General features: G+C 63.0%; 50 protein-coding genes, 1 pseudogene and 1 riboswitch (2 of these 52 running past the window's edge). Of the genes and pseudogenes, 27 read left to right on the top strand and 24 right to left on the bottom strand.

Annotated elements, in window-relative coordinates; genetic code table 11:
* Both FJ434_RS01925 and FJ434_RS01920 read right to left on the bottom strand, forming a co-directional pair.
* Positions 1 to 415: the start of a CoA ester lyase gene (locus tag FJ434_RS01925; protein ID WP_140752407.1), read on the bottom strand. The gene continues 467 nt to the left of window position 1, outside the view; only the first 415 of its 882 coding nucleotides appear in the window; it begins with the start codon at positions 413 to 415; its stop codon lies off the left edge, out of view.
* On the bottom strand, positions 415 to 867 hold the full coding sequence (locus FJ434_RS01920) for a MaoC family dehydratase (protein WP_140752437.1): 453 nt from the start codon (positions 865 to 867) through the stop codon (positions 415 to 417). The genes FJ434_RS01925 and FJ434_RS01920 overlap by 1 nt, the downstream gene beginning before the upstream one ends.
* Before the next feature lie 149 nt (positions 868 to 1016).
* On the opposite strand from FJ434_RS01920, the gene FJ434_RS01915 reads away from it, so the two are divergent.
* On the top strand, positions 1017 to 2138 hold the full coding sequence (locus FJ434_RS01915) for a DUF2336 domain-containing protein (RefSeq protein ID WP_140752409.1): 1122 nt from the start codon (positions 1017 to 1019) through the stop codon (positions 2136 to 2138).
* On the opposite strand, the gene FJ434_RS01910 is transcribed toward FJ434_RS01915, so the two are convergent.
* Positions 2135 to 4204: an FUSC family protein gene (locus FJ434_RS01910; RefSeq protein WP_140752411.1), complete on the bottom strand. Its 2070-nt coding sequence runs from the start codon at positions 4202 to 4204 to the stop codon at positions 2135 to 2137. The genes FJ434_RS01915 and FJ434_RS01910 overlap by 4 nt on opposite strands.
* Before the next feature lie 44 nt (positions 4205 to 4248).
* Positions 4249 to 6306: a DNA topoisomerase IV subunit B gene (parE, locus tag FJ434_RS01905; protein ID WP_140752413.1), complete on the bottom strand. Its 2058-nt coding sequence runs from the start codon at positions 6304 to 6306 to the stop codon at positions 4249 to 4251.
* 237 nt (positions 6307 to 6543) lie between these two features.
* Between parE and cpaB the strand changes: the two genes are divergently transcribed.
* The 10 genes from cpaB to FJ434_RS01855 all read left to right on the top strand — a co-directional run bounded on the left by cpaB (position 6544) and on the right by FJ434_RS01855 (position 16691).
* Positions 6544 to 7467, top strand: a complete 924-nt coding sequence (cpaB, locus tag FJ434_RS01900; protein ID WP_246672981.1) for a Flp pilus assembly protein CpaB — start codon at positions 6544 to 6546, stop codon at positions 7465 to 7467.
* A 90-nt stretch (positions 7468 to 7557) separates the two neighbouring features.
* The gene (locus tag FJ434_RS01895) at positions 7558 to 8943 is read left to right on the top strand and encodes a type II and III secretion system protein family protein (protein ID WP_246672983.1); all 1386 of its coding nucleotides are present in this window, start codon (positions 7558 to 7560) and stop codon (positions 8941 to 8943) included.
* Between the two features lie 4 nt (positions 8944 to 8947).
* Positions 8948 to 9217: a hypothetical protein gene (locus FJ434_RS01890; RefSeq protein WP_140752415.1), complete on the top strand. Its 270-nt coding sequence runs from the start codon at positions 8948 to 8950 to the stop codon at positions 9215 to 9217.
* Positions 9218 to 9250: 33 nt separating this feature from the next.
* Positions 9251 to 10459, top strand: coding sequence for a response regulator (locus FJ434_RS01885; protein WP_140752419.1), 1209 nt, complete (start codon positions 9251 to 9253; stop codon positions 10457 to 10459).
* Positions 10456 to 11877: a CpaF family protein gene (locus FJ434_RS01880; RefSeq protein WP_140718238.1), complete on the top strand. Its 1422-nt coding sequence runs from the start codon at positions 10456 to 10458 to the stop codon at positions 11875 to 11877. The genes FJ434_RS01885 and FJ434_RS01880 overlap by 4 nt, the downstream gene beginning before the upstream one ends.
* Positions 11878 to 11882: 5 nt before the next feature.
* Positions 11883 to 12848, top strand: a complete 966-nt coding sequence (locus FJ434_RS01875; RefSeq protein ID WP_140752422.1) for a type II secretion system F family protein — start codon at positions 11883 to 11885, stop codon at positions 12846 to 12848.
* A 1-nt stretch (position 12849) separates the two neighbouring features.
* Positions 12850 to 13812, top strand: a complete 963-nt coding sequence (locus FJ434_RS01870; RefSeq protein WP_140752424.1) for a type II secretion system F family protein — start codon at positions 12850 to 12852, stop codon at positions 13810 to 13812.
* A gap of 88 nt (positions 13813 to 13900) precedes the next feature.
* The gene (locus tag FJ434_RS01865) at positions 13901 to 14731 is read left to right on the top strand and encodes a hypothetical protein (RefSeq protein WP_181166123.1); all 831 of its coding nucleotides are present in this window, start codon (positions 13901 to 13903) and stop codon (positions 14729 to 14731) included.
* A 137-nt stretch (positions 14732 to 14868) separates the two neighbouring features.
* Entirely contained in the window at positions 14869 to 15342 is a 474-nt protein-coding gene (locus tag FJ434_RS01860) for a tetratricopeptide repeat protein (protein ID WP_140718242.1), read from the top strand.
* A gap of 149 nt (positions 15343 to 15491) precedes the next feature.
* The gene (locus FJ434_RS01855; protein WP_246676036.1) at positions 15492 to 16691 is read left to right on the top strand and encodes a GGDEF domain-containing protein; all 1200 of its coding nucleotides are present in this window, start codon (positions 15492 to 15494) and stop codon (positions 16689 to 16691) included.
* Here the strand turns inward: FJ434_RS01855 and gcvP are convergent, their stop codons facing one another.
* The 3 genes from gcvP to gcvT are packed head-to-tail and all read right to left on the bottom strand — an operon-like array spanning position 16692 to position 20992.
* The gene (gene gcvP / locus FJ434_RS01850; protein WP_140752426.1) at positions 16692 to 19502 is read right to left on the bottom strand and encodes an aminomethyl-transferring glycine dehydrogenase; all 2811 of its coding nucleotides are present in this window, start codon (positions 19500 to 19502) and stop codon (positions 16692 to 16694) included.
* A gap of 18 nt (positions 19503 to 19520) precedes the next feature.
* The gene (gcvH, locus tag FJ434_RS01845) at positions 19521 to 19889 is read right to left on the bottom strand and encodes a glycine cleavage system protein GcvH (RefSeq protein ID WP_140752429.1); all 369 of its coding nucleotides are present in this window, start codon (positions 19887 to 19889) and stop codon (positions 19521 to 19523) included.
* A gap of 5 nt (positions 19890 to 19894) precedes the next feature.
* A complete protein-coding gene (gene gcvT, locus FJ434_RS01840; RefSeq protein ID WP_140752431.1) occupies positions 19895 to 20992 on the bottom strand; it encodes a glycine cleavage system aminomethyltransferase GcvT in 1098 nt (365 codons plus the stop codon).
* 149 nt (positions 20993 to 21141) lie between these two features.
* Positions 21142 to 21228: riboswitch (glycine riboswitch) on the bottom strand.
* Positions 21229 to 21401: 173 nt separating this feature from the next.
* Here gcvT and FJ434_RS01835 point away from each other — a divergent pair.
* Complete coding sequence (locus tag FJ434_RS01835) at positions 21402 to 22403, top strand: hypothetical protein (protein WP_140752433.1); 1002 nt, start codon at positions 21402 to 21404, stop codon at positions 22401 to 22403.
* A gap of 132 nt (positions 22404 to 22535) precedes the next feature.
* On the opposite strand, the pseudogene FJ434_RS01830 reads toward FJ434_RS01835, so the two are convergent.
* From FJ434_RS01830 to FJ434_RS01800, 7 genes and pseudogenes are all read right to left on the bottom strand, one after another.
* Positions 22536 to 22850, bottom strand: a pseudogene (locus FJ434_RS01830) (GNAT family N-acetyltransferase); the annotation flags it as partial.
* Positions 22837 to 23628, bottom strand: coding sequence for a molybdopterin-binding protein (locus FJ434_RS01825; RefSeq protein ID WP_140752435.1), 792 nt, complete (start codon positions 23626 to 23628; stop codon positions 22837 to 22839). The pseudogene FJ434_RS01830 and the gene FJ434_RS01825, both read right to left, overlap by 14 nt.
* Position 23629: 1 nt before the next feature.
* Complete coding sequence (locus FJ434_RS01820; protein WP_140718254.1) at positions 23630 to 24511, bottom strand: cytochrome b/b6 domain-containing protein; 882 nt, start codon at positions 24509 to 24511, stop codon at positions 23630 to 23632.
* Between the two features lie 86 nt (positions 24512 to 24597).
* Positions 24598 to 25290, bottom strand: a complete 693-nt coding sequence (locus tag FJ434_RS01815; protein ID WP_140503561.1) for a DUF1345 domain-containing protein — start codon at positions 25288 to 25290, stop codon at positions 24598 to 24600.
* Positions 25291 to 25320: 30 nt separating this feature from the next.
* Positions 25321 to 25788: a YaiI/YqxD family protein gene (locus FJ434_RS01810; protein WP_140503563.1), complete on the bottom strand. Its 468-nt coding sequence runs from the start codon at positions 25786 to 25788 to the stop codon at positions 25321 to 25323.
* A gap of 65 nt (positions 25789 to 25853) precedes the next feature.
* Complete coding sequence (gene gfa / locus FJ434_RS01805; protein WP_027144994.1) at positions 25854 to 26423, bottom strand: S-(hydroxymethyl)glutathione synthase; 570 nt, start codon at positions 26421 to 26423, stop codon at positions 25854 to 25856.
* Positions 26424 to 26490: 67 nt separating this feature from the next.
* On the bottom strand, positions 26491 to 27618 hold the full coding sequence (locus tag FJ434_RS01800; RefSeq protein ID WP_140796805.1) for an S-(hydroxymethyl)glutathione dehydrogenase/class III alcohol dehydrogenase: 1128 nt from the start codon (positions 27616 to 27618) through the stop codon (positions 26491 to 26493).
* Between the two features lie 247 nt (positions 27619 to 27865).
* Here FJ434_RS01800 and FJ434_RS01795 point away from each other — a divergent pair, with 247 nt between their 5' ends.
* The 3 genes from FJ434_RS01795 to FJ434_RS01785 all read left to right on the top strand — a co-directional run bounded on the left by FJ434_RS01795 (position 27866) and on the right by FJ434_RS01785 (position 34371).
* Entirely contained in the window at positions 27866 to 29878 is a 2013-nt protein-coding gene (locus FJ434_RS01795; protein WP_140750060.1) for an acetyl/propionyl/methylcrotonyl-CoA carboxylase subunit alpha, read from the top strand.
* Positions 29879 to 29984: 106 nt separating this feature from the next.
* Positions 29985 to 33512: a DNA polymerase III subunit alpha gene (gene dnaE, locus FJ434_RS01790; protein WP_140750062.1), complete on the top strand. Its 3528-nt coding sequence runs from the start codon at positions 29985 to 29987 to the stop codon at positions 33510 to 33512.
* 55 nt (positions 33513 to 33567) lie between these two features.
* Positions 33568 to 34371 carry a potassium channel family protein gene (locus tag FJ434_RS01785; protein WP_140750064.1) on the top strand — a complete coding sequence of 268 codons (804 nt, stop codon included), beginning with the start codon at positions 33568 to 33570 and terminating at the stop codon, positions 34369 to 34371.
* Between the two features lie 9 nt (positions 34372 to 34380).
* Here the strand turns inward: FJ434_RS01785 and FJ434_RS01780 are convergent, their stop codons facing one another.
* Positions 34381 to 35262 (bottom strand): DMT family transporter, encoded by an 882-nt coding sequence (locus tag FJ434_RS01780; RefSeq protein WP_140750066.1) that lies wholly within the window; start codon positions 35260 to 35262, stop codon positions 34381 to 34383.
* Positions 35263 to 35447: 185 nt separating this feature from the next.
* On the opposite strand from FJ434_RS01780, the gene FJ434_RS01775 reads away from it, so the two are divergent.
* A complete protein-coding gene (locus FJ434_RS01775) occupies positions 35448 to 35954 on the top strand; it encodes a hypothetical protein (RefSeq protein ID WP_140503573.1) in 507 nt (168 codons plus the stop codon).
* Positions 35955 to 35960: 6 nt separating this feature from the next.
* Here FJ434_RS01775 and FJ434_RS01770 read toward each other — a convergent pair whose 3' ends face one another.
* Positions 35961 to 37289 carry a DNA polymerase IV gene (locus tag FJ434_RS01770; RefSeq protein WP_140750068.1) on the bottom strand — a complete coding sequence of 443 codons (1329 nt, stop codon included), beginning with the start codon at positions 37287 to 37289 and terminating at the stop codon, positions 35961 to 35963.
* A 65-nt stretch (positions 37290 to 37354) separates the two neighbouring features.
* Here FJ434_RS01770 and FJ434_RS01765 point away from each other — a divergent pair, with 65 nt between their 5' ends.
* Both FJ434_RS01765 and FJ434_RS01760 read left to right on the top strand, forming a co-directional pair.
* Entirely contained in the window at positions 37355 to 37930 is a 576-nt protein-coding gene (locus FJ434_RS01765) for a GNAT family N-acetyltransferase (protein ID WP_140503576.1), read from the top strand.
* Positions 37931 to 38187: 257 nt separating this feature from the next.
* A complete protein-coding gene (locus FJ434_RS01760; RefSeq protein ID WP_246678322.1) occupies positions 38188 to 39747 on the top strand; it encodes a hypothetical protein in 1560 nt (519 codons plus the stop codon).
* A 60-nt stretch (positions 39748 to 39807) separates the two neighbouring features.
* On the opposite strand, the gene FJ434_RS01755 is transcribed toward FJ434_RS01760, so the two are convergent.
* Together FJ434_RS01755 and FJ434_RS01750 are read right to left on the bottom strand one after the other, a co-directional pair.
* The gene (locus FJ434_RS01755) at positions 39808 to 40470 is read right to left on the bottom strand and encodes a hypothetical protein (RefSeq protein WP_140503579.1); all 663 of its coding nucleotides are present in this window, start codon (positions 40468 to 40470) and stop codon (positions 39808 to 39810) included.
* Entirely contained in the window at positions 40467 to 40766 is a 300-nt protein-coding gene (locus FJ434_RS01750; RefSeq protein WP_027144983.1) for a DUF3572 domain-containing protein, read from the bottom strand. The genes FJ434_RS01755 and FJ434_RS01750 overlap by 4 nt, the downstream gene beginning before the upstream one ends.
* A 202-nt stretch (positions 40767 to 40968) precedes the next feature.
* Between FJ434_RS01750 and FJ434_RS01745 the strand changes: the two genes are divergently transcribed.
* The 9 genes from FJ434_RS01745 (at position 40969) to ugpC (ending at position 51286) form a co-directional block, all read left to right on the top strand.
* The gene (locus FJ434_RS01745; RefSeq protein ID WP_281405559.1) at positions 40969 to 41385 is read left to right on the top strand and encodes a response regulator; all 417 of its coding nucleotides are present in this window, start codon (positions 40969 to 40971) and stop codon (positions 41383 to 41385) included.
* 33 nt (positions 41386 to 41418) lie between these two features.
* Positions 41419 to 42792: a PleD family two-component system response regulator gene (locus FJ434_RS01740; protein ID WP_027144982.1), complete on the top strand. Its 1374-nt coding sequence runs from the start codon at positions 41419 to 41421 to the stop codon at positions 42790 to 42792.
* A 564-nt stretch (positions 42793 to 43356) separates the two neighbouring features.
* The gene (locus tag FJ434_RS01730; protein WP_246678320.1) at positions 43357 to 44910 is read left to right on the top strand and encodes an FAD-dependent monooxygenase; all 1554 of its coding nucleotides are present in this window, start codon (positions 43357 to 43359) and stop codon (positions 44908 to 44910) included.
* Between the two features lie 85 nt (positions 44911 to 44995).
* Positions 44996 to 45724 (top strand): FadR/GntR family transcriptional regulator, encoded by a 729-nt coding sequence (locus tag FJ434_RS01725; RefSeq protein WP_140750072.1) that lies wholly within the window; start codon positions 44996 to 44998, stop codon positions 45722 to 45724.
* Between the two features lies 1 nt (position 45725).
* Positions 45726 to 46913, top strand: coding sequence for a PLP-dependent transferase (locus FJ434_RS01720; RefSeq protein ID WP_140503586.1), 1188 nt, complete (start codon positions 45726 to 45728; stop codon positions 46911 to 46913).
* A 29-nt stretch (positions 46914 to 46942) separates the two neighbouring features.
* Entirely contained in the window at positions 46943 to 48220 is a 1278-nt protein-coding gene (locus FJ434_RS01715) for a sugar ABC transporter substrate-binding protein (protein ID WP_140750074.1), read from the top strand.
* A gap of 222 nt (positions 48221 to 48442) precedes the next feature.
* Positions 48443 to 49366, top strand: a complete 924-nt coding sequence (locus tag FJ434_RS01710; RefSeq protein WP_140503590.1) for a sugar ABC transporter permease — start codon at positions 48443 to 48445, stop codon at positions 49364 to 49366.
* Positions 49366 to 50214 (top strand): carbohydrate ABC transporter permease, encoded by an 849-nt coding sequence (locus FJ434_RS01705; RefSeq protein ID WP_140750076.1) that lies wholly within the window; start codon positions 49366 to 49368, stop codon positions 50212 to 50214. Before FJ434_RS01710 ends, FJ434_RS01705 begins: the two co-directional genes overlap by 1 nt.
* A 4-nt stretch (positions 50215 to 50218) precedes the next feature.
* Positions 50219 to 51286, top strand: coding sequence for a sn-glycerol-3-phosphate ABC transporter ATP-binding protein UgpC (ugpC, locus tag FJ434_RS01700; RefSeq protein ID WP_140750078.1), 1068 nt, complete (start codon positions 50219 to 50221; stop codon positions 51284 to 51286).
* A 105-nt stretch (positions 51287 to 51391) separates the two neighbouring features.
* On the opposite strand, the gene rpmG is transcribed toward ugpC, so the two are convergent.
* The 6 genes from rpmG to rnr form a co-directional block, all read right to left on the bottom strand.
* Positions 51392 to 51559 carry a 50S ribosomal protein L33 gene (gene rpmG, locus FJ434_RS01695; RefSeq protein ID WP_006201775.1) on the bottom strand — a complete coding sequence of 56 codons (168 nt, stop codon included), beginning with the start codon at positions 51557 to 51559 and terminating at the stop codon, positions 51392 to 51394.
* Positions 51560 to 51714: 155 nt separating this feature from the next.
* Positions 51715 to 52173, bottom strand: coding sequence for a hypothetical protein (locus FJ434_RS01690; RefSeq protein WP_027146692.1), 459 nt, complete (start codon positions 52171 to 52173; stop codon positions 51715 to 51717).
* Positions 52174 to 52286: 113 nt separating this feature from the next.
* On the bottom strand, positions 52287 to 53465 hold the full coding sequence (locus FJ434_RS01685; RefSeq protein WP_140750080.1) for an MFS transporter: 1179 nt from the start codon (positions 53463 to 53465) through the stop codon (positions 52287 to 52289).
* A 78-nt stretch (positions 53466 to 53543) separates the two neighbouring features.
* Positions 53544 to 54284, bottom strand: a complete 741-nt coding sequence (locus FJ434_RS01680) for an NUDIX hydrolase (protein ID WP_140503597.1) — start codon at positions 54282 to 54284, stop codon at positions 53544 to 53546.
* A gap of 73 nt (positions 54285 to 54357) precedes the next feature.
* Positions 54358 to 54792: a DUF983 domain-containing protein gene (locus tag FJ434_RS01675; protein WP_181165998.1), complete on the bottom strand. Its 435-nt coding sequence runs from the start codon at positions 54790 to 54792 to the stop codon at positions 54358 to 54360.
* A protein-coding gene (rnr, locus tag FJ434_RS01670) for a ribonuclease R (protein WP_140750082.1) crosses the window boundary here: on the bottom strand, positions 54792 to 56815 show its 3' portion. It continues 283 nt past the right edge of the window; only the last 2024 of its 2307 coding nucleotides appear in the window; its start codon lies off the right edge, out of view — the gene reads right to left on this strand; its stop codon occupies positions 54792 to 54794. The genes FJ434_RS01675 and rnr overlap by 1 nt, the downstream gene beginning before the upstream one ends.

Here is a 56815-nt window from a genome sequence, read left to right as displayed (position 1 = left end):
AGGTCGCCGCCGCCAGCACACCCGCCGGCGTTTCGGTGATGATCGGCAGGATTTTTATCGAACCGTCGGGCAGATCGTTCTCGGCCTCCCGGACCCTGAGCTTGGCCGCGAGCTGCTGCACATCCTGGCCGCTGTTCGACTTGGGCAGCATGATGCCGTCGGGCCTCGCTGCGACGAGCGCCGCCAGATCGTCATCCGTCAGTCCGGTCGATAGATCGTTGACCCTGACATAGATCGCCGAGTTGGTTTGCCCCCTGCGTTCAAGGATGAAGCGCGCCGCGATCTCGCGCGCCGGCGCCTTGTTCTGCGGCGCGACGGAATCCTCGAGATCGACGATGACCACGTCAGCGCCGGCGCCAAAACCCCTTTCGAGCTTCCGTTCGGAATCGCCGGGAACGAACAGCAGCGAACGCATCAGGCCGCCTTCTTCAGCATCATCGCCTGTCTCGTGCATTTGGCGACGAGGTCGCCATGCTGATTATAGGCGCGATGCTCGAATTCGACGATGCCGCTATCGGGTTTCGACCTGGATTCGCGCACCGAAATCACCGTTGTTTCGACGCGGATGGTGTCGCCATGAAATACCGGGTGCGGAAACACGGTTTCCTTCATGCCGAGATTGGCGACAGTGGTGCCGACGGTGATGTCGTTGACCGAGATGCCGATCATCAAGCCGAGCGTGAACAGCGAGTTGACCAGCGGCCTGCCCCACTCGCTCTTGGCGGCGAAGTCGAAGTCGATATGCAGCGGTTGCGGGTTCAGCGTCATCACCGAGAACAGCATGTTGTCACTTTCGGTGACGGTCTTGCGCAGCGTGTGCTGGAAGACGTGGCCGACGACGAACTCCTGGAGATAAAGCCCGGCCATGTCCTGCTCCTCTGCTGCAAAGGGTTGATAGGCGCTGCTTTCCAGGCTCGCAAGCCAGTTAATGAACATGGTGAACCGTTCGTAAACCATTTCTGCCTACCGTCACCACGGGGCCAGGAACGTTCTGGCAAGGGGCGTAAGCAGGCGGCATGGTTGTTTCGCATTTTTTGAGATGGATTTGCACGGCCAGGGTGTCGGAGCGCGCCGCCGCCGCCAGTGCGCTGGCCCGGGCCTATGTCAATTCCGAATTGCCGTTCGAGGACCGCTGCGCCGCCGAGGCGGCGCTGACGCTGCTACTCGACGACGCCTCGTCAAAGGTGCGGCTGGCGATGGCCGAGGCGCTCTCGATGAGCCACCACGCGCCGCTGCAGATCATCAGCGTGCTAGCCTCCGACCAGCCGGAAGTCGCCGGGGTCGTGCTGGCGCGCTCGCCGCTGCTCACCGACGCCGATCTGATCAACCGTGTGGCGGGGAGCCAGAGGGCAACGCAGAAACTGATCGCCGACCGGCCGCTCGTCTCTATGGCGCTGGCGGCGGCCATCGCCGAGATCGGCGAGGCGGAGGCCTGCGCCGTGCTTTTGGCCAACACCGGCGCCGACATTGCCTCCCTCAGCTTCCGCCGCATGGCTGAACGCCATGGCCATCTGCCTCTGGTGCGCGAGGCGCTGATATCCGACGCGCGCCTGCCTGCCGACTGCCGGCATATGCTGCTCGTCAAGCTCGGCGAGACATTGAAGACATCACCGCTGGTCCTGGCATTGATGGGAGCCGCGCGAGCCGACCGCGTCATGCGGGACGCCTGCGTCAAGGCCTCGGTGACGCTGATCGAAGGCACGCGCCAGGAAGAGCACACGGCGCTGATCGAGCATCTCAGGCTGCGCGGCGATCTCACCGCGAGCTTCCTGATCCGCACCATCGCGCATGGCAAGGTCGATTTCTTCGGCTCAGCGCTGGTCGCGTTCAGCCAGCAGTCCGAAGCACGGGTGAGGGCGCTACTGGCCGGCGGGCACGATGTGGCCCTGCAGGCGCTGTTTCGCAGCGCAGGCCTGGCTGCCGCCACGCATGCGGTCATCCTGCGTGCGCTGAAGATCTGGCGCGAGGTTGCCAACGGTAAGCGCGTCGCCGGTGTTCAGGAAGTCAGCTGGCTGATGCTCAAGGAATTGGGCGGGCAATCCGCCGAAGGCGATCTCGCCGCCCTGGTCAAGTCGATCCACCTTGATGCTCTGCGCGAGAACGCACGCGGCCATGCGCTGGCGATCGCCGCAGCCTAGGTTTTATCCCTCGCGAAGAAATCCGGGAAATCCTCCATTGCCGCGGCGATAATGCGCAGGGACGCCGCGACTTGCAGCATGTCGCCGGTGGCGTCTCGCTGGGCGATGCCTGCCGCGTACTGCCGGGCGACGGCAATGGTCGCTGTTTGCGGATCGCCGGAGGCACGGAAAAGCAGCTCGCGCGCCAATCCCCTCAGGAAGTTAGCGATTGAAAGCGTCGTTTCCGATGGGATGGCATGGTTTTGGCTCGCAGTGCGCAGCCGCAGGATTTCTAGGCCGACGGTGACGGAGGCGACGCCGCCGCCCAGCACCGCCTCACCCTTCCTGCCGGAATTCTGCACCAGCGGCATCAACTGATTGACCCGGTCATAAGCGAGGCTCTCGAAGGCCGAACGCCTCGGCAAGCGCTCATGCAGGCAAAGCCGCGCCAGATCCTCGCGCATGGCTCGCACGATGCGGTCGGCGGCCAGCCATGGGTCCGCCGGCAACACGACGATGAAGACGCCGATTGCCAGCAGGATGCCGACCAGGATCGATGCCGAGCCGGCGAAGAAGGGGCCGGGATCATAGGTCATTGCCTGGTGCGGGCTGAGGAAGGCCAGGAAGTTGATGGCGAAGGCCGTCGCCACCCCGACATAGCGCGGATTGGCCATGGCGAGTGCCGCCGGCACCATGATGGGCACGACGAACAGCATGAACCAGCCGAAGCCGGGCAGAGCGGGAAGCGCGATCTGACCGACGAGAAAGGCGAATGGCAAAGCGAGCAGCGTTCCCTTGAAGAAACCCCAGGATACCTGCACGGGGTCGGGGCGAGCGGCAAACAGGCTCGAGACGACGGCAACGAGGATGACGGTGCCGGCCGCTTCCGACCACTTCGTCGTCAGCCAGAAAGCCGCGACCAGCAACGTGGCAAGGGCCGCGCGGATGGCGTTGCGCGCGGCACCGGGATAGTCGCGATGCACCACCAAGGCCGGCTGCCGGCTGCCGGGACCTCGTCGGCGGCTGACGGGCGCGCGCAAAGCGTCGAGGCCACGAAGCACCTGTTTCAGCGCCTCGGCAAAATCGGCCGCTATGGTGAGGCGGGTGATGGTGCCGACCCTGTCCTCACCCTGTTCGGTCGAAGCATCGGGTATTTGCCGTGCTCTGATCGAGATCGCGTCGAGTAGTGCCAACCAGGGCGAGGTGTCGTCCAGCGCTCCCGGCTTGGCTGCCAGTTCGCTGACAAGGGCTTGCAACTCCGAGCGCACCGGGATGAGGGCTGCGTTCTTCGGAGCGGCATGCGAATAGAGCGCGCGCGCCGCCGAAAGGGCCGAGAGCAGCTGTCCGATGGTGCGTCGCACCGGATGCGCGCGCGGCGCGAAGCTCGCCGCTTCGAGCCTGGCATAGGCGCGCATTTCGCCAAGCGTCTGGGTGTCGGCGACAAGCTTCCGGTGCAGGCCGATGAGGGTTGCCCGGTCTCCGCCGGAGAACGCACCGCCGGCGTAAGTGGCGAGGTCGAGAATGCAGCGTTTCAGCCGCGAGATAATGGCATCGCTGGCCAGTTTTGGCAGGATCAGCCGGCTGGTGAGGCCGGCGCAAACGATGCCGAGCACGATCTCGGCACAACGCGCGACCGCGAGGTCAACGACCACATGCGGCTGTCCGAAAGCGGGCAGGCCGATGATCATGGCGGTGTAGCCGGCAAGGGCGGCGCCATAGGCCTCGGGATTGCGCAGCAGCGACGAGACGAAGGTGCAAATGCCAATCCAGACTGCAAGCACCGTCACCAGAATCCAGGGGCCGGTGCCGAACGCCGTGGTGATGCCGATTGCCGCGATACCCCCGGCAAGCGTGCCGAGCAGCCGGTAAAAGCCTTTCGCCAGCACCATGCCGGCAACCGGCTGGGCGACGATGAACACCGTCATCATCGCCCATTGCGGATGGTCGAGCTTCAGCGCATAGGCGACGAGAAGCGCGATCATGCCGGCTAAAACGGTGCGCAGGGCGAAAATCCAGTCGGAGCGCGTCGGTTGCGTCAGCCCGGCCAGGCTCGTCTCGAAATAGGTTTTCAGCCGCGCCCAGGTCACATGCTGGTCTCCATGTCAGGAACGCAAGCTAAATTCGCCAACGGCTAGATATCCAGCACTTCCGTCTCGGCGAATTCGGCGCGTTCCTGGATGAAGCGGAAGCGAGCTTCGGGCTTGGTGCCCATCAGCTCATCGACCCTGTCCTTGGTGGCAGAATCGATTTCGTTCACATCGACCCTGAGCAACGTGCGCTTTCTCGGGTCCATAGTGGTTTCCTTGAGCTGCGCAGCCATCATCTCGCCCAGGCCCTTGAAGCGGCCGAGCTCGACCTTGCCGCGCCCGGTGAATTCGGTGCGCAGAAGCTCGTCCTTGTGCGCGTCGTCGCGGGCGTAGGCGACCTTGCCGCCTTGCCTGATCGAGTAAAGCGGTGGCACCGCCAAGTAGAGATGGCCGCCGCGTACCAGCGCCGGCATCTCCTGGTAGAAAAAGGTGATCAGCAGCGAAGCGATGTGGGCGCCGTCGACGTCGGCGTCGGTCATGATGATCACGCGGTCGTAGCGCAAATCCTCGTCACGGTACTTTGACCGCGTGCCGCAGCCGAGCGCCTGGATCAGGTCCGATATCTGCTGGTTGGCGGCCAGCTTGTCATTGCCGGCGCTGGCGACGTTGAGGATTTTTCCGCGCAGCGGCAAGACGGCCTGGCTGGCGCGGTCGCGCGCCTGCTTTGCCGAGCCGCCCGCGGAATCGCCTTCGACGATGAAGAGTTCGGCACCTGCCGCCGCGTTCTGCGTGCAATCGGCGAGCTTCCCCGGCAAGCGCAGCTTGCGCACAGCGCTCTTGCGCGACACCTCTTTTTCCTGGCGGCGGCGCACCCGCTCATCGGCGCGCGCGATCACCCAGTCGAGCAGCTTCGAGGCTTCCTGCGGATTGTCGGCCAGCCAATGGTCGAACGGGTCACGGATCGCGGTCTCGACGATGCGTATCGCTTCGATCGTCGCCAGCCTGTCCTTGGTCTGGCCGACGAATTCCGGCTCGCGGATGAACACCGACAGCATGCCGGCGGCCGAGATCATGACGTCTTCCGAGGTGACGATCGAAGCGCGTTTGTTGCCAACGAGGTCGGCATAGGCGCGCAGGCCGCGCGTCAGCACGTTGCGGAAGCCGGCCTCGTGGGTGCCGCCTTCACCGGTCGGGATGGTGTTGCAGTAGGAATTGATGAAGCCGTCGCCGCCGAACCAGGTCACCGCCCATTCGAGCGAGCCATGGCCGCCTTGCTTCTCGCTCTTGCCGGCGAAGATTTCGCGCGTCACCTGGAATTCGTCGCCGAGCGACGCTTTCAGATAATCCTTGAGGCCGCCGGGGAAATGGAATTCCGCCTTGGCCGGTGTCTGATCCTTTTCCTTGATCAGGGAGGGATCGCAGGTCCAGCGGATTTCGACGCCGCCGAACAGATAGGCCTTCGAACGCGTCATGCGGTAGAGACGCGCCGGCTCGAATGCCGCGCCTTTGCCGAAAATCTGCTCGTCGGGGTGGAAACGCGTCCTGGTGCCGCGGCGGTTGTGCACCTCGCCCAGGTGCTCCAGACCGCTTATCGGAATGCCACGTGAAAAGCGTTGGCGATAAAGCTGGCGGCCGCGCGCGACTTCGACTTCGAGATGATCCGACAGGGCGTTGACGACGGAAACACCGACGCCGTGCAGGCCACCTGATGTCTCATAGACCTTGGAATCGAACTTGCCGCCCGAATGCAGCGTCGTCATGATGACTTCGAGCGCGGGCTTCTTGAATTTCGGATGTGGATCAACCGGGATGCCGCGGCCATTGTCGGTGACAGTGAGATAACCATCGGCTGAAAGCTCGACATCGATGAAGGTGGCGTGGCCGGCAACCGCTTCGTCCATCGAATTGTCGATGACCTCGGCGAACAGATGGTGCATCGCCTTGTCGTCTGTGCCGCCAATGTACATGCCCGGCCGCCGGCGCACCGGCTCCAGGCCTTCGAGCACCTCGATGTCGGCGGCGCTGTACCCCTCGCTGCCATCCTTGGCAGCGGCCGGGCGCCTGGCGGCCGCTTGCACCAGCGGGTCGGCCGGGCGCGCCGGCGTGCGAACCGGTTGCTGCTGCTTGCCCACATTGCCGAAGAGATCGTTGTTGTCGTCCATGCCAACCATAGGGTCCGGTGCTGCGAATCACCCGTCGATACTGCCACGCTTTTCGGCGCCAGGCGACGGAGGTTCCTGTTACGTTCGGGGATTTAACCCCTCTTACCCTAAAACCATTCGATAACCAAGCAGGCGGAAATCGGTCGAATGCCACCGCACAAGATTCCCGATTCTTTACCAATGCGGACTAGCGTGAGCCCAACATAACAAGAAACGACGGGCATCAGGGGTTTCGGCGTGAGGGGCAAGGCCATAACGATGATCGGCATCGCCGCCGTTTTCGGCGCGATCTCGATCTTTGCCGCGGATTTCTGGGTCAAGAGCCAGGCCAAGGCCGATGCCCAGGAGAAAACGGCGTCGATCTCCGCTCCAGCACCCAAAATAGAGTTCAAGACCATCGTGGTGGCCAATGCGCCGTTGCGTTATGGCATGGAGCTCGACCGCGCCAAGCTCAGCGAAATTCCGTGGCCGCAGGAGTCCCTGCCGCAGGGGGCCTTTGCCACCATCGATGGATTGCTCGGCGAAGGGGGCCGGGTCGTGCTGTCGCCGATCGAGGTCAATGAGCCGTTGCTGCTCACCAAGCTGTCGGGACCGAACGGTCGCGCGACGCTGTCCAATATGCTGACGCCCGGAATGCGGGCGGTCACCATCCGCACCGACGAGATCGCTGGGGTCGGTGGCTTCGTCACGCCGGGCGACCGGGTCGATGTCGTGCTCACCCGCGATGCCGGCGAAATCCAGGAAGTCGCCAAGAACGCGCAAGGCGCGGCCGGCTCGACCATCACCTCGGAGATCGTCGTTGCCGACGCCAAGGTGCTGAGCGTCGGGCAGGGCGCCGACGAGCGCCAGACGACGCCGCAGGTGGCCAATTCCGTGACCCTCGAGGTGACGACCGAAGGCGCGCAAAAAGTGGCGCTTGCCCGCACGGTAGGCACGCTGTCGCTGTCGCTGCGCTCCGCCAGCGAAGGCGGCGACGGCAAGAACGGCGTCACCACCATCTCGTCCTTCGGCGGATCCGTGGCTTCCAATGCCCAGGCCGCCGCCGGCTCCTTGTTCGATGCCATCGCCAAGGAGCCGGAGAAGCCGAAATTCAAGACGGTCATCGTGACGCGCGGCACGCAGGCCGAGGAATACCAAGTCCCTTCGCGGGACCAGAAGTAAAGACCGGTGGGGACCGGGCGGGACGGGATCATGGTGATGCACACCCTATATCGAATGACGAATCTGTTGCGTTTCGTGCGCGCCTTGGCCATGGCGGCTTCACTGGCCGCGAGCGGCATGCTCGCCTTCGTTGGCGCGGCCAGGGCGGACAACGACATCGTCTATGTCTCGTCGACCAGGAATGCCTCGATCAAGGTCGCGAAGGGCAAGCCCAAGACGATCATGACGAGCGCGGCCTTCTATCAGATCGTCATCGGCGATCCGGAGATCGCCAACGTCAACCCGCTGACCGACAAATCCTTCTATGTGCTGGGCAACAATCTCGGCACCACCGGCATTGCGCTGTTCGACGAGAAGAAGCAGCTCGTCGGCACCGTAGACATCGAAGTGACGCTCGACACCGACCAATTGGCGAGCACCATCCGTGCCAGCGTGCCGGACGCCAAGATCAAGGTCGGCTCGGCCAATGGCCGCGTGGTGCTGTCGGGCGAGGCGGATGACGCGGTCGCTGCCGAAAAGGCCAACAAGATCGCCACCCGCTTCTCCGGCAATGAGGAGGTGATCAATTCGGTCAATATCTCCTCGTCGCAGCAGGTCCAGCTCAATGTCCGCTTCGTCGAGATCAACCGCCAGGCCGGGCAGGACCTGGGCGCGAAATACAGCGCCAATTTCGCCTACGGCTTCGGCGGTCGCGATGTCTCTCTCGATCCGGGCTCGGTGCCGGCGGCGGGGACTGGCGAGATCATTGGCCGGCTGCTGTCCAATGGCGTCTCGATCGACATCGCCATCAAGGCGTTGGAGGAGCGCGGCCTTGCCCGAAGGCTGGCCGAACCGAACCTGATTGCCCGATCCGGCGAAACGGCGAGCTTTCTTGCCGGCGGCGAATTCCCGATCCCGGTTTCCGAGGACAACGGCAAGATCTCCGTCAGCTACAAGAAATACGGCGTCAGCCTGGACTTTACCCCGACCGTGCTGAAGGACGGGTTGGTCAGCCTCGACATCGCGCCGGAAGTCTCCTCGATCGACGCTTCGGCGTCCTACAATATCGGCAACATTTCGGTGCCGGGGTTCATCGTGCGCCGCGCCAAGACCTCGGTCGACCTGAAGAACGGCCAGAGCTTCATGATCGCCGGGCTGCTGCAATCCCAGAACGACATCACCACGTCGCGCATTCCCGGTCTCGGCAAGATGCCGGTGCTGGGGTCGCTGTTCTCGTCGAAATCCTATCAGCGGCGCGAGACCGACCTGGTCATCATCGTCACACCCTATCTGGTCAAGCCGGTCGACCCGTCGAAGAAATTGGCTGTGCCGACCGATGGCACGCAGCCCGCCAGCAACGTCGACTATTTCCTCAACAACACCGAGGAGGTGAAGGCGTCGGACACCAACCGTGCGCTGGCGCTGGCTGACGGCAGCGCCGTGCGGGGCGCTTCCGCGACCAAAGTCGGTCATTTCCTCGACCTGCCGAAGGACTGAAATCATGCGTCTGGTCCTGAGATCGAGCATCGCCCTGCTTCTTGCCGGTTTTGCAAGCGGCTGCACCAGCGACGACTATCTGCGCAGCGAAGGCGTGACGTCAGTCGCCGGTGAGGCGCAGGCGGCCAACACCGTCATGCAGATGGTGGACCCGTGGAAGTATGGGGTCCAGAACACGAGGCTTCTCGTGCCCGCCAAGCGCGGAACCGCCGAACCGGTCACACCCGATCAGGCGGCCGGCGCCAAGGCAGCGCAAACCACCACCGGCAACTGATCCAGACGGCGATCGACCTCACAGGCGGCGAGAATGGCAAACAGCACCAAGAAGATCCTGCTCGTATCGACAGACCGGACCTTCGCGCAGGACACGAAGACCGCCTTTGCCGCCTCCGAGATCATCCAGCTCATGACGGTTGAGAAGAACGTCACCGAGCTGCGCGGCGAGGTCCAGGAAGCCGAGTTCGGCGTCGTTATCGTCGACATGGATGCGGCGAAACTGGAAGAAATCGAGTCCCTGCAGCGCGTCATGCGCCGGCTCGAGGGCAAGGTACCGGTGGTCGTGGTCACCCAGGAGTTCAACGCCGCCGCCGTCCGCATCCTGGTGCAGCTCAAGGTCGCCGACTTCCTGGTCAAGCCGATCACCACGGCCGACCTCGTGCGTTCGGTCGTGCGAGCGTTGCAGGGGCCCGGGCGCGAGGAAAACACCGAATCGCAGATCTATACCTTCATGCCCGCCGCCGGCGGCGTCGGCACCACGACGCTGGCGCTGCAGACCGCGTTCCAGCTGCATCATTCGGTGACGCGCGGCGCCTCGACCTGTGTGGTCGACCTCAATTTCCAGCAAGGTGCCTGCGCCGAATATCTCGATCTGGAGCCGCGTTTCGACATCACCGAGATCGAGAACCAGCCCGAGCGCCTCGACCGGCAATTGCTCGATGTGATGCTGTCCAAGCACGCCAGCGGACTTTGCGTGCTGGCGGCGCCGACGCATCCGGCTGAAATGCGCTCGTTCAAGACCGATGTCGTGGTGCGCATGCTGGACCTCGTTTCGGCCTATTTCGACAATGTCGTCATCGACATGCCGCGCACCTGGTTTCCGTGGACGGAAACGGTGCTGCTCGGTTCCAACAAGCTCTACATCGTTGCCGAAATGACGGTGCCGTGCCTGCGCCATACGCAGCGGCTGATCCAGGCCGTCTACGAGACCGCGGGCAAGGAAGTGAAGCCGAACGTGATCGTCAACCGTTTCGAGCAGAAGATGTTCGACAACGGCATCAAGCAGGCGGATGTCCAGGAAATCCTTGGTGAGCATTTTGTCGGCGGCATCGCCAACAACTACCGGCTGGTGCGCGAGGCGGTCGATCGCGGCGTGCCGCTGCACGAGATCGATCCCAATGCCAATGTCGTCAACGACCTGAAGAAGATCATCCTCCCGGAAGAGGCAGTGGCGACGGCGAGCAAGTCGAAGTCGCTGTTCGGTTTCGGCAGGGGCCTCTTGAAAAGGAAAGCTGGATGACCAGCCGTTTCTCAACCCTGCAGAACCGTGACGCGCGCCCGCAGCGTCCGGCGGAATCAACACCGGTCGCGCATCATGCCGTCGTCATCCCGACCAGCCGAAAGGCTTTGCCGGCGAAACCGGAAGCAGCACCGGCAAAGAATGCCAACAAGGTGCTCGATGCCCGCGTGCGCATCCACCGGATGCTGCTCGAGGAGATCAATCTGGTCGCGCTGGAGCGCTTGCCCAAGGATGAAATGCGCCGGCAAGTGCATGATTTCGTGTCGGAAAAGACCCGCCAGGAGCGGATGGCGATCAACACCGCCGAACTCGACGCGCTGGTCGACGATATCGTCGACGAGATGGTCGGCCTCGGCCCGCTCGAGCCGCTGCTCAAGGATCCCGACATTAACGATATCCTGATCAACGGTCATCAGAACTGTTTCGTCGAAAAGAAGGGCAAGCTGCAGCAGGTCCATATCCCGTTCAAGGACGAGGCGCATCTGCTCAGAATCGTCAACAAGATCGTGGCCGCCGTCGGCCGCCGGGTCGACGAATCGCAGCCGATGGTCGACGCTCGCATGCTGGACGGCTCGCGCTTCAACGCAGCCATCCGCCCGGTGGCCGTCGATGGCCCGCTGGTGTCGATCCGCAAGTTCTCCAAGAACAAACTTGGCCTGCACAGGCTGGTCGAATTCGGCGCCATCACACAGAACATGGCCGAAGTGCTGGCGGCGGCCGTGCATGCCCGCAAGACGACAATCATTTCGGGCGGTACCGGCACCGGCAAGACGACGATGCTCAACGCACTGTCGGCCTTCATTCCGGAAGACGAGCGGCTGATCACCATCGAGGACGCGGCGGAGCTTCAATTGCAGCAGCCGCACGTCGCGCGCATGGAAACACGCCCCGCCAATATCGAAGGCCATGGCGAGCTCAAACAGCGCGACCTGGTCAAGAACGCGCTGCGCATGCGTCCCGACCGGGTCATCCTCGGCGAGTGCCGCGGCGAGGAAGCCTTCGACATGTTGCAGGCGATGAACACCGGCCACGAAGGCTCGATGGCGACCATCCACGCCAACACGCCACGTGATTGTATTTCGCGCCTGGAGCAGATGCTTGGCATGACCGGCATGCCAATGACGGTGCAGTCGATCCGCAGCCAGATCGCAAGCGCCATCGACATCATCGTCCAACTGACCCGGCTTTCCGACGGCAAGCGCAAGGTGACGAGCGTCGCCGAGGTGACCGGCATGGAAGGCGATGTCATCCAGATGCAGGAGATCTTCCGCTTCGTGCGCACCGGCATGGAGGCTGATGGCAAGATCCTTGGCTACTACGAGGCGACCGGCATACGACCGCGTTTTCTGGAAGATCTGCGCGCGATGGGCATCGAGTTTCCCGGACGTTATTTCGAACCCGGCCGGCCGCAGGAGTAGCCGGGGTGTTCGATGGGTTCAGCGCGATCTATGTCGTCTATGCCGGGGCCGCATTGACCGGCATCATGGTCGCCGAAGCGGTCTACCTGCTCTATGCCGGTCGTAGCGACAAGCGAACCGCCATCAACCGGCGTATGAAGCTGCAGGAAAACAAGATCAGCCAGGAACAGGTGCTGATCCAGCTGCGCAAGGAGCGCGGTCTCGACGCGGGAACGTCGCTGTTCTCGCCCGGCCGGTTCCGTGCCCTGCGCACGCAGTCGGGCATGGCCATGCCGCTCTCGAAATTCCTGATGATCACCTGCGGCGTGGCGATGGCCGTGGCCCTGTTCGCCATCTCGCGCGGCTTGCCGCTGTTGATGGGGCTCATCCTGGTTGTCGTGCTGATGCCGCTGCTGCCGGTCATGGCGATGCGCTCCATGCGCAAGCGCCGGCTCAAGCGTTTCGGCATCCAACTGCCCGAGGCACTGGAACTGATCACGCGCGGCCTCAAGGCCGGTCACCCGGTGCCGGTGGCCATTGCCATGGTGTCGCGCGAGATGCCCGATCCGATCGGCACGGAATTCGGCGTCATTGCCGACGAAGTCACCTATGGCTCCGACCTTGTCTCGGCGCTGAACTCGCTTTTCGACCGGGTCGGCCACGAGGATTTGCCGCTGTTCGTCACCGCCGTCTCGATCCAGACCAGCTCGGGCGGCAATCTGCGCGAAATCCTCGATGGGCTGTCGACGACGATCCGCGAACGCGGCAAGCTGCGCCGCAAGGTGCGGGCCATTTCGAGCGAGGGCCGCCTCTCGGCCTACATTTTGACGGCCGTGCCGGCGCTGCTGTTCACCGCGATCATGGCCATGATGCCGGGATATTACAGCGACGTCTGGGGCGTTCCGAAGACATGGTACATGATCGGCGGATCGGTTAGCTGGCTGATGCTGGGTAATCTGATCATGTTCAAGATGTCGAACTTCAGGTTCTGACATGCAAGGGGTCATCGAATTCCTCGCCTCCCTCGCGCCGACGTCGCTGATGCCGGTCGCCATGCTGTTGCTGGCCGTGGGGGCCGCGGCGGTCGCCTGGCCGATGGTGGCGGCGAGGGGCGACCGCAACGAGGTCATGCGCCGGCTCAAGGTCGACCACGGTCCGGTGGTGGCCAAGCCCGAACCCGCGCAGAAGAAGAACAGCGGCGTCGTGCGCGAAAAAGCGGTGAAGAGGGCGCAGGAATTCTACGCCAAGAGCGACCCGGAAAATGTTGCCCGCCTGCGTTTGAAGCTCATCCAGGCCGGTTACATGGAGCCGCGCGCCGTCGGCATGTTCTTCCTCATCCGGTTCACGGCAATGATCGGCACGACGTTCGCCGTCTTCGTGCTCAACCGGTGGATGGCCAGCCCGGACGCGACCATGACCAGCCGGTGGACCTTCATCATCCTGTCGGGCGCTGCCGGCTATTTCCTGCCGGGCCTGGTACTGACCCAGAAGGTGCGGGAAAAGATGCGCGAATACCGCAATGGCTTCCCCGATTTCATGGATCTGATGATCGTCTGCTCCGATGCCGGCATGAGCATGGAAGCGGGCGTCGAGCGCGTTTCGAAAGAACTCGCCAGGACCTATCCTTCGCTCAGCCAGAACCTGCAGCTCGTATCGCTCGAGCTTCGGGCGGGGCGCAGCCTCGACGACGCGCTGAAGGCGCTCGCCGATCGCCTCAGCCTCGACGAGGTACGCTCCTTCGCCACGCTCCTGCAGCAGTCGAAGGAACTAGGCACCAGCCTGTCGGGCGCGCTCAGGGTGTTTTCCGATGAAATGCGCCACAAGCGCATGTCGCTGGCCGAGGAGAAGGCGCATGCCTTGCCGGCAAAGATGTCCGTGCCGGTCGTGGTCTGCATCCTGCCGGTGGTTCTGATGATCGCTGTCATTCCCATCATCGTCAAAATGACGGGTCACTAAAGGGCGCCGCGTCGACGTAATCAGGCATGCAAACATCCGTCGAAGTGATACATCGGACCCGCAAAGTCCGCGAATAAACGAGAAGTCCATGCGAATACTGTTGCCCACCCTCTTGCTGGGCCTCGCCGCGGCCAGCTTGCCGCCGGCCCAGGCCGCGGCCGGCGATTGCGGCGATGCCGCCGCCTTGGTGCAGCAGGCCTATCCCAAGGCCCGCAAGAGCGCCGACGGCGCCTCGTTCACGCTCGAACCTCACACCAGCATCGCCCTGACGCCTCCGGGCTACGACACGCCAAGGCTGGTCTGCAAGATCTGGCCCGCCCATGACCAACTGCTGTTGGTCGCGGTACCGCTGATCGACAGCGCCCAATCCGTCGGCGACATGCATATAGGCGATATCGAGCTTCTGGTCGTCGACAGGAAGAACCAGCAGGTGCGCCAGCGCCTGCTCCAGCCCGGGCTGATGAACGATGATGCCATCGCCATCCGCGGCATCGGATTCGATGCAGGCCGCTATCAGCTGGCGCCCAAAATCACCGCCTTCGGCCTGCGCATCGACATGGCAACTCATTCGCAGGCCAATCCCTTCAGGGAAACCGACCTGCGACTCTATGCCATCGATGGCGATGCGCTACGGATGGTGCTCGATGGCCTCGACGTGGCCGGCTTTGGCGGCGAAGGCGATGCCAATTGCGCCGGATCCTTTCATTCTAGCCAGGTCAGCCTGGCGATGAGCCGGGCGAGCCATCAGGGCTATCACGATATCACCGTGACCGCGCGAATGAATACCGACGAACCCGCTCCCGACAAGAATGGCGGGTGCCAATCCCACCCCGGCAAGTCCGTGAAGCGGACTTACCGGCTGCGCTATGACGGCAACCACTATCAGCTTCCGGCGACGCTCAAGGCCCTGGAGCCGTGAGAACGCCGCTGGCGATGGTTAATGGCTGGTGTGCCGGAAACCAAAACTTGGGCGCATTTCGGCACCGAAGCTTAATCGCTGTGCTGTAGTGTCTTTCCCTGAAGAACGACCCGGCAAATCGGGCGACGGGGCAGGGTATGCGTCAGATAAAATTTGCGGCGGTGGTCACGATGGCGGCCGTCCTGATGATCACCGGGTGCACGACGAACAATAACGTCGACACGACCAAGACCACCGCGATCCGGCCGGCAGCGAAGGATGTCGACACATCCGACCTGGCGCAAGGCAAGGCACAGTTTCGCGATGCCAACTATGGTCTTGCCGAAGCGCATTTCCGCAAGGCCGTCGAACTGAAGGCCGACAATGCCGAGGCTTGGATGGGGCTTGCCGCTTCCTATGACGAACTCGGCCGCTTCGACTTCGCCGACCGCGCCTATGGCCAGCTTGTGAAGGTCGCCGGCCGCAAACCGCAGATCGTCAACAACATGGGCTATTCGCAACTTTTGCGCGGCAACAAGAAGAAGGCCAGGGCGCTGCTGCTGGAGGCGAAGGCCGGTATGGCCGACCCCGCCGTCGTCGACGCCAATCTCGCCTTGCTCAACAAGGGCTGATGCCGTTTGATCCTCGCGCCGGCCCGGGGTGCGGTTTCGGGACAGGTGGCATCGACGCTTTGTAAACCGTATCCGCAGGTTGGGTCGAGAGATCGCCTGAAAACCATGTCCGAGGGCTGCCGCTGACCTAGGATGCGGCGCAACCGCCGATGCTCGAGAGGCCCCCGCCCGATATGCTGGATTTCAGTTCGCTCCTGCTCGCAGCCGCGCTGTCGGGCGTCTGTCTCAGTGTCACCATGTTAGCGATCTGGGCCACCGCGCCGCGGGCCAGATTCGTGCTGACGGTGGCATGCGGCATTCTCGTGCTCGTCGCGCATGTGATCCTGTTCTGGCATTATACCAGGGAGCCAGATCCGCTGCTTTGCCAGGTCGCGCTGGCGCTGCTCAGCCTGGGTTTTCTGATTATCTGCATTTCGGCCATGCAATATCTCGGTGTGCCGGACCACAGGCGTGCGATTGCTCCGACATTTGCCGCCATGGCTATCTGTGCGGCCGTGACCTTCATGGGCCTTGACGGTATCGGTTTCGTGATCACCTACGCGACGGTTACCGCGCTGCTCTCGACGATCGGAGCCATGTTCTGGATCAACGGCAGTCATGATCGCCGCATCCTGCTGGTGGTGTCGTTCCTGAGCGGCACCTGTGCGCTGTCGTTTGCCCTCTGCGGCGTGGTTCTGATGACCAAAGGGCAGTGGACGCTCGGCGTCGCGCCCGACAATTGGGCCGAACGCCTCAACTCGGTCGTGGCGGTGGCCTGTATGACCGGCCTCGGCGCATTGACGCTTTCGCTCCATCATTTGCAGGCGCAGATCGAGCTCAAGGCCGAGACCATGACCGACCCGTTGACCGGACTGATGAACCGTCGCGGTCTGACGTCGCTTTATGGCGAGCGCACCTTCGGCCCGTTCATGGCGATCGTCATGTTTGACCTCGATCACTTCAAGCGGACGAACGACATCTATGGACATCCGGTCGGGGATCAGGTCCTTTGCCGCTTCGCCGCCGTCATCAGGAAATATGCCAGGACCGGGGTTGACGCCTTTCGCTTGGGCGGCGAAGAGTTCGCGATCGTCATGTCGAGGATGACGGAAGAGCGCGCCTATGATCTTGCCAGCAAGATCGGCGTCGCTTTCGGCACGGAAATCGTGCCCACCCCGCTCGGTCCCTTGCGCAGCACGGTCAGCGGCGGGATTGGATTCGGCGAAGCCGACGGCAGCACCCTCGACGAGGTGCTGGCCAGGGCCGACTCCATGCTCTATGCCGCCAAGCGTGCGGGGCGAAATTGCGTCATCAGCCGCAAAGGCATGGACAAGGCCGACCCGGTCAAATCGGCCTTGCGCTCCGCGTAGCTATTCGGCCGCACCCAGATAGTCCGACAGCGGCGGGCAGGAGCAGACCAGGTTGCGGTCTCCCGCGACATTGTCGATGCGCGATACCGGCGGCCAGTACTTTGCCGCTGTGTCGGCGTCGCCGGCGGGATAGGCCGCCTCGAGGCGCGAGTAAGGGTGGCTCCATTGACCGGCCAGCGCCTCAGCCGATGTATGCGGGGCGTTGACCAGCGGATTGTCGGCCAAAGGCCATTCGCCTTTGGCCACTTTCGCCGCCTCGCCGGCAATGGCGATCATGGCCTCGCAGAAGCGGTCCAACTCGCGCTTGGGCTCGGACTCGGTCGGTTCGACCATAAGCGTGCCGGCGACCGGAAACGACATGGTCGGCGCGTGGAAACCATAGTCGATCAGGCGCTTGGCGATGTCCTCGACGCTAATGCCGGCGCTCTCCTTGAGCACGCGGGTATCGAGAATGCATTCATGGGCGACACGATCGCTCCTGCCCTTGTAAAGCAGCGGGAAGTGCGGCGCGAGCCGCGTCGCCACGTAATTGGCGGACACGATCGCCGTCTCGGTCGCCTGCTTCAGGCCGGAAGCGCCCATCATGCGGATGTACATCCAGGTGATCGGCAGGATGGAAGCGCTGCCGAAGGGAGCGGCTGCCACGGCATGCGCCGAGCCTTCGGTGACATGGCCGGGCAGATAGGGTTTCAGATGCGCCCTGACGCCGATCGGACCAACGCCCGGTCCGCCGCCGCCATGCGGGATGCAGAAGGTCTTGTGCAGGTTCATGTGGCAAACGTCGGCGCCGATGTCGCCGGGACGGGCAAGTCCGACCAGGGCATTGAGGTTGGCGCCGTCGAAATAGACCTGGCCGCCATGCTCATGGATGAGCGCGCAGAGGTGGCGCGCGCCTTCCTCGTAGACCCCATGCGTGGATGGATAGGTGAACATCAGCGCCGCGAGATTCCTGGAATGCTCGTTGGCCTTGGCGCGCATATCGTCCATGTCGATGTTGCCGTCTTCCAGGCAGCGCACGACGACGACGCTCATGCCGGCCATCGCGGCACTCGCCGGATTGGTGCCATGCGCGGAGGAGGGGATCAGGCAGACGGTGCGATGACCCTCACCGCGCGAGCGGTGATAGGCGCGGATGGCGAGCAGCCCGGCATATTCGCCCTGGCTGCCGGCATTGGGCTGCAACGTCACGGCGTCGAAGCCGGTGATCTCCGACAGCCAGCCCTCCAGTTCGCCGATCATGGCGCGGTAGCCGGCCGAATGCGCTGATGGCGCGAAGGGATGCAAATTGGCGATTTCCGGCCAGCTCACCGGCGTCATTTCCGCCGCGGCGTTGAGCTTCATGGTGCAGGAGCCCAGCGGGATCATGGCGCGGTCGAGCGCCAGGTCCTTGTCGGCCAGCCGGCGCAGGAAACGCATCATCTCGGTTTCCGACTTGTTCTCATGGAAGACCGGCTGGGTCAAAAACTCCTTGCCGCGCGGCTTGCCGGGCACCGTGCTATCGGCGGAAGAAGCAGCCTTGGCGTCGAACAGAGCCGCGATCGCATCGAGGTCGGCATCGGTCGAGGTCTCGTCGAAACTGATGCCGACCTGGTCGGCGTCGAGCACACGCAGCAGCCGGCCGGTCTTTTCGGCGGCGGCGGCGATCCGGGCGGCCTTGCCTTTGACCTCCACCGTCACCGTATCGAAACGGCTGGAGCCGAGCACCGATACACCCGCGGCCTTGAGGCCGCTCGCCAGGCGGTTGGCCAGCGCATGGATGCGCCCGGCGATCGCCTGCAGGCCCGCCGGGCCATGCCAGATGGCGTATGCGGTCGCCATATTGGCAAGCAGCGCTTGCGCGGTGCAGATGTTGGACGTCGCCTTGTCGCGGCGGATGTGCTGTTCGCGTGTCTGCAAGGCGAGGCGATAACCGGGACGGCCCTTGCTGTCGGTCGACTGACCGACCAGGCGGCCGGGCATCAGCCGTGTCAGCTTGTCGGAGACGGCGCAATAGGCGGCGTGTGGGCCGCCAAAGCCCATCGGCACGCCGAAGCGCTGCATCGGGCCGACGGCAATGTCGGCGCCGAGTTTCGCCGGCGCGTCGGTCAGCGTCAGGCCAAGCGGGTCGGCGATGAAGACGATAATGGCGCCGGTGGCGCGCGCTTTTTCGATCGCCGCCTTGTGGTCGCCATAGACGCCAAAAGTGTCCGGCCAGGAGACGAGCAGGGCTGCGGTGTTGTCGTCGATCGTCTCGCCGTCGATCTCGATGCCGAGCGGCTCGGCGCGGGTGCGCACCACATCCAGCGTCTGCGGGTGCGGCGTGCCGGCGAGTGCCACCTTGGTGCGCTTGTCGCGGTGGTGGCGTAGCGCGATGCCGACCGCTTCGGCGACCGCTGTCGCCTCGTCGAGCAATGAAGCCGATGCCACCGGCAGGCCGGTCAGTTCCGTGACCAGCGTCTGGAAATTGAACAGCATTTCGAGCCGGCCCTGGCTGATCTCGGCTTGGTAGGGCGTGTAGGCGGTGTACCAGGCCGGATTCTCGAACAGATTGCGCTGGATGACCGGCGGCACGTGGACGCCGTGGTAACCGGCACCGATAAAACTCTTCAGCACGGTATTCCTTGCCATGATCGTCGACAATTCGGCGAGCGCTTCGGCTTCGCTGGCCGGCTCCGGCAGGGCCAGCGGCTGGTCGAGGCGGATCGATCTCGGCACGGCCTGGCTGATCAGCGTCTCGACCGAGGTAACACCGAGGACGGCGAGCATGGCTCTGACGTCGGCAAGGCCGGGCCCGATGTGGCGGGCCGAGAAGGGGTAGGGTGCTGCGGTCATGTCAGTAAATTCCTGATGTCAGGCGATATGGGCTTTGTAGGCGGTCTCATCCATGAGGCTGGCGAGCTGGCTTTCGTCGGCGAGCTTCATCTTCCACAGCCAACCGGCGCCGGTTGCCGCCGAGTTGACCAGCGATGGGTCGGACGACAGCGTGCTGTTGGCCTCGGTGATCTCGCCATCGACCGGCGCGTAGACGTCGGAGGCCGCCTTGACGGATTCGACCACGACGGCGGTATCGCCCTTGGCGAGCTTCTTTCCCGTTTCCGGCAGTTCCACGAAGACGAGATCGCCGAGCTGCTCCTGCGCGTAGTCGGTGATGCCGACCGTGGCGATGCCGCCCTCGACGCTGAGCCATTCGTGATCGGCGGTGAAATAGATCTTTGCCATGGGGTCTATCCTTTGCGGTAGCGATGAGGAGTGAAGGGCAGGGAACTGACATCGATCGGGATCTTCGTGCCGCGCACGTCGGCGAAGACCCGCGTTCCGGGCTTGGCCAGCGGGGTGGCGACATAGCCCATGGCGACCGGATGGCCGGCCGAGGGGCCGAAGCCGCCCGATGTGACATGGCCGACGGGGTTGCCGTCGGTGTCAAACAGAGAAGCGCCGGCACGCACCGGCTGGCGACCCTGAGGTTTCAGCCCGACGCGCTTTTGCGCCGGGCCTCGTTCCACGACGGCGCGCAAGGCATCAGCGCCGATGAAGGTGCCTGAGGCTCGGATCTCTTTCGGGATTGCCCACATAAGCGCCGCCGCGGCCGGGTCGGTTTCCGGCGTGATGTCTTGACCGTGCAGGCAGAGGCCTGCCTCCAGCCGCAGGCTGTCGCGCGCGGCAAGACCGATCCAGAGCACACGCTCGTCCTCGAGCAGCTTGGCGACGAGTTCTCTTGCATCGGCCTCCGGCAGGCCGATCTCGAAACCGTCTTCGCCGGTGTAACCGGACCGGCTCATGAACCAGTTCTTTCGCGGCTCGATGCCGTGCATGAACAGCAGCGAGCCGGTTTCGAGGCCGGCGCGGGACAGTGCCGCCCAGGCTTCCGGACCCTGGATGGCCAGGAAGACGCGATCGAGAGGCTCGACCTTTATATCGAAATCGGCTGCCAGCGCGCGCAAATGCTTTTCGTCGGCGACGGCGTTGCCGGCGTTGGCGACCACCATGAACCTCGTATCGCCGAGCCGGGTGACGATCAGATCATCCAGAATGCCGCCCACCTCATTGAGGAAGAAGGTCAGCTTGGATTGCGAAATTTCGAGCGCGCCGGCGTCTAGCGGGCAGGCGCGGTCGAGCAGCGCGATGGCGTCTGGCCCGCTGACCTCGAACAGCTTCATGTGCGAGATGTCGAACAGGCCCGCATGTTCGCGGGTGTGAAGATGCTCCTTCATGACGCCGGCCGGATAGGTCAGCGGCATCGACCAGCCGGCAAAGGCGCCGAAGCGCGCACCGGCCGCTGCATGGATATCTTCGAGGGGAAGGTGTCTATCGTCGCCCGTCATGTTGTCTCCAGAGTCGCACGCAATCGGCCGCGAATGGCGACCAGTCCGTGCCCCTCTGTCTGAAGCCTGAGAGACTCGCGCAGCCGGAACTCTGTCAGCGGCGCTTACACCTTCGGCGCGGGGGCAAGCCCCGACTTTCCAGAGTGTCTTTCCCGTCTACGGTTCTTTTGCCTGAGAGATTTCGGGCGATTTCCCCTTCGGCGGCAGCTCTCGCTGCTCTCTCCCGCAAACAGGTAGGACTCAAACCCTGAGCCCTCGACGCGCCATCCATAGCCCGTCGGCGACACCTTGTCACCTCCCAGCGACATCGTTCTGACAAGTCTTCGCTAACCACGCCGTTTGCCGGTTTTTCAAGATACTCCTGATATAGCAGGCCAATGTGACGCGTTGGGGCGGACGGGGACGACAGATGGGCGAATTGATCATGAGCGCTGCGGTGGCGGGGCTGACTTCAAAGAACCGCATCGTTTCAGAGGATGTCGTGATGCTGCGCCGCGACGTGTTCGCCGACGGGGTGGTGACTCGGGGTGAAGCCGAGGCCTTGTTCGCGCTCGACCAGACGGCTCGGGACAAATGCACGGAATGGGCACCGTTCTTCGTCGAGGCGGTCACCGACTACATCGTCCATCAGGAAAAGCCCTCGGGCTACATTTCGCAGGAGAATGCCGACTGGCTGGTCCGCACGATTTCGCGCGACGGCTTGGTCGACAGCCGGACCGAACTCGAATTGCTGGTCCATGTGCTGGAAGAGGCGAAATCCTCGCCGAGCCGGCTTTGCGTCTATGCGCTGGAGCAGGTCGCCCACGCCGTCGTTGACGGCAAGGGACCGCTGATGCTCGGCGGTGCGCTGGTGCCCGGATTGATCGCCAGGGCCGAAGTCGAGCTTCTGCGCCGCATCCTCCATGCCCATGGCGGCGACGGCAACATCGCCATCACCCGGGCCGAGGCCGAGGTGCTGTTCAGGATCAACGAGCGGACGGCCCAGGCCAACAACGATCCGTCCTGGAACGACTTGTTCGTCAAGGCGATCGCCAATTTCGTCATGTACTCGGCCGGTTACGAGGCGCCTACCCGCGAGGTGGCGCTGCGCCAGGAAACCTTCCTCGATCATGCCGATCCGGAAATCGCCGGTTTTTTCAGCCGCATGGTCTCCGGCGGCCTTGCCGGCATCATAGAGGCCTATCGCTCTCCTGACGACGTAGAGACCGAATGGGAAGCCAAGAACAGGGCAGCCGAGGCGCTGGCCCGTCGGGCCGAGACGATCGATGCCGGTGAAGCCGGATGGCTAATCGAGCATATCGGGGCGGACCGGCCTTTGTACGAGAATGAGCGCGCATTGCTGACCCTGATCAAGCATGCCTCGCCGGAAATCCACCCGGCGCTGAAGCCGTTGCTCGACAAGGTAGCCTAAGCCGCACCGTCCGCTGCTATCGTTCTGCAAAGAATGATATTGAAAATGGCCTTCGGGCCATCCCGCCAGTTCGGCCATCCGCTTGAAGCCAGCCTTTTCATAGAGGCCTGGTGCCTGGAAGTGGTGGCTGGAGGCCCAGATCTTCTTGACACCGCGATCCGCGGCCTCGGCGACAAAAGCGTTGAGCAGTTGCCTTGCGTAGCCGCGACCGCGGTGAGCCTCGTCAATCCACATCAACGTGAGCTCGGACGCGCCCGCCCAGGAATAGCCGGCGGCAACTCCGATCGCGTGTCCCGCATCATCGCGGATGACAAAGATCAGCCTTCGGTCATCGTCGCGGTCCGTTACACGCCGATTGTCGCGATGGAGACGTTCCTCGAGCGAACTCAATTCGACGGGCGACAGGTCGTGCTCGGCCTGTATGCGGGGACCATCAGATGCCGCCATACCAGTCGTAGCCATTGTCCTCCCAATAGCCGCCGCGGCCACCGCCGACATTGGCGAAGCCGTCGACCAGTTCGATCTTGTAGAGATATTTCGGCATCTTGTAGCCGAGCTGGCGCTCGACGCGGACACGCAGCGGCGCGCCGTTCTCGACCGGCAGCGGCTTGCCGTTCACGCCATAGGCGAGGATCGTTTGGGGATGGCGAGCGTCGATCAGGTCGATGGTGCCGTAGTATTTGATGTCGCCCGACAGGCTGCGGTCGATCGTGTCGAGGCAATGGAACATGACATAGCGCGCCTGCGGCTTGACCACCGCCTGGTCGAGCACCAGCGCCAGCGGCGTGCCGGTCCACTTGGCGATGCAACTCCAGCCTTCGACGCAGTCGTGACGGGTGATCTGGGTGCGGCTCGGCATGTTCATCAGTTGCTCGCGGGTAAGCGACAGCGGCTTTTCCACGAGGCCTGAAACCTCCAGACGCCAGTCGGAGAAGTTGTTGGCGAGCAGGTTCTTGTAGGTGTCGTCATCGGGCGCGGTCACGCCGTTCGGCCGTTGCGGCTGGCGGATATCTGCCTCGGTGAATTCCGGCGCCAGCGAATTGCCGCCGCCGAGCAACCGCTGTGCCCTGTGGGTCAGGCCGTTGGCATTTTCGAGGAAACTGCGCAGGCCGCTGCCGATGCTGAGCTGACTGTCGAAGGCGTCACAGCCCGACAGCATGACGCCGGAAGCGCCTAGGCTGGCTGCGGCCAGGAATTTCCTGCGGCTGATCTGAAATTTCGTCATTTCAGGCACTCCTCTCGGGCGTTTTGTCGTCATGCACGGGAGGATCGGTGCGGTACCAGCCGGTGATGATCGAACGCAGTTCGTTGATTGGCCCGGCGGCCACAATCATCAGGATGTGAATGATGAAGAAGGCGACCAGCAGAACCATGACGGTGAAATGGATGGTGCGGGCGGTCTGCCGTCCGCCGAGCAATTCATTGAGGAACGGCAGCACCGAATTCATGCTCGGCGACATGGCGAGGCCGGTGATGATCATCAGCGGCAAGAGTACGAACAGAACGCCGCCATAGGCCATTTTCTGCAGCGTGTTGTATTCGCGCGTGTGGTGGAATTTCAGCCTGGCGTGATTGGCGATGTCCCGCGGCAAGCGTTTGAGGTCATCCAGGCGCGGCGCCAGATCGCGGCGGATGTGGCCGTTGATCAGGCTGGCGACCAGCCAGACGATCAATGTCGTCGTCAGTATCCAGGCAAAGAAGAAATGGATGACGCGGGCGGTGCCGAGATCATAGTAGGAGGGGATCGTCGCCCAGGATGGGAAACCGCGCGCCGTCTCGTTACCTGCCGGACCCGACCAGCCGAGTACGCCTGTCGTGTCGAAACGGTGCCCGAAGATTTCGGTGTAACCGCGCGGCCCGGCATTGGTGTTTTCGGCGCCTATAGCGAAAACGGTGTTGTTGTAGGCGAAGCCGGATTGCTTGCCGATGTAGAGCTGAGGCCGGGCATTGAAAATCTGCAGGCCGGAAAGAAGCATGAAAAACAAGGAGATGGCCCAGAGCCAGTGTGTCAGCCGCGTCCAGCTCGACTGCCGGTAGATCAATGGTTTCTCTTTTGAAGCGGGGAGACCCGGTCCAATTTCGGATTGGCTTCTGGCAACCGATTCCATCTTGTCTGGTCTCCCGGCCTTGCGGCTTGTCCTACGTGTTCATTGTCCTCCTGATACGTCGCGATCCAAACCGATGTTTCATCCGATCACGGATTTATTATGGACGGACCGCCCAGGCTGACGGCGAGATTGACGGCCGCGGCGACGATGACCGTGTTGAAGAAGAACGACAGGATCGAGTGGACAAGCACGACACAACGCATATGCGTCGTCGAGATGTTGGTATCGGCGGTCTGTGCCGTCATGCCGATGACGGTCGAGAAGTAGAGGAAATCCCAGCCCTCCGGGCGTCTGTCGCCCGGGAACAGCAGGCCACCGACCGGGATCTTCTTGTTGGTGCCGATGTCGACCGCGTCGCCGTCCATCCAGTAGACATGGGCATAATGGAGCGCCGCCATGGCATGGATGGTAAACCAGCCGAGCGGGATCGACAGCAGTGCGAAGCCGAGTTCGATCGGGTGATCCCCATCCTTCCGATTGATCAGCAGGAACAGCGAGATAAGCGCAACGCCGACAACAGTGAGGGTCACCGCGAAGATGACCAGAACCGGCTGGTCGGTGGCGCGTGCGTTCTTGCTGAGATATTTGCCGGTGAACTTGGGCATCTGACTGACGACAAGAACGACGTAAGCAGCAAAAAATGCGTTGGCGCCGATCGAATAGGCGAGCGGGGCGTGCAGCAGCAACGCCATAAGCAGCGCAAACGCACCGATACAGGCCGACACCGCGAACAGCATATGGCGCTGCATCGGTTTCTCGATCGGGGTTTCGGCGGCCATGGCGGTCTCCACCTGGATGGCGCGTGGTTGCTACTCCGGTGTGACGGATTTCAGCGCCCGCCGCAAGATACGGTCGAGTTCGCCGAGAAACCGGGAGCGATCCTGCGGCGCGAAGCTGGCATTGTAGCCCTTGCTCTCGCCAGTCTCGCGCAGGTGCTGCTTGAGGTCGCGCATCGCCACCGCCATGCCGATCGTCTCGGGCGTGAATGGCCGCCCGGTCGGTCCCAGCACATGGGCGCCGAGCGCCACGGTACGTGCGGCAAGCGGAATGTCCGCCGTCACCACGATGTCGTTGGGCTTGGCGTTCTCGACGATCCAGTCATCGGCGGCGTCGGCGCTCTTGGAGACCACGACATTGCGGATCATCGGGTCGCGCGACGGACGCAGGCCGCCATTGGAGACGTAAGTGACGACGACGCCAAGGCGTTCGGCGACCTTTTCTACCTCGGCCTTGACCGGGCAAGCGTCGGCGTCGACGTAGATGGCGGGTGAGGGCATTGTCTCTCCAGAAACGAGCAGGGGCCGGAAATGTATCCGGCCCCTGCCTGAAAATCTTATGGTGATCAGGCCGGCAAGGCGCCGGACTTCTTCGCCGTCCAGGTGGCAATGTAATCCATCAGGCCAGGGTTGAGGCAATCGTAGGGCTCCAGGCCGATTGTCTTCAGCCTGCCGCGAATGCCGTCCATGCGGCTCGGGTCGACACCCGATTCGATGATCGACGAGACAAAGGCGGTGAAGCCTGGAGGCGACCAGCCGTCTTCCTCGAAGCGCTCGGGGTGAATGAAGGACAGGCCCTTGAACGGATGATCGCGCTCGACCGGTCCATGCATGTGGACGCCGCATTGGGTGCAGGCATGACGTTGGATCAGCGCTGAGGGGTCGACCACCTTCAGCTTGTCGCCGTTCTCGGTGACCGTGACATCGCCGGTACCGGCAACCGCTACCACCGAGAATATAGCGCCTTCGGGCTTCCAGCATTTGGTGCAGCCGCAGGCGTGGTTGTGGGCGATCTGGCCCTTGACCTTCACCTTGACCGGCTTGCTGGTGCAGGCGCAGACCAGCGTGCCGCCGGCAAAGCTCGCGCTTTCCCTGGGCAGCCCATTGTCGATTTTCGGATGCAGTTTCTCCGCCATTTTTTCTTTCCTCCCATGTTTCGCCACAGGGGTCGCTGGCCGGATGGCCGGCGGCGTGTGGCCGTCTTTAGTAAACCACGACACTGCGGATCGACTTGCCCTCATGCATGAGGTCGAATCCCCTGTTGATGTCCTCGAGCTTCAGCGTGTGGGTGATCATCGGGTCGATCTGGATCTTGCCGTCCATGTACCAGTCGACGATCCTGGGCACGTCGGTGCGGCCGCGTGCGCCGCCGAAGGCGGTGCCCATCCAGCTGCGACCGGTGACCAACTGGAACGGCCGTGTCGAAATCTCCTGGCCGGCGCCGGCGACGCCGATGACGACCGACTTGCCCCAACCGCGATGCGAAGCTTCCAGCGCCTGGCGCATCACCTTGGTGTTGCCGGTGCAGTCGAACGTGTAGTCGGCGCCGCCGATCTGGTCGGCACCGCGCTTGGTCATGTTGACGAGGTGAGGGACGATGTCGCCGTCGATCTCCTTCGGATTGACGAAATGCGTCATGCCGAAGCGCTCGCCCCAGGCCTTCTTGTCGTTGTTCAAATCGACACCGATGATCATATCGGCGCCGGCAAGCTTCAGGCCCTGGATGACATTGAGGCCGATACCGCCGAGGCCGAAGACCACTGATGTCGCACCTTGCTCTACCTTGGCGGTGTTGATGACCGCACCGATGCCGGTGGTGACGCCGCAGCCGATGTAGCAGATCTTGTCGAAAGGGGCGTCCGGATTGACCTTCGCGACCGCGATCTCCGGCAGCACGGTGAAGTTGGAGAAGGTCGAGCAGCCCATGTAATGAAAGATCTTGTCCTTGCCGATCGAGAAGCGCGACGAGCCGTCCGGCATCAGGCCCTGGCCTTGCGTGGCACGGATAGCGGTGCACAAATTGGTCTTGCGCGACAGGCAGGACGGACACTGCCGGCATTCCGGCGTGTAGAGCGGGATGACGTGGTCGCCCTTCTTGACCGAGGTGACGCCCTTGCCGACATCGACCACGACGCCGGCGCCTTCATGGCCGAGAATGGCCGGGAAGATGCCTTCGGGATCGGCGCCCGACAGCGTGAACTCGTCGGTGTGGCAGATGCCGGTCGCCTTGATCTCGACCAGCACCTCGCCCTCGCGCGGGCCCTCGAGGTCGACCTCCATGATCTCCAGCGGCTTTCCGGCGGCGACAGCAACAGCGGCGCGGGTTTTCATCGGGCATTCCTCCAAAGGCGGTTTTTGCGCAGGCTTTCAGGTTTTGGCCCGCTCTTCAACAGTCAGATGAGACGAAATCGCGGCTTTGTTGGCGCAGATAGCACACCGCTCGACAACCAGCCCGGCTCGGCAGGGAGCGCGACGGCGCGTCGGGAGGGGCGCCCGTCATGTCGTCCACCGCGGTACTTGAGACCTGGCGACATAGTCCATAGAACTGAACCGTCTGCCGGAGGGGAATTCTACCCGCATGTTCACCAAGATCCTGATCGCCAATCGTGGCGAGATCGCCTGCCGCGTCATCAGGACGGCGCGCAAGATGGGCATCGCCACGGTCGCCGTCTATTCCGATGCCGATCGCGATGCCGTGCATGTCGAAATGGCCGACGAGGCGGTGCATATCGGGCCGTCGCCCGCCGCGCAGAGTTATCTCGTTCCTGAAAAGATCATCGCCGCCTGCAAGGCGACCGGCGCCCAGGCCGTGCATCCGGGCTATGGCTTCCTGTCCGAGCGAGCCGCGTTCTGCGAAGCACTGGAAGCGGAAGGCGTCGTCTTCATCGGCCCGAAGCCCAAGGCGATCAAGGCGATGGGCGACAAGATCGAATCGAAGAAGTTCGCCAACGCCGCTGAGGTTTCGACGGTTCCGGGCTGGCTTGGCGTCATCGAAAATGCCGACCATGCCGAAAAGATCGCCGGCGAAATCGGCTATCCCGTGATGATCAAGGCCTCGGCCGGTGGTGGCGGCAAAGGCATGCGCATCGCCTGGGATAGGTCGGAAGTGCGCGACGGGTTTGACCGGGCGCGCTCGGAAGCCAAGAGTTCGTTCGGCGACGATCGCGTCTTCATCGAAAAGTTCGTCGTCGACCCGCGTCATATCGAGATCCAGGTGCTGGCCGACGCGCACGGCAATGCGCTCTATCTCGGCGAACGCGAATGCTCGATCCAGCGCCGCAACCAGAAGGTGGCGGAAGAGGCGCCGTCGCCATTCCTCGATGCCAAGACGCGCAAGGCGATGGGCGAGCAGTCGGTGGCGCTGGCCAGGGCCGTCGATTACCAGAGCGCCGGCACCGTCGAATTCATCGTGGACAAGGACAAGAACTTCTATTTCCTTGAAATGAATACACGATTGCAGGTCGAACATCCGGTGACCGAGCTCGTCACCGGCATCGATCTGGTCGAGCAGATGATCCGCGTCGCCGCCGGCGAGAAACTCGCCATCAAGCAGAGCGACGTGAAGCTGAATGGTTGGGCGGTGGAAAGCCGGCTCTACGCCGAGGATCCCTATCGCAATTTCCTGCCGTCGATCGGCCGGCTGACGCGCTATCGGCCGCCGGAGGAAGGACAGTTCGGCGACATCGTCATCCGCAACGACACCGGTGTCACCGAAGGCTCGGAAATCTCGATGTTCTACGATCCGATGCTCGCCAAGCTGTGCACCTGGGCGCCGACGCGGCTCGAGGCCATAGATGCCATGTCGGAAGCGCTGGACAGCTTTGTCGTCGACGGCATCGAGCACAACATACCGTTCCTGGCGGCGCTGATGCAGCATCCGCGCTGGCGGCAAGGGGAGATATCGACCGGCTTCATCGCGGAGGAATATCCCGACGGTTTTGCCCCCGTCGTGCCGAACAGCGAGGAACGGGCCGTTCTGGCATCGATCGTCACCGCGGTGGAACTGCTGCGCCGCGACCGTCTCGACCGGCTGGGCGGGCGGCTGGCGCCGCACTCGGGAGCGCTCAAGCGCGATTGGGTGGTGAAGATCGGCGAAGATTATCTGCCGGTTTCTATCATTGAAGGCATGATTTCCATCCCGATGGAAATCGACCTGTCCATCGATGGCTGCAAGGCACTGACCGTTTCGTCCGACTGGCGGCCGGGTGACCTCATCTGGCGCGGCACGGTCGGCAAGCGCAGGGTTGCGGCGCAGATCCGGCCTGTCGCCAATGGCCTTCGCATCGCCTGGAAAGGCATGTCGGTGACCGCGCGCGCCATGCTGCCGCGCACCGCCGAATTGGAACGGCTGATGCCGGACAAAGTGGCGCCGGATACGTCGAAACTTCTGCTCTGCCCGATGCCGGGGCTTGTCGTGTCGATAGCCGTTGCCGAAGGCCAGGAGGTCAAGGCCGGCGAGACCTTGGCCGTGGTCGAGGCAATGAAGATGGAAAACGTGCTGCGCGCCGAGCGCGATCTGGTCGTGGCGAAACTCAACGCCAAGCCCGGCGATAGCCTGGCTGTCGACGCTGTGATCATGGAGTTCGCCTGAGCGGCTGGAAGCCTGTGGTCAGTAGTCGTTTGTGCTGGACTGGTATCGCCCGGTCCCGGACGATATATCTCCATCGACTCAAGTCTTACGGACAGCGCGACAAACCATGGCGGATGACAGACTTCCACGCGATCCCCTGAAGCGCGAAGCCGCGATCGCGGCCGCGCGGCCGGAGGTGCCGGCGCGGCCGTTCGTCCATTTGCGCGTGCACTCGGCCTATTCGCTGCTGGAGGGCGCGCTTCAGCTTGGCAAGATCGTTGGCCACGCGGTGAAAGACGAGGCGCCGGCCATCGCCGTCACCGACACCAACAATCTGTTTGGTGCGCTGGAATTCGCGCAAAAGGCGGTGAAGGACGGCATCCAGCCGATCATCGGCTGCCAGATCGCGCTCGCCTTCTCGGGCGAGAACAGCGATGGCCAGCGGGACCGCCGTAGGCAAGGCCCCGATATGCGGCCGGTCGTGCTGCTCGCGGCCACTGAAGCCGGCTATTCCAATCTCGTCCGGCTGGTCAGCCGCGTTTATCTCGAAACGCCGCCCGGCGAAGCGGTGCACCTGACCACCGAAATGATGGACGGCCAATGTGACGGCCTGATTTGTCTCAGTGGCGGGCCGCGCGGCCCGATCGGCATAGCCCTGAAGGAAGATCGCCGCGATCTTGCCGAGGCGCGACTAGTCACTCTCAAGACGATGTTCGGCGACCGCCTCTATGTCGAGCTGGACCGGGTTTCAGGCTACGACCGGATGATCGAGAAATCTTCGGTCGATCTCGCCTATTCCCATGAATTGCCGCTGGTTGCCACCAACGAGGCCTTCTTCTCTTCGCGCGATGAGTATGAGGCGCATGATGCGTTGATCGCCATAGCCGAGGGTTCGGTCGTCGCCGTCGACACCCGCCGCCGGCTGTCGCCGGACAATTTCCTGCGCAGCCAGGCCGACATGGCGAAATTGTTCGCCGACCTGCCGGAAGCGATCGACAACACGGTCGAGATCGCGTTGCGCTGCTCCTATTATCCGAAAACGCGCAGCCCGATCCTGCCGCGTTTCACCGGCGGCGATGCCTCCGACAAAGACGCGGCCGAAAAGGCCGAGGCCGAGGAGCTGGCCCGCCAGGCGCGCGAAGGGCTCGATGCACGGCTTGCCCTGCACGGACCTACACCGGGCTACACGGTCGAGCAGTATCGTGAGCGGCTCGAATTCGAGCTTGGTATCATCGAGAAGATGAAATTCCCCGGCTACTTCCTGATCGTTGCCGACTTCATCAAATGGGCCAAGGCGCAAGGCATTCCGGTCGGGCCGGGGCGTGGTTCGGGCGCCGGGTCGCTGGTCGCCTATTCGACGACCATCACCGACATCGATCCGCTGCGTTTCTCGCTTCTGTTCGAACGCTTTCTCAACCCGGATCGCGTGTCGATGCCCGACTTCGACATCGACTTCTGCCAGGATCGTCGCGAAGAGGTGATCCGCTACGTCCAGCAGAAATATGGCCGCGACCAGGTCGGCCAGATCATCACCTTCGGTACGCTGCAGGCGCGCGCCGTGCTGCGCGACGTCGGCCGCGTGCTGCAGATGCCCTATGGCCAGGTCGACAAGCTGTCGAAAATGGTGCCGCAGAACCCGGCCAATCCGGTCAAACTCGCCGACGCCATCGCCAACGAGCCACGCTTTGCCGAGGAGGCCGAGAAGGAGCCGATCGTCCAGACACTGCTGGACATGGCGCAAAAGCTGGAGGGCCTCTACCGCCATGCCTCCACACACGCCGCCGGCATCGTTATTGGCGACCGACCTTTGTCGGAACTGGTGCCGATGTACCGTGATCCGCGCTCGGATATGCCGGTCACTCAGTTCAACATGAAATATGTCGAGCAGGCCGGACTCGTGAAGTTCGACTTCCTCGGCCTGAAGACGCTGACGGTGCTGGAGACGGCGGTGAAGTTGATCCGCCGCCGCGGCATCGACATCGACCTCGCGACGATTCCTCTCGACGATCCCGAGACCTACGCCATGCTGTCGCGCGGCGAGGTGGTTGGCGTGTTCCAGGTGGAAAGTGCTGGCATGCGCAAGGCGCTGATCGGCATGCGGCCGGACTGCATCGAGGACATCATCGCGCTGGTCGCGCTCTACCGGCCGGGCCCGATGGAAAACATCCCGACCTACAACGCCAGAAAGCATGGCGAGGAGGAGATGGCCTCGATCCATCCCAAGATCGACCATCTGGTAAAGGAGACGCAAGGCGTCATCGTCTACCAGGAACAGGTGATGCAGATCGCGCAGGAGCTGTCCGGCTATTCGCTTGGTGAAGCCGACCTTCTGCGCCGCGCCATGGGCAAGAAGATCCGCGCCGAGATGGACAAGCAGCGTGAACGCTTTGTCTCCGGCGCGGTCGAGCGCGGCGTGGCAAAGCCGCAGGCCGACTTCATTTTCGACCTGCTGGCCAAGTTCGCCGACTATGGTTTCAACAAGTCGCACGCCGCCGCCTACGCCGTCGTCTCCTACCAGACCGCCTATCTCAAGGCGCATTATCCGGTCGAGTTCCTGGCGGCGTCGATGACGCTCGACATGGGCAACACCGACAAGCTCGCCGACTTCCGCCAGGATGCGCTGCGCCTCGGCATCGAAGTCCTGGCGCCGTCGGTGATGACGAGTTTCCGTGCCTTCGAGGTCGGCGAGAACCGCATCTATTACTCGATGGCCGCGCTCAAGGGCGTGGGCGATGCCGCCGTGGAGCACATTGTAGCCGTTCGCGGCGAAAAGCCGTTCAAGAGCCTGGCCGATTTCTGCGAGAGGGTCGACCCGAAGATCGTCGGCAAGCGGGTTTTCGAAAGCCTGATCATGGCCGGTGCGCTCGACTGCTTCGGCCACGATCGCGCCCAGATGTTGGCTGGCGTCGAGCGGATGATGGGGCTTGCGTCGCTCGCCCAGCAGAACGCCGTTTCGGGTCAGGCCGATATCTTCGGCGCCTCGCTCGGCGCCCAGTCGCAGGCGCTCAATTTGCCGGCGACCGATCCGTGGCTCGCCGCCGACCGCCTGCACCGCGAATTCCAGGTCGTCGGCTTCTATCTCTCGGCGCATCCGCTCGACGAGTACAAGGCGGCGCTGCAGAAGATGCGGGTGCAGAACTGGGCGGAGTTCTCCGCTGCCGTCAAGCGCGGCGCTTCCGCCGGCCGGCTTGCCGGCACCGTCACCAGCAAGCAGGAGCGCAAGACGCGCACCGGCAACAAGATGGGCGTGGTTGCCTTTTCCGACACCTCCGGCCAGTACGAGGCCGTGTTGTTTTCAGAAGGATTGGCCCAGTATCGCGATCTCCTCGAAGCGGGCCGCTCGGTTGTCATCACTGTCGCGGCGGAGGACAGGCCCGAGGGTGTCAACCTGCGCATCAACTCCGTCCAATCGCTGGAGGACGAAGCAAGCCGCATCCAGAAAGCTCTGCGCATTTTCGTCAGGAACGAGGGGCCTGCCTCGATCATCCAATCCCAGCTAACCCAGCGCGGGGAAAGCCAGGTCAGCATTATCGTGATCAAGGAAGAGGCGCAGGGCGAGGTCGAGATTGCCCTGAATGGCGGCTACCGTGTCTCGCCGCAGATCGCCTCGGCGATGCGCGCCGTGCCGGGCGTGGTCGAAGTGGAGCTGGTGTGATCTGCGCGCTTGCCAGGCGGCAACCCGCGGGCCGGCACCTGCCGCTCATGCCGGCATGAAGGCCAAGGGGACGCGCGCATCGCAGGATCTTTCCGCGACGGCGCGTCTACGCGACATGCTGCGCAGGCTCTATCATGGGCGCTCGCCGGCCGCGTTCCGGTTCCAGCTGGTGGCCGTCATCATCGACCTCGCCATCATCGCCTTTTTCATCGCCACGCCGGTCATCCAGCAGTCGGCCTCGTTTCTGTGGCTGGACTATGCCGTGGCGGCTCTGGTCGCCGCCGATCTGATTGCCAGGCTGCTGGCCTCCAACGACATGCTGCGCCTGATGAAGCAGCCGACCTTCTGGGTGGATGCCTTCATCCTTCTGACGCTGCTGATGCCGGCGGCGCTCGCAAGTCTCGGCTTTCTGCGAATTCTGCGGCTGTGGTCGCTGTCGCGCAGCGGTTCGATCTGGCGGCATTTCGAGATGCGTGGCCTGCGGCCCTGGCGCGAGGCAAGCCACGCGGTCATCAACCTGTTGACCTTTCTCTTTGTCATCACGGGCTTCGTTTACACGTTCTTTTTCCGCAACGGTGCCGGACTGGAAAACTACATCGACGCGCTTTACTTCACCGTCGCGACCGTGACGACAACCGGCTTCGGCGACATTGTGCTGCCGGGCATCGCCGGCAAGCTGACGGCGATCGTGACCATGATCATCGGCATATCGCTGTTCGTCAGGCTGGCGCAGGCGATCTTTCGGCCGGCCAAGGTGTTCTTTCCCTGTCCGCAATGCGGGTTGCGGCGGCATGAGCCGGACGCCGTGCACTGCAAGGCATGCGGCCATGTCCTCAATATTCCAGACGAAGGGAACTGACCGGCAGTGCTATGACGCCGCGACCTCGGCCGGCTTTACAGCTTTGCGCTGCAAGTTGAGCAAATTGCCCATCAGGATCAGCAATGCGCCGCCGGCGGTGAACGCGTCGATCTGCTCCTGATAGAGCAGCCAGCCGATCAATGCCGACAGCGGTACGCGCAGGAAATCCATCGGCGAGATCACGGTCGCGTCGGCATAGGCCAGGGCGCGGGCGAGGCAGAAATGGGACGACATGCCGGTGAAACCGATCAGGATGATCCAAGGCCAGAGTGCAAGCGAAGGGTTGCGCCATTCGTAGAGAGCCGGAACAAGGCCGACCACGGACTGGATGACCAGCATCCAGAAGATGATCCGCACGACGCTGTCCGTGCGCGTCAGCGACTTGACCAGCACCAGCGAAACGCCGAAACAGACCGCCGCGCCCAGCACGACCAGATGGCCCGCATCGGCCGAGCCGACGCCTGGACGCACGACGACGACCACGCCGATCAGCCCAAGCACGATCGCCGCGAGCCGTGGCCGGCTCAGCCTTTCGCCGAGAAACGTGACCGCCAGGATCGCCGTCCAGATCGGCGTGGTGAATTCGATCGAGATCAGCACCGCCAGCGGAATGAGCGTCAACGCGTAGAGCCAGGCAGCCTGGCCGCTATAGTGGACGACATTGCGCGCGATATGGGCCAGCGGCCGCTGCGTGCGCATCGCGGCAAGCCCACCTGTCGCCATCACCAGCGGCAGCAGAATGAAGAAGCCGATGACCGAACGCAGTTCCAGCACCTGGAAGACATTGAGTTCGGCCGTGGTGGCGCGGCCGGCGACGGACATAGCCAGGAACGACGTGATCGACAGCGCCATCCAGAACGCGGCCTTGGGGATCGACGGGGTGGGTGCCATGTCCGCTATGTCGCAGGCCGTGGCTGTCGGAGCAATCGCTAGTCCATGTATTCTTCTGGGCCAGTCGCGGCGAAGGTTTTGGGAGCAGTCATGCTGCGGGCGGAACCCGATACGGCTAGGGGCGTTGAGCCCCCTAGTATCCGTGCTGTGCAAACGCGCATTCCCGTGTCGACAAGGAGGGTTTCATGAGACGATTCGCGCAAGTGGCGCTTGCTGGCTGCCTGGTGATTGCTGCGAGCGCGGCTCATGCCGACGAGACCAAATTTCTCCAGTCGTTCAAGGGCAATTTCGCTGGCAAGGGCACTGTTCAGGTAACCACGGATGTGCCGAACGTCAGTGTTTCCTGCAGCTTCAAGTCGAATGCGACCTCAACCTCGCTGTCGCTCGACGGCAACTGCCGCGGCCTGATCGTGGTGACACGCGCCATCAGCGCTCGTCTGAAGGTCAGCGGCGGCAAATACAGCGGCGTCTATGTGGGATCGCGAACCGGACCGGCGCAGCTGAACGGAAGCCGTTCCGGCAATGCGATAAACCTCGCCATTCGCTGGGCCAAGGAGGTCAATGGCGATCGCACCGCGCAGCTTACCGTACAAAAAAACGGGGCGGACGGCATTGTTTTGACGGTGGTCGACCGTGATCCCCAAACCGGCAAGAGCGTTGTGACCAGCCGCATCGATCTTCGGCGCAGCTGATCGGGTTCAATCTTCAAGCGGCTCCGGTGGATGGGCGTCGCGGCCCGTGCCGAAGGTGTAGCCGGTTTGCACAGCTTTGCGCCCGAACTTGTCGCGCAACGCATCGATGGCGCCTTCGGCCATGGCGCGCTTGCGCGACTGGACATCGACCAGATCCGGCGGGTCGGCCTTGTCGTCATCGGAGAGGTCGCTGACACCGATGCCGAGCAATCGAAATTTCGTTCCGTCCGTCTCCTTGCGAAGAAGTTCCACGCCAGTCGAAAAGATGCGGTCGGCGAGCCGGGTCGGGTCGCCGAGTTGGCGGTTGCGCGTGCGCAGCTTGAAATCCTGGGTCTTCAGCTTCAGCACGACGGTGCGCCCGGCAATGCCTGACTTCTTCAGCCGCGCCGAGACTTTCTCCGAAAGGCCCCTCAGCACGGAGACCAGCTCTTCCAGCGAGGCGATGTCGGTGTCGAAAGTGGTTTCGGCCGATATGCTCTTGGCGTCCTGGTCTGGGTCGACGCGGCGGACATCCTCACCGCGCGAAAGCCGGTAGAGCCGTTCGCCCATCACCCCATAGCGGCGCATCAGTTCGCCGCGTTCCATCTTCTGAAGCTGGCCGATGGTGTGGATGCCATCCTGTTCGAGCGTGGCGTTGAACGCCTTGCCGACACCCCAGATCATGGTCACCGGCTGCGTTGCCAGAAAGCCGACCGCTTCGGCCTCGCCAATGACGGAGAAGCCGCGCGGCTTGCGGAAGTCGGACGCGATCTTGGCGAGGAACTTGCAATAGGACAGGCCTGATGAAACGGTGATGCCGATCTCCTTCTCCACGGCCAGCGCGAAGCGCGCCAGCACCACCGCCGGCGGCAGGCCATGCAGCCGCTCGGTGCCGGCGAGATCGAGGAATGCCTCATCGATCGACAGCGGCTCGACCAGCGGCGTCAAGGCCTGCATCATGGCGCGCACCTCGCGGCCGACGGCCACGTACTTTTCCATGTTGGGCGCGATCACGACCGCCTCGGGGCAGGCCTCGAGCGCCTTGAACATCGGCATGGCGGAGCGCACGCCGCGGATGCGTGCGATATAGCAGGCGGTGGAGACGACGCCGCGCTTGCCGCCGCCGATGATCAACGGCTTGTCCTTGAGCGCCGGGTTGTCGCGCTTTTCGATCGCCGCGTAGAACGCATCGCAATCGATATGGGCCAGATGCAGCCGGTAAAGCTCGGGATGGCGGGCAAGGCGAGGGCTGCCGCAGCGTTCGCAGCGGCGCGTTTCACCGCGCTGAAACATCAGGCAGTCACGACAAAAACCGTGATCGGGATTGTTGACAGGAGCCGCCATCGCTGCGAACATATAGAGAACAGAAGCAATGGTACGACAGCGCAAGGCCAGCGACAAGCCTGGCCTGGGGAGAACGCATGAGCACGACGGTAGTGCCGCTGGCGCCTGAGCTCTGGCCTGAGTTCGAGGACCTTTTTGGCAAGCAGGGCGCCTGTTATGGCTGCTGGTGCACGCATTTCCGGCTGGCGCCGGCGGCGCGGCGCGAGAGCAGCCGTGAACGCAACAAGGACCACATCAAGGCGCGCATCGAGGCCGGCCCGCCGCCCGGCCTGCTGTCTTTCGAGGATGGCAAGGCGGTTGGCTGGATGCAGATCGGGCCACGCGCCGACGTGCCCGAATGGAACAACAAGGGCAGGGGCTCGGCGCCGATCGATCCCGCCGACGCGTCCGATCCGGCCGTCTGGGCGATCTCCTGCTTTTTCATCCGCGCCAAGGCGCGCGGCAGGGGCATCACGCACCGCCTCGTCGAAGGCGGCATCGATTTTGCCCGCAGGAACGGCGCGCGGCTTGTCGAGGCCTGCCCGATCGACCTGTCCCGCGATTCGCGTTCGATCGGCCTGTTTGTCGGCTCATCTGGGGTCTTCGAGAAGGCCGGGTTCGAGAGGCTTGTGGAGCGCAAGGCCGGCCGGCCGCTGATGCGGCTGACATTGTAGGAAAACTTCAGCTTGCAGTTGCATAGTATTTTCTACGGCAAAGTGATTTTGCTCATGAGGAAATAAGGGAGCGGGACGAAACTGAGTCCTTTATTCTGCAGCGGTGCCAGATTGCGCGGCTGGTCGACGAACCATTCGCGGCTGGTGTTGAAGCCGAATGCCTGGCCGTCATCGTCTTGCAGTCGTGATGGTATTTCCCTACCAGAGATACGAAACGAATTTTGCCTTCGACCGAACGGAGAATTCCCGTGAACCGTATGTTGCCAATTGCCTTTACCGCGCTGCTGCTCAGTGCGCCTGCTTTCGGCCAGACCGTCGACAGCCAGGGCGCCAAGCAATTGTCCGATGACCTATCCCGCTATGTCGGCAAACAGGCGCTCGATAAGGGTATCCTGAAGGTTTCGGCCGAAGGCGACGCCTACAAGATCGTGTTCGATTTCAAGGCGCTTGCCAGCAGCTTTCCCGACCAGAAGCTGATGAAATTCGACTTTGCGCCCTACGCCCTGCTGGTCAAGCCGCGCAGTGATGGGTCCTGGGATGTCTCGATGGATTTTTCGCAGAGCGCGTCCTTTGAATTCAACGGCCCCCAGGGAAAGCAAAGCACGCGGTTTTCGATCAAGGACGGCAAGGGCAGCGGCGTTTATGACCCCAAGCTGGCAGCCTTCACCAGCGCCACGAGCTCAATTGCCGGGATGACGATGTCGTCGCAGGATAGCAAGCAGCAGATGGAGGCGAGCGCTGGTGCCGGCACCGTGACGCTTTCCGCGACCAAGGCGGCCAATGGCGGCGTCGATTTCACGACGTCGCAAAAGATCTTGAACTTCGTCGAAGCGATAAAATTCAATGATCCCGAGAGCGGGCTGAATTTTCCCGTTACCGTGAAGTCGCCGGAATTTTCTGTGAACGCCGGCGGCAAGGGTGTGCAGACCAAGCCTCTGCTCGACCTCCTGGCGTTTGCCGTGGCCAATGAGGACGAGAAGACGCTGAAGGCGAACCAGGCGCAGCTCAAGTCGCTTCTGCTTGCAGCGCTTCCCGTGTGGGAGCGTATCGACGGAACCTATGGCTTCAAGGATTTCGCGGTCGACAGCCCGATCGGCACGTTCGGGGCAACCCAGTTCGGCATAGCGTTCGGTTCCGACGGGGTCGCCCAGAACGGCAAGGTCAGCTATGGCATCAAGGCTTCGGGGCTGACCGTGCCGCAGCAGCTCTTGCCGAGCTGGAGCGTGGCGCTGCTGCCCACCGATATCGACCTGAACTTCGGCGGCGCCAACATCGATCTCGACAGCATGGCGAAGAAGGCGATCGAAGCCTTTGACCTCAATCAGAATCCGCCGCTGCCGGCCGAGTTCGGCGACCAGCTCAAAGCCGACTTCCTTGCCAAGACGCCGAAGGTCGTCATCGGCCACAGCACCGTGAAGAACAAGGACATGGAAATCGCGCTGGAAGGCGAGATGACAAGCTTCGGCCAGAAACCTGACGCAAATCTCACTGTCGACGTCGCCGGCTTCGACAAGATCATGGAACATCTGCAGGAAGCAGCGAAGGCGGAGCCGGAGGTCGGGCAGTACGTGCCTGTCGCTCTCATGGCGAAGGGTTTTGCCAAGACGCTGCCGGACGGCAAGCTGGAATGGGTCATCAACACCAAGGCCGACGGCTCGGTCGCCGTCAACGGCGTCATGCTGAAGCCTGCTGACCCAGCGGTGGACGACAGTGTCGACGGTGACGGCTCGGACGACGAGAGCGGCGGCAGCGACAATGGCGGCGGCGACAATGGCGGCAGCTCTAATGGCGGGGCAGGGGCTAAGCTCAATCCTTGAGGTTTCAGCCCTCGACCAATTCCAGGAAAAGTGTAAAGCGGTTTTCCGCGCGGGAGTGCGTCAAAGCGCCTGAAATCCCAGCGCGGTCGCGATCTTCGGCGCGGCTTGGTGCCAATCCTGGACGACGATGACATCGTCCGGGACCGACGGCAGGAACGCGCGCAGCGAATTGTCGGCCATCAGATGGAAAAGATTTGCGTCGGCGACAGATTCCCGCACCGACGCCAGATTGGCCGGTTGGTCGTCGACGAAGACCACCGGCCGCCCGGTATTGCCGCGGAGCCTGGCAACCGCCGGGCCCTTGGCCATTTCGGTGGTCAGCAGCGGATAGCTTAGCCCGAGGGCGTCGAGATGGGCGCGCCGCACGGCACGATGCCTGTGCGGCATGGCCGTCAGCAATATGATTTCCGCGCGGTCTCCAAGCCCCGTCAAAGCTTTCGCGGCTCCATCGGTGATGCTCTGCCAATCGGCTTGCGCATCGAAGAAATCACCCAAAAGTGCCGCGACTTCGGGTTGTTCGATCAGCCGGCCGCTGGCCGTTTCGGCAATGTTACCGGTCAGCCGGAAGGATGCCAGCGTCAGGCCATAGCCACGCGCCTTGAGGAAATGCGGGAAAGGGCGGATGAATTCGAGCACCACGTCGTCGACGTCGAGCACGAGCAGCGGCCTGTCGTCAGCCGCCAGTTCCTCGATCTGGCGCGCGGTTTCGGGATCATCGCTCATGTGGAACGCTCGTGATTGTCATCGCCAAGCGGCAAGGCGCGCAACGCCTTGCCGACGGCCGCCGGTGGCGTGCCGGTTTCCTCGGCGAAGCGCATCAAAGTCGGCTCGTGGGCGAGAATGAATTGCAGGACGCCGGCCAGGAACCCCGGCTCGCCGGCCGCCCGGCGGATCGAATGCGCCTCTATTCCGGTGATCGCCAGAAAGCGCGGTAAAAGCTCCGGATCGGCGGCAACGAAGCCCAATGCCTTCACGGCAATGGTTTCGGCCTCTTCGCGCATTGACGCTGCGTTTGCCATCACTACCTTCGGTGTGTGGAATGAGTCTCTCCCGCAGTAATGGCAAGAGTTGGCCGCGGCAAGCCATTAGAGCGCGGTGCGCCTTTTGGATGCGCGGGAGGCGCGGCGGAATTCGTGCTGCTTTGCAGGCTATGGGTTTCCGTTTCGTCAATCATATTGCCGTATCGTGAAGCATGGTTTGGTGCGTCCAAGGAAAGAGCGCATGACGGCCACCTCCGGGGCGGAGGACGGCCGGGACGGGATTTCGATGCCTAAGAAGGTCATGATCGTCGAGGACAATGAGCTCAATATGAAGCTCTTTCGGGACCTCATCGAAGCAAGCGGTTACGAGACGGTGCGCACCCGCAACGGTCTGGAAGCGCTCGACCTGGCGCGCCAGCACCGGCCGGACCTCATTCTGATGGACATCCAACTGCCAGAAGTGTCGGGGCTGGAAGTGACCAAATGGCTGAAGGAGGACGACGATCTGCACGTCATCCCGGTCATTGCTGTGACTGCCTTCGCGATGAAGGGCGACGAGGAACGCATCCGCCAGGGCGGCTGCGAGGCCTATATTTCGAAGCCGATCTCGGTGCCGCGCTTCATCGAAACCATCAAATCCTATCTGGGCGATGCCTGATGTTCCCTTCCAGCCGAGCCGGAGGCTTGTGAAATGACCGCGCGGATCCTCGTCGTCGACGACATCCCTGCCAATGTCAGGCTGCTGGAGGTCCGGCTGCTGGCCGAATATTTCGAGGTGCTGACCGCCACCAACGGGCCCGACGCGATCGAGACCTGCGAGAACGGCAAGGTCGACGTTGTGCTGCTCGACGTGATGATGCCCGATATGGACGGGTTCGAAGTCTGCCGGCGGCTGAAGAGCGATCCGGCGACGTCGCACATTCCGGTGGTGATGATCACGGCGCTCGACCAGGTTTCCGATCGCGTGCGCGGGCTGGAGGCCGGCGCCGACGATTTCCTGACCAAGCCGGTCAACGACCTGCAACTGATGACGCGCGTCAAGAGCCTGGTCCGCCTGAAGTCGTTGACCGACGAGCTTCGGCTGCGCGCCTCGACCACACGCAACATCGGCATCGAAGAACTTTTGAGCCGCAATTTCGCGTCCGAGGACACGACGCCGAAAGTGCTTTTGATCGATGAGCGCAAATCGTCGGTCGAGCGCATCCAGAAGATGTTGCGCGACAGGGCCGACCTCGACGTCACCGGCGATCCGCATGCCGGGTTCTTTCAAGCCGCCGAAACGCCCTATGAATGCGTGATGATCTCGACGGCCTTCGCCGATTTCGATCCGCTCAGGCTCTGCTCGCAATTGCGCTCGCTCGACCGCACCCGTTTCGTGCCGATCATCCTTTTGGCGGAGGAGGGCGAGGAGGAGCGCATCATCCGAGGGCTGGAACTCGGCATCAACGACTATCTGATGCGGCCGATCGACCAGCAGGAACTGACGGCGCGGCTGCGCACCCAGGTGCGCCGCAAGCGCTACAACGACCAATTGCGCGCCAGCGTTACCCAGACCATCGAAATGGCCGTGACCGACGGCCTGACCGGTCTGCACAACCGCCGCTATCTCGACAGCCATCTGCAGACGCTGTTCGACCGCGCCGTGGCGCGGCGCCGGCCGCTGTCGGTGATGATCACGGATCTCGACCGCTTCAAGTCAATCAACGACACGCACGGCCATGACGGCGGCGACGATGTGCTGCGCGAATTCGCACGGCGGCTGCGCAAGAACGTCAGGGGTATCGACCTTGCCTGCCGGTTCGGCGGCGAGGAGTTCGTGGTGGTGATGCCGGACACCGACGGCACCGTGGCCGAGAAAGTGGCCGAGCGCATCCGTGCCGAAATCGCCCAGATGCCGTTCGCCATCGGTGCCGACGGCAAGACGATCGAGGTCACCGTCAGCGTTGGCGTGTCATCGGTGCTGAAGGGCGTGGATACGGTGGCGGCGCTGATGAAGCGCGCCGATCTCGCGCTCTACGAAGCCAAGAGCGGCGGCCGCAACCGCGTCGTTGCCAAGGCGGCCTGACGGTCCGGGCCGGATTATCCGGTCAAGCCAACAGGGTTACCCATTTACCTTAATCCAAGCGATTCGCGAGCCTTGGTTAAGAAACTGTTGATTTCCATAAGCTCTTGCGCAAATGTGAAGGCCAAGACGAAGCCGGCACGAGGGTAGATCGCCGGCTCGGTCCCTCAGGAATACCCCATGATGCTCAGGTCCGCCGCATCTCCTGGGTCCGTGGGGTCGGCCGGCCGGCGCTGGCACATAGTGGCCTCCTCGTACCGCTGCCAAACGCCGACCGGCCCCCTTTGTCGATATGACATTAGGAATCTGTGTCAAGCCCCGGAAGTGCCGGGGCTTTTTTGTGTGTGCGGCAAGGCCTGAAGAAGGCTTTCCTGGATTGTAACAACATCAGTTACATCTCGCGCGCGCTGTCACTTCACAACGCCGCGACTTTCCACTGCCGTTTGCATAGGGGAGGAGAGGAGCTACCCCCTCCATTTCATAGATATGGCGCACGAGGGGCTTGCGGCAAGACCCGGCTGTTCCCGTAAAACCGCGACCCAGGTTAACGGAAACGGGAGTGGCGAAATGCCGGAATTGTTGCCAAGAGGCCAGTTGCCAAGAGGCCAAGTGCGTCGGGACCATGAGGTGGTGATCGCCGGAGGCGGTCCGACCGGGTTGATGTTGGCCGGCGAACTCGCGTTGGCTGGCGTCGATGTGGCCATTGTCGAGCGGCGGCCAAATCAGGAACTCATCGGTTCGCGGGCGGGTGGCCTGCACGCTCGCACCATCGAGGTGCTCGACCAGCGCGGAATTGCCGACCGGTTCCTCTCGCAGGGACAGCCTTCGCCGTCCGTGGGATTTCACATGATCCGGTTGGACATCAGCGATTTTCCCACGCGGCACAACTATCTGCTGGCGCTGCGGCAAAACCATATAGAGCGGATATTGGCCGACTGGATCAGCGAGTTGGAGGTGCCGATCTATCGCGGACAGGATGTCACGGGTTTCACACAGGATGATGGTGGCGTCGATGTCGACCTGTCTGGTGGCCGGTGCCTGAGGGCCCGGTATCTCGTCGGCTGCGACGGCGGACGCAGCATGATCCGCAAGGCGGCGGGCATCGCGTTCGACGGATGGGATCCGACGATGAGCTGGATGATCGCCGAGGTCGAGATGGCGGAGGAACCTGCATTGGGTTTTCGCAGCGACGCCTACGGTATTCATGCGATCGGCAAGATTGAGGAAAGTGCCCGGGTGGGTGTCGTGCTGACCGAGAGGCAACTGACCATTGGTGGCGAACCGACACTGCGCGATCTCAGCGAGGCGCTCGTCGCAGTGTACGGCACCGATTACGGGGTCCACAGTCCGACCTGGATTTCGCGGTTCACCGACATGACGCGCCAGGCTGCCGCCTACCGCGACAGACGTGTGCTGCTGGCCGGTGACGCCGCGCACATCCATCCCCCAATGGGCGGACAGGGCCTCAACATCGGCGTGCAGGACGCGGTCAACCTCGGATGGAAACTGGCACAGGTGATCAAGCTGGTATCACCGGACAGCCTGCTCGACAGCTACCATGCCGAACGCCATCCGGTCGCCGCCCGCGTGCTGCGCAACGCGCTCGCACAGGTCGCGCTTCGTCGTATGGATGCACGCACCAAGGCATTGAGCGATACCTTTGACGAGCTGCTCGCCATGGACGGGTCACGCAAACGGATCGCCGCGGAGATGTCCGGCCTGGGTGTCCACTACGACCTCGGGGAAGGGCACGCGCTGCTTGGGCGGCGCATGCCCGATCTCGACCTGCTCACCGCCAAAGGGCCGTTACGGTTGTTCACCTTGCTGCACGACGCGCGGCCGCTGCTCCTCAATTTCGGTGAACCAGGCAGGCTGGACATTGCGCCTTGGGTCGACCGGATCCGGCAGATCGATGCCGGGTATGCCGGCGCCTGGGAGCTTCCTGTACTGGGAACGGTCGCTGCACCCGACGCGGTTTTGATCCGGCCCGATGGCTACGTGGCGTGGATCGGGGTTGGGACGCAACGGGGATTGGCCGAGGCGCTGACCAGATGGTTCGGACCGGCTGCCGCGGCCGGGTATTCTTCTGAACGCAGCGCTTCACAACCTTCCATGGGCTGAAGGCTGACTGCCTCCTGACAAGTGATTGACAGGAGAGCCCATCTATGCAGAAATTGGTTGGACCATTGCACCACTTGGAGGAAGTGTGGACCAGAACAGCCTGCCACCCATTCAGACGACGGCGCGCGACGACGCCGTGCTGAAGGCATTGGTGGGTTTCGTTCGCGCCGAGGCCCTGCAGCCTGGCGAGCGACTACCGACCGAGCGCATCCTGGCCGAACGGCTCAAGGTCAGCCGCAACACGGTGCGCGAGGCGCTGACGCGGTGGGAGGGATTGGGCCTGGTCGAACGCCGGCAAGGCAGCGGCACCTATCTCAAGGCGGCCGTCTCGCCCGACATGCTGCATCTGCCGCTGACGCTGGCGGGCGGCAATGACTTCACCAGCCTGATGCAGACGCTGGAAATCCGCCGCGCGCTGGAAGCGGAAGCGGCGGCGCTGTGCGCCGAGCGGGCAAGCCCGGCCGACATTGCCGAGATCGAACGCAAGCTCGATATCATGGAGCAGGCGTTTCGCACCCTTGACGGCATGTCGTCGGAAGAGGACTGGGAATTCCACCAGGCGATCTACCGGGTCTCCGGAAATCCGCTGTTCGAACAGATCATCGCCGCCATGCACGAACTGTTCCATCGCTTCTGGGAGCATCCGCTCGGCGTGCGCGATTTCGGCCATGCCAGCTTTCCCTATCACCGCACCATCTACGAATGCATCGCGGCACGCGATCCACGGGGCGCTCGCGCCGAGGCGCTGAAGCTCATCGCCACCGTCGAGGACGACCTGAAGCGCGGTGCGGCCAAACTCAAACTTCGGGCCTGAGATGAACGAGCAGCCAGCCGGTTTCGATCAAGACTATCTCGCCGAGGCGGCGACGCTTTTGGCGCATGACGAGCCGTTCCCAGGCGGCGCCGTCGTGCCGCCGATCTATCAGACCTCGCTGTTCACCTTCGCCAATTATGCCGAAATGGCCGATACGTTTGCCGGCAAACGAAAGCAGCCGATCTATTCGCGCGGCGACAATCCGACGGTGATGGAGTTCGAGTCGCGGGTCGCGGCGCTCGAAGGCGCCGAGGCCGCGCGCGGGTTCTCCAGCGGCATGGCGGCGATCAGCGCCACCGTGCTTGCTTTTGTCGGGGCGGGCGAGCGCATCGTTGCGGTGCGCAATTGTTACGGCGATGCCTACCGGCTGTTCGAACGCCTCCTGCCGCGGCTCAACATCAAGGTCGATTATGTCGATGGCTCCGACCCGGATGCGGTCGCGGCGGCATTGCCCGGCGCCAAGCTGCTTTATCTGGAAAGCCCAACCTCGATGGTGTTCGAGCTCCAGGACCTGCCGCATCTGACCCGGTTGGCCAAGGAACAGGGCATCGTCACCACCATCGACAATTCCTGGGCGACGCCGGTGTTCCAGAAGCCGATCTCGCACGGCGTCGACCTCGTGCTGCACTCGGCCTCGAAATATCTCGGTGGCCATAGCGACACCGTTGCCGGGGTGGTGGCTGGCTCGGCCGCGCATATCAAGCATATCAACGAGCAGACTTATTCCTATCTCGGCGGCAAGCTGTCGCCGTTCGAGGCCTGGCTGCTGCTGCGCGGCTTGCGCACGCTGCCGCTGCGCCTGCCGCACCACATGAAGAGCGGGCTTGCCATCGCCGAGCGGCTGAAGGCGCATGGCAATGTCGAGCGGGTCAACCACCCTGTCTATTCGAACCATCCGGGCAAGGCGACGCTTGCCGGCTATGGCGGGTTGTTCTCGTTCGAGGTTACCGAGGATATCGACATTCCCGTCTTCGTCGACGCGTTGAAATATTTCCGCATCGGCGTCAGCTGGGGCGGGCATGAGAGTCTGGTCGTGCCGGCCAAGGCGTCGCTGGAACAGACGCCGGGACTGAATTCGATGGCGCGCTTCGGCGTCAGCCCCCGAACCATCCGCTTCAATGTCGGATTGGAAAGTGTCGAGGATCTCTGGGCGGATGTCGCCCAGGCCTTCGAAAAAGCCAGAAAGTAACAAGCGGGTTCAAAATGGGAGTCTTGAACATGAAAAAACTGACCGTCATGCTTGCCACCGTCGCGGGGCTGGCTATTTCCGCTGGAGGCGCGCTGGCCGATTCGACCCTGAAAATGGTCGAGGTGATCACCAGTCCGCCGCGCACCGAATTCCTGAAAAAGCAGATCGCCGAGTTCGAGGCGGCCAATCCCCGGGTCAAGGTCGAGCTCGTCTCGCTGCCCTGGGGCCAGGCCTTCGAAAAATTCCTCACCATGGTGCAGGCCGGCGATACGCCCGATGTGGTCGAGATGCCGGAACGCTGGATGGGGCTTTACGCCAACAACGCCCAACTCGAGGATCTCGGCCCCTATATGGCCAAGTGGGACGACGCCAAGACGCTCGGCGACCGCGCCAAGCAGTTCGGCTCGACCGTGAACAACACCCAGTTCATGATCCCCTATGGCTACTATGTGAACGCGCTGTTCTGGAACAAGAAGCTGTTCAAGGAGGCCGGTCTCGACGGCCCGCCGGCAACGCTCGACGATTTCGTCGCCGATTCCAAGAAGATCTCCGCCATCCCTGGAAAGTATGGCTATTGCCTGCGCGGCGGGCCGGGTGCCTTCAACGGCATGCACATGTTCATGAACATCGCCGCCGGCAAGGGCGGCTATTTCAACGAGGACGGCACTTCGACCATCAATGAAGAGGGCTCGGTCAAGGGCCTGCAGATGCTGGCCGACATGTACAAGAACGGTCTTGCGCCGAAGGATTCCGTGAGCTGGGGCTTCAATGAGACCGTCACCGGTTTCTATTCCGGCACCTGCGCCATGCTTAACCAGGATCCGGACGCGTTGCTCGGCATCGCCGACAAGATGAGCGCCGACGACTTCGCCGTGGCGCCGCTGCCGGTCGGACCGAGCGGCAAATCCTACCCCACGCTGGGCTATGCTGGTTGGGCGATGTTCGCCAATTCCCAGCACAAGGACGACGCCTGGAAGCTGATGGCAACGCTGCTCTCGCCGAAGGACAATCTGGAATGGGCCAAGGAAGTCGGCGTCGTGCCGATCCACAAGGGCGCCGAGCAGGATCCCCATTTCAAGACCGAGCAGTTCAAGGGCTGGTTCACGGAGCTGAGCGACAGTTCCAAATATGAAATGGTGACACCGCCCACGCATCTGGAAAACCTCGGCAACTTCGTCGACCAGGTCGCCATCAAGAACTTCCAGGAAGTGCTGCTTGGCCAGAAGACGGCCAAGGACGTCGCCGACCAATGGGCTGCCTTCCTGACCAAGGAACAGCAGGACTGGCTGGCGAAGAACAAGAAGTGAGCGCCTCCTTCCTTCTCCCCGTTCACGGGAGAAGGTGGCCCGATAGGGCCGGATGAGGGGCAGCGCTGTGTTATGGGAAGCTGGCGCCGCCCTTCATCCGCCTGCCCGTCCCCGCAGCAGCTGCGCTGCAGCTGCGGAGGGTGGACCGGCATCTTCTCCCCGTAAAACGGGGAGAAGGACGCTTGTCGCCAACGCCGTGCCCCCAGAGGACGTCCGCAGCCAATGACCTATGCCGTATCCGAAATTCGATCCGCAGGGCGGCCGCGAAAGAGGCGGCTCTCCTACGCGACGATCGAGCCCTGGCTCTATCTCAGCCCGGCGATCATCCTGCTGATCGTGGTGCTGCTCGTGCCGCTGGTCATCGGCATCAGCTACTCCTTCCGCAAATTCTCGGCCTTCAAATCCGAATATGTCGGGCTCGGGCAGTACCAGGCGATGCTGTCGGATCAGGTGCTGGGCCAGGCGCTGATCAACACGCTGTGGTGGACGGTGACCAGCCTGTTCTTCCAGTTCTTCCTCGGCCTTGGCCTCGCGCTGCTGCTCGACAAGCCGTTTCGGGGCCGCAAGGCGGTGCAGGCGCTGGTCTTCCTGCCCTGGGCGGTGCCATCCTTCCTGTCGGGCCTGACCTGGGCCTGGCTGTTCAACCCGATCGTCGGTCCGCTGCCACACTGGCTGTTCGCCTTGGGGCTGAAGGCCGAACCGACCAACGTTCTCTCCGATCCCTCAACCGCCATGTGGGGGCCGATCATCGCCAATGTCTGGTTCGGCATTCCGTTCTTCGCCATCACGCTGCTGGCGGCGCTGAAGTCTATCCCCTCGGAACTGCATGAGGCGGCGGCGATCGACGGCGCTTCGCCGTGGCAGCGCTTCACCAAGGTCACGCTGCCGTTCCTGGCGCCGACCATCGCCATCACGGTGATGTTGCGCACCATCTGGATCGCCACCTTCGCCGACCTGATCTTCGTCATGACCGAGGGCGGACCGGCCGGCTCGACCAATACGGTTCCAGTCTACATCTATGTCAGCGCCTTCAAGTCGTTGGACAAGGGCTATGCCTCGGCTGTGGCTGTGCTGTTGCTCGTCCTGCTCATCGCCTACGCGATCGTGCTGATCGCCATCCGCCGCTCGCTTGTGAGACACGTCTGATGATCGCTGGACGCTCAGCCCCGCAGCGCTTCTTCGGCGGCATCGGCCTGTACGCCGCGATCGCCGCTTATGTGGTCTTCGCTCTGTTCCCGATCTACTGGACGCTGAAGATCTCGGTCACGCCGGAGCGGCTGCTCTATTCCGAAGGCATCACATTCTGGCCGTCGCACATGACGCTACAGAACTTCGTCACCGTACTCGAGGCCACCGACTTCCCACGCTATTTCCTCAACAGCGTCATCGTCTCGGTGTCGACGGCGGCCCTGGTCACGGTCATCGCCACGCTCGCCGGCTACTCCATGTCGCGCTTCACCTTTCGCGGCAAGGCTGCACTGGCGCTGATGCTGCTGTTGACCCAGACCTTTCCGCTGGTGATGGTCATTCCGCCGATCTACCGCGTGATGGGCCAGATTGGCCTGATCAACAGCCTGACCGGGCTGATCATCATTTACACCGCCTTCAACACCGCCTTCGCCACCTTCCTGATGCAGTCCTTCTTCGATGGCATCCCGAAGGATCTGGAAGAGGCGGCGATGATCGACGGCTGCACCCGCGCGCAGGCGATGCGCCGGGTGATCGTGCCGCTGACGCTGCCCGGCATGGGTGCGACGCTGGGCTTCGTCTTTACCGCCGCCTGGAGCGAGCTTCTGTTCGCGCTGATGCTGATTTCCAGCGACGACCAGAAAACCTTCGCCGTCGGCCTGCTCACCTTCATCGGCAAGTTCGCCGTCGACTGGGGGCAGATGATGGCGGCATCGATCCTGGCGTTGATCCCGGTCTGCATCTTCTTCGCCTTCCTGCAACGCTATCTCGTCACCGGCCTGACCGCCGGCGCCGTCAAAGGATAGATCGATGGCTTCTGTTACACTCGAAAAGGTTCGTAAGGACTACGGCGCCGTGCGCGTCCTGCACGCGGTCGATCTTGAGATCGCCGATGGCGAGTTTGTCGTGCTGGTCGGACCGTCCGGCTGCGGCAAGTCCACGCTTTTGCGCATGATCGCCGGCCTCGAGGAAGCCTCCGGCGGCGAAATCCGCATCGGCGAGCGGCTGGTCAACGACGTTGCGCCCAAGGACCGCGACATCGCCATGGTGTTTCAGTCCTATGCGCTCTATCCGCATATGGACGTGTCGAAGAACATGGGCTTCAGCCTGATGCTGCGAAAGGCCGATAAGCCGGCGATCGATGCTCGCGTCGATGGTGCTGCCAAGCGGCTGGGGCTCGATACGTTCCTGCAACGCTTGCCCAGGCAATTGTCCGGCGGCCAGCGCCAGCGCGTCGCCATGGGCCGCGCCATCGTGCGCGATCCCAAGGTTTTTCTCTTCGACGAGCCGCTGTCGAACCTCGACGCCAAGCTGCGCGTCCATATGCGCGCCGAGATCAAGGCACTGCACCAGCAGTTGAAGACCACTTCTGTCTATGTCACCCACGACCAGATCGAGGCGATGACCATGGCCGATCGCATCGTCGTCATGCATGACGGGCTGATCCAGCAGGTCGGCGCGCCGCTCGATCTCTATGACAGGCCGGCCAATATATTCGTCGCCGGCTTCATCGGCTCGCCTGGCATGAATTTCCTGCCGGCGGCGGTGAAGAAGGGCGGCAAGGTGGACGCCGTGTTGTCTGATGGCCAGAAGCTTCGGCTACCGGACGGCCTGCCGCTCAGGGATGGCGACGTCATCACCGTCGGCCTGCGCCCCGAGCATATCCGGCTGGCCGATGACGGCGCCCTGCAAGGCGAAGTGGGAGTGGTGGAGCCGCTCGGCCTGTCGACGCAGTTCTATGTCAAATTGGCCGGCCAGCAGCTTTGCGTCTTTGCCATGGGCCGCGCCGGCGTGAAGCCCGGCGACATGGTGCGGCTGGCGGCCGATCCCGCGTCGCTGCATCTGTTCGATCCGAAAAGCGGCGATCGCATCGGCTGAATGAATTCATCCAGGCCGAGGGAAATCAGCCCGGAGCCTTCCGCCTTGTAAACGAAAAACGCCGCCCGATGGGCGGCGTTTCGGCATTCCAGAGGAAAACCCAGATTACTTGATCTTGGTTTCCTTGAATTCGACATGCTTCTTGGCGACCGGGTCATACTTGCGGAACGACAGCTTGTCGGTCTTGGTGCGGCTGTTCTTGCTGGTGACGTAGAAGAAACCGGTGTCGGCGGTCGACAGAAGCTTGATCTTGATGTTTGCGGCTTTGGCCATGATCTCAGTCCGTTATGTTCGTGGAGTTTTGGCCGCTGGAGCACGGGAAAACACCCGGACGCGGGAAACTTGGCGCGACACATAAAGAACGTGCCTGGAAAGTCAAGCCCGGCGGACGTGATGTGTCCCGCCCAAGCTGCACTGTATGCATATAATCAGGCGTTTTCCACCTCTGATACCGCAACCTTCTTCCAGTCTCCGGTCGTGTTCCACCAGCGATTCGGATTGGCGCGGTCGTCCAGACCCTTGGAGCGGCTGGCAAGGATCGGCTGGATGCGGATCACCGGCTCCTGATAGGAATGCGCCTGGAAAATCGCCTCGACGACGCGGGCCGCCAGCGCCTGGTCATCGGGCAATTCGAATGAAACCTCGACCGTGCCCGGGCGGCGGCGCAATTCGGTTTCGGCGCCGGCCGCGGCTCCTTCAAGCGGCCTGTAGCGTTCGATGCCGTGCGCCGACTGGTAGGCGTTGCGGTCATACTTGCCCATGGCCAGCGGTGCGATCGCGACGACCGCGTCCATGATGCGGTCGACATCGGCAGCCGGAGCCTGGAAGCTGACGAGCAGCAGGAGCGTCATTCGCAGCGAAGTGGTTTCAAAGCCGCTGTCGATCATCGGAGTGTCCTCGGTTCAGGATGTTTTAGGACACCCTTTTAACCGGTGGCTGCTGACACGGTTCTGTCAGCAGCCTGCCGCTGCACGGTGCCGATAAACGATCGGGTTGGGCTCTACAGGAGTATCTTGCGGACGAGCCTGAAGCAGACCAGGGCGATGTAGGCGGCGAAGAACAGGCCGAGCGACCAGCCAAAACCGGAGGGCCCGAAACCGTCCATGCCGATGCCGATCGCCTGCGGGCCTAGCACCATGCCGACGCCATAGCACAGCACGAAAGCGGCATTGGCCGACGCCAGTTCGTGACCGGAAAGCTGCGAACCGAGATGGGCGAGGCCAATCGTGTACATGGCGGCAACGACACCGCCCCAGACGAAAAGCAGGGCGGCCATCAGGTGCCAGTTCGCGGCAAAGAACGGCATGAACATCGTGCCGGCGAGACCGACCGTGGCGCAGGCGAGCAGCAGATAGCGCCGGTCCGTGACGCGGTCGCTGATCATGCCGATCGGGATCTGCAACAGCACGTTGCCGAGTCCGATCATGGTCAGCAGCAGCGCCGCATCGGCCTCGGAGTAACCGATGCGATTGCCATAGATCGGAAACAGCGCGAAGCCGCCGGTCTCGACCGCGCCGAACACAAGCACGGCGAAAGTCGCGGTCGGCACCAGCCAGATGTAGCGAAGGAAGTGGCTGGTTTCACTGTCGGCCACGATGGTGGGGCTTTCGTTGCGCGCGGCCAGCACCGGTATCGCGGCCAGCGTCACCAGGGCGATGATGACGCCGAACGGCCTGAAGCCGGAACTGCCGAGATGGGCGAACAGCCACGGCCCCGCGGCAAAACCGAGCGACAGAACGGTGGCATAGATGCCAAGCACAAGGCCGCGTCGGTGTGGCGGCGCCGACGTGCTGATCCAGAATTCCGACAGGATGAACAGCACGGTCAGCGCGATGTGCAGCACGATGCGCAGGGGAAACCACATCCAGAAATCAGGCGCGAAATGGAAACCGACGAAGGCCAGCGCGCCGGCGGCGATCATGGCGATCATCGTCCTGGCGACGCCGAAGCGCATGGCCAGCGGCGTAGCCAGTGGCGCCCCGGCGATCGAGGCCAGGCCGGCAACGGCCGTGTTGAGGCCGATCATCGAAGCAGAATGGCCGCGTGTTTCCAGGATGACGCTGAGCAGCGGCATGCCAAGGCCGATAGCAATGCCGACGACGCTGATCGACGAGATCGCCGCCACCATCGGCAGCCAGTGTACGCGTTCGTCGCCCTTTGGTTGGGTATCGACCGTCATGAGATGCTGAACACTCTGTCTGTTTGATCTTACGCAATTCCGGACTGAAAACCGCGTCACACTTTTCCTGGAATTACTCTAGAGAAGTTCGCGGGTGAAGCGGTTGCGGACAAGCCTGTAGAAGGGGACAGGGCCGCCCGGACGCAGCAGTGGATCATTGGCGAGCCGCTTTTCCAATTCGTCCAGGATCATTCGGGTGATGTCGGGTATATCAGCCTGCTTGGCCTTGGCGAGCGGCAGCCAGACCAATTCCTCCAGTTCGTTGGTCGGGCCGCCATCGGCCAATTCGACGGCGACGTCGTCACGCCAGGCGCTGAAGAAGCGGGTGTCGAAGCGGCGCACCCGGTTCGGCGGCGTGATGGCGCGCGCGACAAAGCGCAACGCCTCCAGCGACGGCGCCACGCCATGTTCGACGAAAGCCTGCCAATCGCGCCTGGTCGTGGCAAAGGCGCCTTTGCGGCCGATCAGCAGCCCGGCTTCCTCATAGGTCTCGCGGACCGCCGACAAAGCGATGGCACGGGCGCGGGCGTGGCTGGTGCGGCCGGGGCCGGCGCTCAGCTTGGCTTCTTCGTGCTGGTTAAGTGTGGTCGCCGTCGGGATGCGGCTGTCGGCAGGGTCGGTGCGGCCGCCGGGGAAGACGAATTTCCCGGGCATGAAGGCGTGCGCGGCGTGGCGGCGTCCCATCAGCACCAGGATGTCGTCGCCCTTGCGGTCGAGCAGGATGAGTGTCGCGGCGTCACGCGGACGCAGGGGCCGGCCGCCATGCGTGGCAAGACCGTTATCGAGCTTGTCGGCATCCGCCTTGGTCATTGCTTCCATGCGCAGGACCTAGCGGAAACTTCTTGCATGCGAAAGTAGCCCTAACGATTGGCATGTTGCGCCAGCCAACATTTCAGGCCCCGGGATGCGGCTCGATCACATCCTTTTCGCCACCAAACCCGTGCATATAGAACGCCCATTGCAATCCGATGACGGCGCCTTTGACCGGCTGCAGCAGCGCGACCGACAGAAGGATGGTCAAGGGCACCCAGATGAGGATGTGCTCCCCGGTGGACAAGGTCGAGGTCGCCTCGACACCCATGAAGGCGCCGAGCACGATGTGGCCGACGATGACGATGACCAGATAGGCGGGCAAATCGTCGGCGCGATGGTGATGAATCTCCTCGCCGCAGACGCTGCAGGTTTCGACGGTCTTGGTGAAGCCGCGGAAGAGCTTGCCTTCGCCGCAATTCGGGCAGCGGCCCAAGAAGCCCCGCTTCATCGCCGTCCACAATGGGCGGGCAACCCGGCCAGAGTGATGCTCGCCGCCAAAAACCTCTTGTTCCATCATCGTCTCCTGCCGCGCGGCCCCGGTCGCGATTGCGACGCACGGGCGCGGCCCTTAGCCTTGTGAAACGACCTGCTGGAGCCTGGCAGGGGCTTTGGGTCGGTCAACATCTCGAAGCGCATCGCTCCGGCCATTGGCGCCACCTCGACGAGCCGGACCTCGACGCGGTCCGCGAGCTGGTAGCCTTTGCCCGAGCGTTCTCCGAACAGGGAGCGAGCCGTTTCGTCGTATATGTAGTAATCGCCGCCCAGAGTTGACACAGGGATGAAACCATCGGCGCCATACTGCGGCAATTGGACAAAAAGTCCTGATTTGGTGACGCCGGAGATACGGGCATCGAAGCGGTCGTTGATGCGCTCGGCGAGATAGGCGGAGATCAGCCGGTCGACTGTGTCGCGCTCGGCAGCCATTGCGCGCCGTTCCGTGCCGGAGATCAGCACCGCAACGTCTTCGAGGCGAACCTCCTCATCTTGCGTCAGCCCTCCGGGACCAAGGTCGAGCGCGCCAATAAGCCCGCGATGGACGATCAGATCGGCATAGCGGCGGATCGGCGAGGTGAAATGCGCGTAGCGGCTGAGGTTGAGGCCGAAATGGCCGATGTTCTTGGGTGAATATTCGGCCTGGCTCTGCGAGCGCAGCACCACTTCGTTGACCAGCGCCTCGTTGTCGGCGCCGCGTACGCGCTCCAGAATGCCGTTGAACTGGCTGGGCCGCATCTGCGCACCACGCGCCAATGACAGGCTAAGCGTCTGCAGGAATTCGCGCAGCGATTCCTGCTTAGCCAGCGACGGCGCGTCGTGAATGCGATAGACCAGCGCCTGCTTCTTGCCCTCCAGCGTTTCGGCCGCGGCGACGTTGGCCTGGATCATGAACTCTTCGATCAGCTTGTGGGCGTCGAGTCGCTCCGGCACGATGACGCGGTCGACCGTGCCATCCGGCTTGAGCAGGATCTTGCGCTCCGGCAGGTCGAGCTCGAGCGGCTGGCGGCTGTCGCGGCCGCGCTTGAGGATCGCGTAGGCGTCCCACAGCGGCCTCAGCACCGTGTCGAGGATCGGGCCGGTCTTGTCGTCCGGCACGCCGTCGATCGCCGACTGGGCTTGGCTGTAGGCGAGCTTGGCCGCCGACTTCATCATGACGCGGTGGAAGGAATGCCTGATCTTGCGGCCATCGGCGGAGAAGGTCATGCGCACCGCCAGCGCCGGACGGTCCTGACCCTCGCGCAGCGAGCAGAGATCGTTGGAGATGCGCTCGGGCAGCATCGGCACGACGCGATCGGGGAAATAGACCGAATTGCCGCGCTTCATGGCCTCGCGGTCGAGAGCCGTGCCGTAGCGGACATAGGCGGCGACATCGGCGATCGCGACGGTGGCGATAAAGCCGCCGAGATTTTTCTCGTCGAGGTCAGGCGTGGCGAACACAGCGTCGTCATGATCCTTGGCATCGGCCGGATCGATGGTGACCAGCGGCAGGTCGCGCCAGTCCTCGCGATGGGCAAGCGTCGCCGGCTTCACCGCCTCGGATTCGGCAATGACATCGGCTGGAAAAATGTGCGGAATGTCGTGCGCGTGAATGGCGATCATCGAGACCGCCTTTTCGCTGGTCAGCGAACCCAGCACGTTGAGCACCTTGGCGCGCGGCAGCCCGTAGCGGGAGGCGCGCGCGGGCTCGACCTCGACAAGATCGCCATTCTTGGCGCCGTTCTGGAATTCCTTGTCGACGATCAGCTCAGGCTGGCGCCGTTCCACCGGTTCGATGCGGAAGCTGCCGTCCTGAAGCACACGGAAGACACCGAGGACGGCATCCGTGCGCTTCTCGAAGATCTTCATCACCCGGCCGGTATAGGCAGGCCCCGACGGATCATCGGTCGGAAACGTCTTGGCCAGCACGCGGTCGCCAATGCCTGGCGCTGGTCCGCTGCCCCCACGCGAAACGCGGATCGAGACCACGGGAGGCTCGCCCGGGCCGACCGCCTCGGTCGGGTGCGCCAGCAAGGTACCATCGCCATCGCGGCCAAAGATGTCGA

It is taken from the genome of Mesorhizobium sp. B2-5-13 (assembly GCF_006440535.1).
GTDB classification, from domain to species: Bacteria; Pseudomonadota; Alphaproteobacteria; order Rhizobiales; family Rhizobiaceae; genus Mesorhizobium; species Mesorhizobium salmacidum.
Note: the sequence above shows the minus strand (reverse complement) of the source record. Positions and strands in the feature narration are given on the sequence as shown.

Bases quoted from the DNA above. Each gene is read 5' to 3' on its own strand.
- FJ434_RS01795 (WP_140750060.1), top strand. From the start codon at position 27,866: ATGTTCACCAAGATCCTGATCGCCAATCGTGGCGAGATCGCCTGCCGC.
- FJ434_RS01765 (WP_140503576.1), top strand. From the start codon at position 37,355: ATGAGCACGACGGTAGTGCCGCTGGCGCCTGAGCTCTGGCCTGAGTTC.
- FJ434_RS01855 (WP_246676036.1), top strand. From the start codon at position 15,492: ATGCTCGAGAGGCCCCCGCCCGATATGCTGGATTTCAGTTCGCTCCTG.
- ugpC (WP_140750078.1), top strand. From the start codon at position 50,219: ATGGCTTCTGTTACACTCGAAAAGGTTCGTAAGGACTACGGCGCCGTG.
- rpmG (WP_006201775.1), bottom strand. From the start codon at position 51,559: ATGGCCAAAGCCGCAAACATCAAGATCAAGCTTCTGTCGACCGCCGAC.
- gcvH (WP_140752429.1), bottom strand. From the start codon at position 19,889: ATGGCAAAGATCTATTTCACCGCCGATCACGAATGGCTCAGCGTCGAG.
- FJ434_RS01690 (WP_027146692.1), bottom strand. From the start codon at position 52,173: ATGATCGACAGCGGCTTTGAAACCACTTCGCTGCGAATGACGCTCCTG.
- FJ434_RS01685 (WP_140750080.1), bottom strand. From the start codon at position 53,465: ATGACGGTCGATACCCAACCAAAGGGCGACGAACGCGTACACTGGCTG.
- FJ434_RS01885 (WP_140752419.1), top strand. From the start codon at position 9,251: ATGGCAAACAGCACCAAGAAGATCCTGCTCGTATCGACAGACCGGACC.
- FJ434_RS01890 (WP_140752415.1), top strand. From the start codon at position 8,948: ATGCGTCTGGTCCTGAGATCGAGCATCGCCCTGCTTCTTGCCGGTTTT.
- FJ434_RS01815 (WP_140503561.1), bottom strand. From the start codon at position 25,290: ATGGCCGCCGAAACCCCGATCGAGAAACCGATGCAGCGCCATATGCTG.
- FJ434_RS01680 (WP_140503597.1), bottom strand. From the start codon at position 54,284: ATGGAAGCAATGACCAAGGCGGATGCCGACAAGCTCGATAACGGTCTT.
- FJ434_RS01755 (WP_140503579.1), bottom strand. From the start codon at position 40,470: ATGAGCGATGATCCCGAAACCGCGCGCCAGATCGAGGAACTGGCGGCT.
- FJ434_RS01775 (WP_140503573.1), top strand. From the start codon at position 35,448: ATGAGACGATTCGCGCAAGTGGCGCTTGCTGGCTGCCTGGTGATTGCT.
- FJ434_RS01780 (WP_140750066.1), bottom strand. From the start codon at position 35,262: ATGGCACCCACCCCGTCGATCCCCAAGGCCGCGTTCTGGATGGCGCTG.
- gcvT (WP_140752431.1), bottom strand. From the start codon at position 20,992: ATGACGGGCGACGATAGACACCTTCCCCTCGAAGATATCCATGCAGCG.
- FJ434_RS01720 (WP_140503586.1), top strand. From the start codon at position 45,726: ATGAACGAGCAGCCAGCCGGTTTCGATCAAGACTATCTCGCCGAGGCG.
- FJ434_RS01705 (WP_140750076.1), top strand. From the start codon at position 49,366: ATGATCGCTGGACGCTCAGCCCCGCAGCGCTTCTTCGGCGGCATCGGC.
- FJ434_RS01865 (WP_181166123.1), top strand. From the start codon at position 13,901: ATGCGAATACTGTTGCCCACCCTCTTGCTGGGCCTCGCCGCGGCCAGC.
- FJ434_RS01710 (WP_140503590.1), top strand. From the start codon at position 48,443: ATGACCTATGCCGTATCCGAAATTCGATCCGCAGGGCGGCCGCGAAAG.
- gfa (WP_027144994.1), bottom strand. From the start codon at position 26,423: ATGGCGGAGAAACTGCATCCGAAAATCGACAATGGGCTGCCCAGGGAA.
- FJ434_RS01920 (WP_140752437.1), bottom strand. From the start codon at position 867: ATGGCCGGGCTTTATCTCCAGGAGTTCGTCGTCGGCCACGTCTTCCAG.
- FJ434_RS01740 (WP_027144982.1), top strand. From the start codon at position 41,419: ATGACCGCGCGGATCCTCGTCGTCGACGACATCCCTGCCAATGTCAGG.
- FJ434_RS01810 (WP_140503563.1), bottom strand. From the start codon at position 25,788: ATGCCCTCACCCGCCATCTACGTCGACGCCGACGCTTGCCCGGTCAAG.
- FJ434_RS01880 (WP_140718238.1), top strand. From the start codon at position 10,456: ATGACCAGCCGTTTCTCAACCCTGCAGAACCGTGACGCGCGCCCGCAG.
- FJ434_RS01825 (WP_140752435.1), bottom strand. From the start codon at position 23,628: ATGACGAAATTTCAGATCAGCCGCAGGAAATTCCTGGCCGCAGCCAGC.
- FJ434_RS01820 (WP_140718254.1), bottom strand. From the start codon at position 24,511: ATGGAATCGGTTGCCAGAAGCCAATCCGAAATTGGACCGGGTCTCCCC.
- FJ434_RS01870 (WP_140752424.1), top strand. From the start codon at position 12,850: ATGCAAGGGGTCATCGAATTCCTCGCCTCCCTCGCGCCGACGTCGCTG.
- dnaE (WP_140750062.1), top strand. From the start codon at position 29,985: ATGGCGGATGACAGACTTCCACGCGATCCCCTGAAGCGCGAAGCCGCG.
- parE (WP_140752413.1), bottom strand. From the start codon at position 6,306: ATGGACGACAACAACGATCTCTTCGGCAATGTGGGCAAGCAGCAGCAA.
- gcvP (WP_140752426.1), bottom strand. From the start codon at position 19,502: ATGACCGCAGCACCCTACCCCTTCTCGGCCCGCCACATCGGGCCCGGC.
- FJ434_RS01715 (WP_140750074.1), top strand. From the start codon at position 46,943: ATGAAAAAACTGACCGTCATGCTTGCCACCGTCGCGGGGCTGGCTATT.
- FJ434_RS01730 (WP_246678320.1), top strand. From the start codon at position 43,357: ATGCCGGAATTGTTGCCAAGAGGCCAGTTGCCAAGAGGCCAAGTGCGT.
- FJ434_RS01675 (WP_181165998.1), bottom strand. From the start codon at position 54,792: ATGGAACAAGAGGTTTTTGGCGGCGAGCATCACTCTGGCCGGGTTGCC.
- FJ434_RS01800 (WP_140796805.1), bottom strand. From the start codon at position 27,618: ATGAAAACCCGCGCCGCTGTTGCTGTCGCCGCCGGAAAGCCGCTGGAG.
- FJ434_RS01770 (WP_140750068.1), bottom strand. From the start codon at position 37,289: ATGTTCGCAGCGATGGCGGCTCCTGTCAACAATCCCGATCACGGTTTT.
- FJ434_RS01835 (WP_140752433.1), top strand. From the start codon at position 21,402: ATGGGCGAATTGATCATGAGCGCTGCGGTGGCGGGGCTGACTTCAAAG.
- FJ434_RS01760 (WP_246678322.1), top strand. From the start codon at position 38,188: ATGTTGCCAATTGCCTTTACCGCGCTGCTGCTCAGTGCGCCTGCTTTC.
- FJ434_RS01915 (WP_140752409.1), top strand. From the start codon at position 1,017: ATGGTTGTTTCGCATTTTTTGAGATGGATTTGCACGGCCAGGGTGTCG.
- FJ434_RS01860 (WP_140718242.1), top strand. From the start codon at position 14,869: ATGCGTCAGATAAAATTTGCGGCGGTGGTCACGATGGCGGCCGTCCTG.
- FJ434_RS01750 (WP_027144983.1), bottom strand. From the start codon at position 40,766: ATGGCAAACGCAGCGTCAATGCGCGAAGAGGCCGAAACCATTGCCGTG.
- FJ434_RS01785 (WP_140750064.1), top strand. From the start codon at position 33,568: ATGAAGGCCAAGGGGACGCGCGCATCGCAGGATCTTTCCGCGACGGCG.
- FJ434_RS01895 (WP_246672983.1), top strand. From the start codon at position 7,558: ATGGCGGCTTCACTGGCCGCGAGCGGCATGCTCGCCTTCGTTGGCGCG.
- FJ434_RS01745 (WP_281405559.1), top strand. From the start codon at position 40,969: ATGACGGCCACCTCCGGGGCGGAGGACGGCCGGGACGGGATTTCGATG.